Source organism: Roseovarius carneus, from assembly GCF_020141465.1.
Classification (GTDB): domain Bacteria; phylum Pseudomonadota; class Alphaproteobacteria; order Rhodobacterales; family Rhodobacteraceae; genus Roseovarius; species Roseovarius carneus.
In genome coordinates, this window is record NZ_JAHSPD010000001.1 from 1,999,760 (window position 1) to 2,056,586 (window position 56,827).

54 protein-coding genes (2 of these 54 cut by a window edge) are annotated in these 56,827 nt (G+C 62.0%); 24 read left to right on the plus strand and 30 right to left on the minus strand.

The window, feature by feature from the left end; genetic code table 11:
• Positions 1-139, plus strand: the final stretch of a protein-coding gene (locus KUD11_RS10050; protein WP_109384818.1) for an endonuclease/exonuclease/phosphatase family protein. 872 nt of this gene lie to the left of the window's left edge; the window shows 139 of its 1,011 coding nt (coding positions 873-1,011); the start codon falls outside the window, past its left edge; the stop codon is at positions 137-139.
• A gap of 31 nt (positions 140-170) precedes the next feature.
• Positions 171-548, plus strand: a complete 378-nt coding sequence (locus KUD11_RS10055; RefSeq protein ID WP_109384817.1) for a hypothetical protein — start codon at positions 171-173, stop codon at positions 546-548.
• A gap of 6 nt (positions 549-554) precedes the next feature.
• On the opposite strand, the gene KUD11_RS10060 is transcribed toward KUD11_RS10055, so the two are convergent.
• The 5 genes from KUD11_RS10060 to KUD11_RS15315 all read right to left on the minus strand — a co-directional run bounded on the left by KUD11_RS10060 (position 555) and on the right by KUD11_RS15315 (position 6,286).
• A complete protein-coding gene (locus KUD11_RS10060) occupies positions 555-2,099 on the minus strand; it encodes a Ppx/GppA family phosphatase (protein WP_109387976.1) in 1,545 nt (514 codons plus the stop codon).
• 59 nt (positions 2,100-2,158) lie between these two features.
• Positions 2,159-4,333 carry an RNA degradosome polyphosphate kinase gene (locus KUD11_RS10065; protein ID WP_109384816.1) on the minus strand — a complete coding sequence of 725 codons (2,175 nt, stop codon included), beginning with the start codon at positions 4,331-4,333 and terminating at the stop codon, positions 2,159-2,161.
• A 48-nt stretch (positions 4,334-4,381) separates the two neighbouring features.
• Positions 4,382-5,056: a P-loop NTPase family protein gene (locus KUD11_RS10070; RefSeq protein ID WP_109384815.1), complete on the minus strand. Its 675-nt coding sequence runs from the start codon at positions 5,054-5,056 to the stop codon at positions 4,382-4,384.
• Positions 5,056-6,123: an AI-2E family transporter gene (locus KUD11_RS10075; RefSeq protein ID WP_109384814.1), complete on the minus strand. Its 1,068-nt coding sequence runs from the start codon at positions 6,121-6,123 to the stop codon at positions 5,056-5,058. Before KUD11_RS10075 ends, KUD11_RS10070 begins: the two co-directional genes overlap by 1 nt.
• A gap of 91 nt (positions 6,124-6,214) precedes the next feature.
• Positions 6,215-6,286: a fasciclin domain-containing protein gene (locus tag KUD11_RS15315; RefSeq protein WP_258305401.1), complete on the minus strand. Its 72-nt coding sequence runs from the start codon at positions 6,284-6,286 to the stop codon at positions 6,215-6,217.
• On the opposite strand from KUD11_RS15315, the gene KUD11_RS15215 reads away from it, so the two are divergent.
• The 7 genes from KUD11_RS15215 (at position 6,252) to KUD11_RS10110 (ending at position 14,172) form a co-directional block, all read left to right on the plus strand.
• Entirely contained in the window at positions 6,252-6,752 is a 501-nt protein-coding gene (locus KUD11_RS15215; RefSeq protein ID WP_258305380.1) for a hypothetical protein, read from the plus strand. The genes KUD11_RS15315 and KUD11_RS15215 overlap by 35 nt on opposite strands.
• Complete coding sequence (gene proS / locus KUD11_RS10085) at positions 6,703-8,049, plus strand: proline--tRNA ligase (protein WP_109384813.1); 1,347 nt, start codon at positions 6,703-6,705, stop codon at positions 8,047-8,049. The genes KUD11_RS15215 and proS overlap by 50 nt, the downstream gene beginning before the upstream one ends.
• Positions 8,050-8,250: 201 nt before the next feature.
• Positions 8,251-9,540, plus strand: coding sequence for a lipoprotein-releasing ABC transporter permease subunit (locus tag KUD11_RS10090; protein ID WP_109384812.1), 1,290 nt, complete (start codon positions 8,251-8,253; stop codon positions 9,538-9,540).
• On the plus strand, positions 9,533-10,216 hold the full coding sequence (locus tag KUD11_RS10095) for an ABC transporter ATP-binding protein (RefSeq protein ID WP_109384811.1): 684 nt from the start codon (positions 9,533-9,535) through the stop codon (positions 10,214-10,216). The genes KUD11_RS10090 and KUD11_RS10095 overlap by 8 nt, the downstream gene beginning before the upstream one ends.
• A gap of 57 nt (positions 10,217-10,273) precedes the next feature.
• A complete protein-coding gene (locus tag KUD11_RS10100; protein WP_109387974.1) occupies positions 10,274-11,257 on the plus strand; it encodes an Ldh family oxidoreductase in 984 nt (327 codons plus the stop codon).
• 72 nt (positions 11,258-11,329) lie between these two features.
• Positions 11,330-11,734 carry a DUF4864 domain-containing protein gene (locus KUD11_RS10105; RefSeq protein WP_109384810.1) on the plus strand — a complete coding sequence of 135 codons (405 nt, stop codon included), beginning with the start codon at positions 11,330-11,332 and terminating at the stop codon, positions 11,732-11,734.
• A 146-nt stretch (positions 11,735-11,880) separates the two neighbouring features.
• On the plus strand, positions 11,881-14,172 hold the full coding sequence (locus KUD11_RS10110) for a glycosyl hydrolase family 28-related protein (RefSeq protein ID WP_109387972.1): 2,292 nt from the start codon (positions 11,881-11,883) through the stop codon (positions 14,170-14,172).
• A 3-nt stretch (positions 14,173-14,175) separates the two neighbouring features.
• Here KUD11_RS10110 and KUD11_RS10115 read toward each other — a convergent pair whose 3' ends face one another.
• The 11 genes from KUD11_RS10115 to KUD11_RS10165 form a co-directional block, all read right to left on the minus strand.
• The gene (locus KUD11_RS10115) at positions 14,176-14,847 is read right to left on the minus strand and encodes a hypothetical protein (RefSeq protein WP_146190833.1); all 672 of its coding nucleotides are present in this window, start codon (positions 14,845-14,847) and stop codon (positions 14,176-14,178) included.
• A 98-nt stretch (positions 14,848-14,945) separates the two neighbouring features.
• Positions 14,946-16,250, minus strand: coding sequence for an NAD(P)/FAD-dependent oxidoreductase (locus KUD11_RS10120; RefSeq protein WP_109384808.1), 1,305 nt, complete (start codon positions 16,248-16,250; stop codon positions 14,946-14,948).
• Positions 16,251-16,254: 4 nt separating this feature from the next.
• On the minus strand, positions 16,255-17,613 hold the full coding sequence (locus KUD11_RS10125; protein WP_109384807.1) for a glutamine synthetase family protein: 1,359 nt from the start codon (positions 17,611-17,613) through the stop codon (positions 16,255-16,257).
• Positions 17,613-18,290, minus strand: a complete 678-nt coding sequence (locus tag KUD11_RS10130; RefSeq protein WP_109384806.1) for a type 1 glutamine amidotransferase — start codon at positions 18,288-18,290, stop codon at positions 17,613-17,615. The genes KUD11_RS10125 and KUD11_RS10130 overlap by 1 nt, the downstream gene beginning before the upstream one ends.
• 74 nt (positions 18,291-18,364) lie before the next feature.
• The gene (locus KUD11_RS10135; protein ID WP_109384805.1) at positions 18,365-19,681 is read right to left on the minus strand and encodes a glutamine synthetase family protein; all 1,317 of its coding nucleotides are present in this window, start codon (positions 19,679-19,681) and stop codon (positions 18,365-18,367) included.
• Between the two features lie 32 nt (positions 19,682-19,713).
• Positions 19,714-20,520, minus strand: a complete 807-nt coding sequence (locus KUD11_RS10140) for an ABC transporter permease (protein ID WP_109384804.1) — start codon at positions 20,518-20,520, stop codon at positions 19,714-19,716.
• 34 nt (positions 20,521-20,554) lie between these two features.
• Entirely contained in the window at positions 20,555-21,439 is an 885-nt protein-coding gene (locus tag KUD11_RS10145; protein ID WP_109384803.1) for an ABC transporter permease, read from the minus strand.
• 89 nt (positions 21,440-21,528) lie between these two features.
• Positions 21,529-22,248: a transporter substrate-binding domain-containing protein gene (locus KUD11_RS10150; RefSeq protein WP_109384802.1), complete on the minus strand. Its 720-nt coding sequence runs from the start codon at positions 22,246-22,248 to the stop codon at positions 21,529-21,531.
• 37 nt (positions 22,249-22,285) lie between these two features.
• A complete protein-coding gene (locus tag KUD11_RS10155) occupies positions 22,286-23,008 on the minus strand; it encodes an ABC transporter ATP-binding protein (protein ID WP_109387970.1) in 723 nt (240 codons plus the stop codon).
• Positions 23,009-23,207: 199 nt separating this feature from the next.
• The gene (locus tag KUD11_RS10160; RefSeq protein ID WP_109384801.1) at positions 23,208-23,648 is read right to left on the minus strand and encodes a tellurite resistance TerB family protein; all 441 of its coding nucleotides are present in this window, start codon (positions 23,646-23,648) and stop codon (positions 23,208-23,210) included.
• A complete protein-coding gene (locus KUD11_RS10165) occupies positions 23,645-24,106 on the minus strand; it encodes a tellurite resistance TerB family protein (protein WP_109384800.1) in 462 nt (153 codons plus the stop codon). The genes KUD11_RS10160 and KUD11_RS10165 overlap by 4 nt, the downstream gene beginning before the upstream one ends.
• A gap of 402 nt (positions 24,107-24,508) precedes the next feature.
• On the opposite strand from KUD11_RS10165, the gene KUD11_RS10170 reads away from it, so the two are divergent.
• Positions 24,509-26,197, plus strand: coding sequence for a chloride channel protein (locus KUD11_RS10170; RefSeq protein WP_109384799.1), 1,689 nt, complete (start codon positions 24,509-24,511; stop codon positions 26,195-26,197).
• Here the strand turns inward: KUD11_RS10170 and KUD11_RS10175 are convergent.
• Positions 26,194-27,294, minus strand: coding sequence for a mandelate racemase/muconate lactonizing enzyme family protein (locus KUD11_RS10175; protein WP_109384798.1), 1,101 nt, complete (start codon positions 27,292-27,294; stop codon positions 26,194-26,196). The genes KUD11_RS10170 and KUD11_RS10175 overlap by 4 nt on opposite strands.
• 105 nt (positions 27,295-27,399) lie before the next feature.
• On the opposite strand from KUD11_RS10175, the gene KUD11_RS10180 reads away from it, so the two are divergent.
• Positions 27,400-29,013: a GMC family oxidoreductase gene (locus tag KUD11_RS10180; protein WP_109387968.1), complete on the plus strand. Its 1,614-nt coding sequence runs from the start codon at positions 27,400-27,402 to the stop codon at positions 29,011-29,013.
• 110 nt (positions 29,014-29,123) lie between these two features.
• On the opposite strand, the gene KUD11_RS10185 is transcribed toward KUD11_RS10180, so the two are convergent.
• The 4 genes from KUD11_RS10185 to cobS all read right to left on the minus strand — a co-directional run bounded on the left by KUD11_RS10185 (position 29,124) and on the right by cobS (position 34,328).
• Entirely contained in the window at positions 29,124-29,465 is a 342-nt protein-coding gene (locus KUD11_RS10185; protein ID WP_109387966.1) for a DUF427 domain-containing protein, read from the minus strand.
• 89 nt (positions 29,466-29,554) lie between these two features.
• Entirely contained in the window at positions 29,555-31,357 is a 1,803-nt protein-coding gene (locus KUD11_RS10190) for an aminopeptidase P family protein (protein ID WP_109387964.1), read from the minus strand.
• Positions 31,357-33,231 carry a cobaltochelatase subunit CobT gene (gene cobT / locus KUD11_RS10195; protein WP_109384797.1) on the minus strand — a complete coding sequence of 625 codons (1,875 nt, stop codon included), beginning with the start codon at positions 33,229-33,231 and terminating at the stop codon, positions 31,357-31,359. The genes KUD11_RS10190 and cobT overlap by 1 nt, the downstream gene beginning before the upstream one ends.
• Positions 33,232-33,341: 110 nt before the next feature.
• Positions 33,342-34,328, minus strand: coding sequence for a cobaltochelatase subunit CobS (gene cobS, locus KUD11_RS10200; RefSeq protein ID WP_109384796.1), 987 nt, complete (start codon positions 34,326-34,328; stop codon positions 33,342-33,344).
• A gap of 149 nt (positions 34,329-34,477) precedes the next feature.
• Between cobS and msrB the strand changes: the two genes are divergently transcribed.
• The gene (gene msrB, locus KUD11_RS10205) at positions 34,478-34,948 is read left to right on the plus strand and encodes a peptide-methionine (R)-S-oxide reductase MsrB (protein ID WP_109387962.1); all 471 of its coding nucleotides are present in this window, start codon (positions 34,478-34,480) and stop codon (positions 34,946-34,948) included.
• Positions 34,949-34,977: 29 nt separating this feature from the next.
• Complete coding sequence (locus KUD11_RS10210) at positions 34,978-35,940, plus strand: NAD(P)H-binding protein (RefSeq protein WP_109384795.1); 963 nt, start codon at positions 34,978-34,980, stop codon at positions 35,938-35,940.
• Between the two features lie 74 nt (positions 35,941-36,014).
• On the opposite strand, the gene KUD11_RS10215 is transcribed toward KUD11_RS10210, so the two are convergent.
• Positions 36,015-36,638 (minus strand): J domain-containing protein, encoded by a 624-nt coding sequence (locus tag KUD11_RS10215; protein ID WP_109384794.1) that lies wholly within the window; start codon positions 36,636-36,638, stop codon positions 36,015-36,017.
• Between the two features lie 76 nt (positions 36,639-36,714).
• Between KUD11_RS10215 and KUD11_RS10220 the strand changes: the two genes are divergently transcribed.
• Positions 36,715-36,972, plus strand: a complete 258-nt coding sequence (locus KUD11_RS10220) for a BolA family protein (RefSeq protein WP_109384793.1) — start codon at positions 36,715-36,717, stop codon at positions 36,970-36,972.
• A gap of 3 nt (positions 36,973-36,975) precedes the next feature.
• Here KUD11_RS10220 and KUD11_RS10225 read toward each other — a convergent pair whose 3' ends face one another.
• The 4 genes from KUD11_RS10225 to KUD11_RS10240 form a co-directional block, all read right to left on the minus strand.
• Positions 36,976-37,377 (minus strand): hypothetical protein, encoded by a 402-nt coding sequence (locus tag KUD11_RS10225; RefSeq protein ID WP_109384792.1) that lies wholly within the window; start codon positions 37,375-37,377, stop codon positions 36,976-36,978.
• Between the two features lie 76 nt (positions 37,378-37,453).
• Positions 37,454-37,948 carry a thioesterase family protein gene (locus tag KUD11_RS10230; RefSeq protein ID WP_109384791.1) on the minus strand — a complete coding sequence of 165 codons (495 nt, stop codon included), beginning with the start codon at positions 37,946-37,948 and terminating at the stop codon, positions 37,454-37,456.
• A gap of 4 nt (positions 37,949-37,952) precedes the next feature.
• Entirely contained in the window at positions 37,953-39,464 is a 1,512-nt protein-coding gene (gene gatB, locus KUD11_RS10235) for an Asp-tRNA(Asn)/Glu-tRNA(Gln) amidotransferase subunit GatB (RefSeq protein ID WP_109384790.1), read from the minus strand.
• Positions 39,465-39,537: 73 nt separating this feature from the next.
• On the minus strand, positions 39,538-40,809 hold the full coding sequence (locus KUD11_RS10240) for a hypothetical protein (RefSeq protein ID WP_397545211.1): 1,272 nt from the start codon (positions 40,807-40,809) through the stop codon (positions 39,538-39,540).
• Positions 40,810-40,951: 142 nt separating this feature from the next.
• Between KUD11_RS10240 and KUD11_RS10245 the strand changes: the two genes are divergently transcribed.
• Positions 40,952-41,629 carry a transglycosylase SLT domain-containing protein gene (locus tag KUD11_RS10245; RefSeq protein WP_109384788.1) on the plus strand — a complete coding sequence of 226 codons (678 nt, stop codon included), beginning with the start codon at positions 40,952-40,954 and terminating at the stop codon, positions 41,627-41,629.
• Between the two features lie 22 nt (positions 41,630-41,651).
• On the opposite strand, the gene pepN is transcribed toward KUD11_RS10245, so the two are convergent.
• Positions 41,652-44,201: an aminopeptidase N gene (pepN, locus tag KUD11_RS10250; protein WP_109384787.1), complete on the minus strand. Its 2,550-nt coding sequence runs from the start codon at positions 44,199-44,201 to the stop codon at positions 41,652-41,654.
• A 113-nt stretch (positions 44,202-44,314) separates the two neighbouring features.
• Here pepN and KUD11_RS10255 point away from each other — a divergent pair, with 113 nt between their 5' ends.
• The 3 genes from KUD11_RS10255 to KUD11_RS10265 are packed head-to-tail and all read left to right on the plus strand — an operon-like array spanning position 44,315 to position 46,203.
• A complete protein-coding gene (locus KUD11_RS10255; protein WP_146190831.1) occupies positions 44,315-44,503 on the plus strand; it encodes a hypothetical protein in 189 nt (62 codons plus the stop codon).
• 38 nt (positions 44,504-44,541) lie between these two features.
• Complete coding sequence (locus tag KUD11_RS10260; RefSeq protein WP_109384786.1) at positions 44,542-46,044, plus strand: FAD-binding domain-containing protein; 1,503 nt, start codon at positions 44,542-44,544, stop codon at positions 46,042-46,044.
• 12 nt (positions 46,045-46,056) lie between these two features.
• Positions 46,057-46,203 carry a DUF2256 domain-containing protein gene (locus KUD11_RS10265; protein ID WP_109384785.1) on the plus strand — a complete coding sequence of 49 codons (147 nt, stop codon included), beginning with the start codon at positions 46,057-46,059 and terminating at the stop codon, positions 46,201-46,203.
• Positions 46,204-46,291: 88 nt separating this feature from the next.
• On the opposite strand, the gene KUD11_RS10270 is transcribed toward KUD11_RS10265, so the two are convergent.
• Both KUD11_RS10270 and KUD11_RS10275 read right to left on the minus strand, forming a co-directional pair.
• Positions 46,292-46,810 (minus strand): bactofilin family protein, encoded by a 519-nt coding sequence (locus KUD11_RS10270; protein ID WP_109384784.1) that lies wholly within the window; start codon positions 46,808-46,810, stop codon positions 46,292-46,294.
• Complete coding sequence (locus KUD11_RS10275; protein ID WP_181375270.1) at positions 46,800-48,122, minus strand: M23 family metallopeptidase; 1,323 nt, start codon at positions 48,120-48,122, stop codon at positions 46,800-46,802. Before KUD11_RS10275 ends, KUD11_RS10270 begins: the two co-directional genes overlap by 11 nt.
• Before the next feature lie 293 nt (positions 48,123-48,415).
• Here KUD11_RS10275 and KUD11_RS10280 point away from each other — a divergent pair, with 293 nt between their 5' ends.
• Entirely contained in the window at positions 48,416-49,177 is a 762-nt protein-coding gene (locus tag KUD11_RS10280) for a sulfotransferase-like domain-containing protein (RefSeq protein ID WP_109384781.1), read from the plus strand.
• Here KUD11_RS10280 and KUD11_RS10285 read toward each other — a convergent pair.
• Entirely contained in the window at positions 49,174-49,635 is a 462-nt protein-coding gene (locus KUD11_RS10285; protein ID WP_109384780.1) for a peroxiredoxin, read from the minus strand. The genes KUD11_RS10280 and KUD11_RS10285 overlap by 4 nt on opposite strands.
• 125 nt (positions 49,636-49,760) lie before the next feature.
• On the opposite strand from KUD11_RS10285, the gene KUD11_RS10290 reads away from it, so the two are divergent.
• The 5 genes from KUD11_RS10290 to lpdA all read left to right on the plus strand — a co-directional run.
• Entirely contained in the window at positions 49,761-53,249 is a 3,489-nt protein-coding gene (locus KUD11_RS10290) for a hypothetical protein (protein WP_109384779.1), read from the plus strand.
• A 13-nt stretch (positions 53,250-53,262) separates the two neighbouring features.
• Complete coding sequence (gene queA, locus KUD11_RS10295) at positions 53,263-54,318, plus strand: tRNA preQ1(34) S-adenosylmethionine ribosyltransferase-isomerase QueA (RefSeq protein ID WP_109384778.1); 1,056 nt, start codon at positions 53,263-53,265, stop codon at positions 54,316-54,318.
• Positions 54,319-54,421: 103 nt separating this feature from the next.
• Positions 54,422-55,684 (plus strand): MFS transporter, encoded by a 1,263-nt coding sequence (locus KUD11_RS10300; RefSeq protein WP_109384777.1) that lies wholly within the window; start codon positions 54,422-54,424, stop codon positions 55,682-55,684.
• A 100-nt stretch (positions 55,685-55,784) separates the two neighbouring features.
• Positions 55,785-56,369: a DUF924 family protein gene (locus KUD11_RS10305; protein ID WP_109384776.1), complete on the plus strand. Its 585-nt coding sequence runs from the start codon at positions 55,785-55,787 to the stop codon at positions 56,367-56,369.
• Positions 56,370-56,515: 146 nt separating this feature from the next.
• Positions 56,516-56,827 carry the 5' end (the start) of a dihydrolipoyl dehydrogenase gene (gene lpdA / locus KUD11_RS10310; protein WP_109384775.1) on the plus strand. It continues 1,083 nt past the right edge of the window, so only the first 312 of its 1,395 coding nucleotides appear in the window; it begins with the start codon at positions 56,516-56,518; the stop codon falls past the right edge of the window.

The following is a 56,827-nucleotide window of genomic DNA, read 5'->3' on the forward strand; positions in this document are numbered from 1 at the left end:
GATGGCACGTACGCCCATCTGGCGCATCTGGCATCCGTTCGATGATCCGGAGTGTTGGGATGACAAGGCGCTGGGCGCGGCGCTTCTTGCGGCGTCAGACCATTTTCCCGTTACGTTGGATATTGGGCCCGCCTCTTAAAATCGGGCGCGGTCTGTGCTATATTCAGCCAATGAAACAGATACTCACCGCCGCCGCTTTGGTTTTGTGCACCGCGCTGCCCTTGGCCGCTGAGGAGGTCCCGCAAGGAACAGATGACGCACCTTCCCTTATGGAGCAGGGCGCGCAGATGTTCATGGAGGGGCTGCTCAATCAGGTTGAGCCCACTATGCGCGATTTGCAGGGCATGACCGAAGATATGGGCCCGCAACTGCGCGAGTTTGCCCAGACAATGGGGCCTGCCATTGCGGAAATCATGGGCGATATCAAGGATCTGAGCGCCTATCACGCGCCGGAGCTTTTGCCGAATGGCGACATCATCATGCGCCGCAAGAGCGAAGAAGAGATGGCACCGCCACCACCGCTCGCCGAGGGCGAGATTGAGCTCTGATGCGCTCTAGCGCCCCTTGATCGCCACATCCGCGCCCAAGGCTGCGGCAAGTGCCATAAACCGCGCCTCTGCCACTTCCCCAAAGAGCAAAGAGGCCTCAGGCGTGAGGCGCAGCTCCAGCAGCTTTTTCTTCGGGTAGAATTTCATCCGCCCCAAATCAGCGTCTTCTTTCAGCCAGAGCATGGCCCCAAACCGCATGGCGCGGCCCAAAATCTCCGCCTCAACTTGCGTTTTTGCATCGACAAGCGTGCTGAGCTGACCGAACCGTGTGCCGCCGCGTGTGTTTGAATAGCGGTGCAGCAAGGCCAGCCCCAAAAACACCCGCTCGGAGTGTTTTAGCCCGCCGAGATTGGCGCGGGTGGCATTATCAAAACACACCTCGGCGCGGTAATCAGGGTGGGCACGCCAACTTACGTCATGCAAGAGACACGCCGCCTTGATGATGCGCAGCCGCTCGGGCGAAGGGCGGCCCAGCACGGGCAGGATGAAATTATAGAGCACCTTGCCAAAGCCGGGCAGGCGCGCATCCTTGTCCTCGGCAAAGCGGCAGGCTTCGATCAATGGATCACGGTCGCGCAGGGGCTTGGGCATCTGCTCATAGAGCATTCCCTCACGAATTCCGTAGCTTGAGACGGCGATATCGTGCGGTTTGAAACGACGTACCACCTCGCGCAGCACCTCCGCCGCAATCGGCACGAGGGCCATCCGGGCCAATGAGATACCCGCCTCTTGGCGCAGCTCATCAATGTTGCGCCATTTGATGTAATCGGCGGTGGCGCGCACGGCTTTGGCGGTCATCCGGTATTCGTGCAGCACATGGAGCGGATAGCCGCGCCGGGCCATGTCGATTTTTGCAATCGCCCGCCATGAGCCGCCCACCAGAAAGAGGCGGTTTTTCTGCTCGCCCAGTTGGTCGGCCATACCGTCCAGCGTTTCGCGGATATATGCCTTGCGCGCCTTGGCCCCGCCTTTGAGATCGCAAAGTTTGAGAGGTCCGAGTTGTGAGGTCACGCGCCGCCCCACCGTGCCGCCGTGGATCTCCGCCATCTCCATGGAGGAGCCGCCGATATCGCAGACCAGACCGTAGGAGCCGGGCCAGCCCAGAAGCACGCCCTGTGCCGAGAGCCGCGCCTCCTCGCGCCCGTCCACGACCCAAAGGCGCAGCCCGGTCTGGCTTTCGACGTCATGGCGAAAATCGGCACCATCCTCGGCGTCACGCACGGCGGCGGTGGCCACGCAGGTGAGGGGCCCGGTGCCCATCCCATCGGCCAGATGTTTGAACCGGTGGAGGGCTGCCAACGCGCGGGCGCGCCCTTCGGGGTTTAGCCGACCTGTCTGGGTCATGCCTGCGCCAAGGCCACACATGATTTTTTCGTTGTAGAAATAGGCAGGGCTGCGCGCGGCGCCGTCAAAGACCACAAGGCGGACGGAGTTTGATCCCACATCGACCACCCCAACCCGGCGCAAGGCCCGCGAGGAGGGTTTATCAAATAGGGGACGGCCAAAGGGGCCCGCATCCTCTGGGTCCTCGGCTGGGTTGCCTGCGTCCATGATCTTCCCCCGCGCGGGTTGTTCTGCGGCCCCGTTTATGGCTGGGCGGGGCGGGAGGGTCAATCTTCGGTATGGGTCAGTTTTGGCACATCCGCCGCCCCTGCTGATCCGCGCCCGGAGAGCGACGGATTTTCCATGAAGAACTTGTGGCAATTGAACGCGAATGCGTCCTCGGCCACCTCGGCGCGGGTGAAGCTGCCATCGGGGGCCATGACCCAGCTTTGGGCGATGTCGGCCATGTTGGCCGCCATGACCTGACTGGTGATCTGCGCCTTCACGGTGGGGTTTTCGATCTCGATCAGTGTCTCGACCCGGCGGTTGAGGTTGCGGCCCATCCAATCGGCCGACGATATAAACACACGTGCCTTTTTATGCGGAAGTCCGTGGCCGTTGCCGAAACACACGATGCGGGAATGTTCTAAAAACCGCCCCACGATGGATTTCACGCGGATGTTCTCGCTGAGCCCTTTCACGCCGGGGCGCAGCCCGCAGATGCCGCGCACCACGAGGCTGATTTCAACCCCGGCTTGGCTGGCGGCGTAAAGCGCGTCGATCACATCAGGCTCGACAAGCGAGTTCATCTTGGCCCAGATACGCCCCTGTCTGCCCTCTTGGGCATGGGCACTTTCGGCGGCGATCATCTCAAGCAAGCGCGGTTTGAGCGATATGGGCGAGATGGCGAGGTTTTCGAGCCGCTCAGGCTGCGCGTAGCCCGAGAGGTAGTTGAACACTTTGGTCGCGTCGCGGCTCAGCACCTTGTCGCAGGTGAAAAAGCTCAGATCGGTATAGATGCGCGCGGTGATGGGGTGGTAATTCCCGGTGCCGAAATGGGTGTAGGTCACCAGATTATCGCCCTCACGGCGCACCACGGTGGAGATTTTGGCATGGGTCTTGAGGTCGAGAAAGCCGTAGACCACATGCGCGCCCGCCCGCTCCAGCCGCCGCGATTGGCGGATGTTGGCGGCCTCGTCAAAGCGGGCCTTCAACTCCACCAGCGCGGTGACGGATTTGCCGTTTTCCGCAGCTTCGCACAGCGCGCTGACAATCGGGGATTCGTTGGAGGTGCGGTAGAGCGTTTGTTTGATCGCCACCACGTCCGGGTCGCGCGCGGCCTGCGCGAGAAAGCGGATGACCATATCGAAGGTCTCGTAGGGGTGGTGCAGCAGCATGTCCTTTTGGCGGATCGCGGCGAACATATCGCCGTCATGGTCCTGCACGCGTTCGGGGACACGGGGGCTGAACGATGGCCAGAGAAGATCGGGGCGTGCGTCGAGAACCAGCTCCTTGAGGTCGGCGAGGCCAATCATACCCTCCACCTCGACCACCTCGTCGGGGTCCACATCAAGCTCGTCCATGATCATGTCACGCAGCGCAGGGGCGGCCCCTGCGGAGATTTTCATGCGCACCACTTCACCCCGGCGGCGGCGTTTCAGGGCAACCTCGAATTCGCGCACGAGGTCTTCGGCCTCTTCCTCGACCTCCAGATCGCTGTCGCGCAGAACGCGAAAGGAAAAGTGGCTTTTGGATTTGTAGCCGGGAAAAAGGCTGCCCAAGTGCAGCATCAGCAACTCTTCGAGCGGCAAAACACGCACCGTGCCCTCGGGTGATGGGAGGGTGACGAACCGGTCGATCTGCTGCGGGATGGGCAAAAGCGCCTTGAGGGGGCGTTTGTCCGAGTGGCGCTCAAGGTTCAGCGCGAGCGAGTATCCCAGGTTTGGAATGAACGGAAAGGGATGTGCGGGATCAATCGCAAGGGGCGACAGGACCGGGAAGACCTGTTCGAGGAAGACCTGTTCGAGGAAGGGCTTGTCCTCTTCCGCGATGCTGGCCGCGTCGAGGATGGTGATATTCTCGGCCTCAAGCTCCGTGCGCAGGTTTTGATAGGTTTCTTGCTGTTTCGCCAAAAGCTTGCGCGCGTCATCATTGATCAGCACCAGTTGCTCGGCGGGGCTGAGCCCGTCGGCGGCGGGGGTGGTATTGCCCGCGCGGGCAAGTTCGCGCAAGCCCGCCACGCGGACATTGTAGAACTCGTCGAGGTTGGTGGCGGAGATCGACAGGAACCGCAGCCGTTCCAGCAAAGGCACGCGGGGGTTTTGCGCCTCTTCCAGCACGCGCCAGTTAAAGCCCAGCCAGCTCAGCTCGCGGTTATAGAAACGCGCAGGGCCTGTGAGGTCCAGATCGGGCATTTTTGTGGGCGCAGAAAAAGGCGCGGTGAGGAAATCGGCGTGAGACATACGGAGCCTTATGGCAGGCGGGTGTAACGGGGATATGTCAGGGTGCGCCTAAGCGCCCGATTTGTCCAGTATTTCCGCTGCGAGCTTGCGTGTCACTGGGCGCTTTTGCGCCAATGCGGCGCGGTCAAGGGCGGCTACGATATCGGCCACGGCGGCGAAGGAGCGCGGCATGCGCCGGGCGAGGAACGGGATCGTGCCGGGTGTCGGGATGATCTGGCGGTCGGCCATTTGTTTGAGGATCACCGCGGACAAAAGCGCATCATCTGGCGCGTCCAGCCCGATGGCGGGCGTGCCCTCCATACGGCTGGCCAGATCTGGCAGGGCAAGTGCCCAGCGGCTGGGGGCCGTGCGGGCGGTGATCAGTAGGCTGTGCCCTTCCGCAAGGCAGAGATTGTGGAGGTGGAAGAGTGCGTGTTCTGCCTCCGGGGTGCCGGTGATGCGGTCTGCATCCTCAACCGCTACGGGGGCTGAGGCCAGTGCGGGAATGTCGGCGGTTGTAAGGTCGGTGGCTGCCGTGATCTCGGCACCGCTGAGGGCGGCCCAGACATGGGTGAGATGTGTCTTGCCGGAGCCTGTTGCGCCATGCAGCACCAGCTTGCGTGCAGGCCAATTCTCCCACCCCTCGATCATTGCCACGGCTGCTGCATTTGCGCCGGATACAAAGAAATCACCCCGCCCCAACGCGGGGCGCGCGGGCAGGTCGAGGCTCAGCTGATAGGCCATTACTCGGCGTCGCCTTGCGCCGTGCCTGTGTAGAGTTTGCTGTTGCGGTAGCTTGAGATGGCGAAGCGCGCCAGAACGCCGATTGCGGCGGCTACGGGCACGGCGACCAGCATGCCCACGAAACCGAAAAGCGCCCCAAAGACCGACAGCGCGAAGATCAGCCATACGGGGTGTAGGCCCACGGAGTTGCCTACGAGTTTGGGCGTCAGGACGTTGCCCTCAATAACTTGGCCGATCACGAAAATGCCCGCAACGAGGCTGATCGAGACCCAATCCCCCCAGAATTGAAAGAGCGCCAGTCCAATGGCCAGTGCCCCGCCGATAAGGGCGCCCACGTAAGGGATAAAGGTGATCAGCCCGGCTATTGCCCCTACAACGAGGCCAAATTGCAGGCCGACTAGCATGAGGGCCATGGCATAATACGTCCCCAGAATCAGACAGACAGTACCCATACCGCGAATGAAACTGGCCAGCGTCGCGTCGATCTGCCCGGCAAGATCGCGGATGATCGGAGCATGATCGCGCGGCAGAAGGTTGTCGATTTGCGCGATCATCCGGTCCCAATCATAGAGCAGGTAGAAAGCCACAACCGGTACGATCACAAAAAGGACGATCACGTTGAGCAGGGACGAAACGGAGCCCAGCACGGCCTCAACCAGTTCCCCGCCGCGTTCTTGGATCGCGGCACCGATGGCGGTGAGCGACTGGTGTACGGTGGATTGTGTATCGATCAGTTGCGGGAAACGCTCGGTCAGCACGCTGCGCAATTGTCCGGCCAATTCGGGCGCTGTGTTGATCAGCGATGTAGTCTGCGTGACCAGCGTGGGGATGACCAGCAAGGCCATGATCACGAAAAGGAAAAGCGCAAACAGGGTGATGAGCGTCACTGATATGGCGCGGCTGAGGCCCATACGCTCCAGCCTGTCGGCGACGGGATCGAGAAAATAGGCAATCGCGCCGCCCAGAAGAAAGGGCATCATCACGTCGCCAAGGACCCACAAAAGGCCGAGAAAGCCCGCAAAGGCAATCCCCCAATATTTCAGTTGTGTCCGGGCGGGCAGGGCCATGTGCTCTCCAATGCGTTCGCCTACACATCGCGCATGGTGCCGTCGCTTTCAAGGCCCCCGCCTGTAAAAGGCAGGGGCCCAGCGTCAGATATTAGTGGCAGGCGGGACGCGCGCCGGGCAGCAGCACTTTGTCGATCACATGGATCACGCCGTTATCGGCCATAATGTTGGCGATGATGACTATTGGCCAGCTGTGCCGTGCTGTCGGCGATCGTTACGCCATCGGCGCTCTTTGTGATGCACAGACGCTTGGACGTGTTGCGCGGCTTGAAGGGGTTGGCCGCCATTGGGATCATCTTGATCGTCAGCTTGCGATCATCGCCTTGGTAGAGCAGCACATCTGTCAGTTGGCCTTTTTCTCTGGCTGTAAAAGCGTCTCGACCGTGCCTTTGGGCAGGGCGGTGAAGGCATCGTTCACTTTTGACCGCGGCTCCAATCCGGGGCGGGCGGGATGCCGCCGGTTTGAGGCCTTTGCACGGGTGGGATGGTGGCGCTCGCGCTGCACCTTGCCGGAACGCGCGCTCTGTCATAAACGGGGCGAAACGCTTGAACCCGCCTTAATCACCGGAGTGCCCAACGATGCGCCTGTCTCGCTATTTCCTGCCTGTCCTCAAGGAAACCCCGTCTGAGGCGCAGATCGTCTCGCACCGTTTGATGCTGCGCGCAGGCATGATCAAACAGGCAAGTGCGGGGATTTACTCGTGGTTGCCATTGGGCTTCAAAGTGCTGCGCAAGATCGAAGACATCGTGCATCAGGAGCAGGCGAAGGCGGGGCACATGCCGATGCTGATGCCCACGATCCAATCGGCAGAGCTGTGGCGCGAGAGTGGGCGCTATGATGATTACGGCGAAGAAATGCTGCGCATCAAGGACCGGCATGGCCGCGATATGCTGTTCACCCCCACCGCCGAAGAGTTGATCACCGACATTTTCCGCGCCCATGTGGGCAGCTACAAGGATTTGCCGCTGACCCTCTACCAGATTCAATGGAAATTCCGCGACGAGGTGCGTCCCCGCTTTGGTGTGATGCGTGGGCGCGAGTTCTACATGAAGGACGGCTATAACTTCGATCTGACCAAGGAGGACGCGCTTCACGCCTATAACCGTCACTTGGTGAGCTATCTGCGGACCTATGAGCGGATGGGCCTTCAGGCGATCCCGATGCGCGCGGATAGTGGCCCGATTGGTGGGGATGACACGCACGAGTTCCTCGTGCTGGCCGAGACCGGCGAGAGCGAGGTTTTCTATGACAGCGCCGTGACCGATCTGAGCTTTGGCGACCGGGCGATTGATTATGATGACGTCGCGCAATGTGCGGGCGTTTTGGAGGAGTTCACCACCAAATACGCACGCACCGATGAGACGCATGACGCGGCCCTTTTTGAGCAAGTCCCTGAGGAGCGCCGCCGGGTGGCGCGCGGCATCGAAGTGGGGCAGATCTTTTATTTCGGCACCAAGTATTCCGACGCGCTGGGCGCGACCGTCCAAGGCTCGGACGGCAAGCCGGTGCCGGTACATATGGGCAGCCACGGGATTGGCGTGAGCCGCCTTGTCGGCGCGATCATCGAGGCCAGTCATGATGAGAACGGGATAATATGGCCCGAAGGTGTCACGCCCTTTCATGCGGGGATCGTGAACCTCAAGCAGGGTGATGCGGAGGCCGATGGGGCCTGTGAGGCGCTTTACTCGGCGCTGACGGCGCTGGGGCTGGAGCCGCTTTATGATGACCGCAATGAGCGGGCGGGCGGTAAGTTTGCAACGATGGATTTGATCGGTCTGCCGTGGCGGATCACGGTGGGGCCACGGGGCCTCAAGAACGGCGTGGTCGAGTTGACCTCGCGGCGCACGGGCGTGTCGGAAGAGATGCCACCCGAGCAGGCGATCGAGCGGCTCGTGGAGATTTACGCGCCCCATCGCGGGGGCTGAGCGCATGCTGCGCGGCAAGGCGATGGGCGCTTTGATCGGCGCGCCACGACAGGCTGCGCGCCGATCTGGGGGCATTGTGCGCGGCGAGGTGTTCTCCGCGCGCTGAGCGCGGCCCTGCGCTGGCCCTTCCGGTGGCGCGCCCCGGCTTGACGCCGCATCCTGCGCGCCGCACTGTGAGCGCAAAACAAACGAGGTCACATCGTGGCAGGCACGCCGGCTCCTTTTGCCCCTTTTGAGTGGATGATCGCGTGGCGCTATCTGCGCGCGAAACGCGCCGAGGGTGGCGTGAGCGTGATGACGTGGATTTCGCTCATTGGGATCACCTTGGCGGTGATGGCGCTGATTGCGACCTTGTCGGTCAGGGCCGGGTTTCGCGCGGAATTTGTCGATACGATCCTTGGCGCGAACGCCCATGTTACCGTTTATAATGCAGGGCAGGTGGATGCTCTGAGCGGCCGGGTGGACCGGATGCTTGAGGAGTATGAGGCCATGGCAGACCGGGTGCGCGCGGTGCCCGGCGTGACCCGTGTGGCGCCCTTGATCAAGGCGCAGGTGATGGCAAATGCGCGCGACCGCAATGCGGGCGTGGAGATTTTCGGCATCAGCGCCGAAAATCTCGCTACCATCCCGCGCGTGGCCAATCCTGTGACGGCTTTGGGTGATATCTCCAATTTCCCTCAGGGGGTGGCAATTGGGTCGGGCGTGGCTCGCGAGCTTGGGGTGAGCCTTGGGGACCGGATCAGGATCATCTCTCCCGGTGGGGTAAAGACGGCGTTTGGGACCAGTCCGAGGGTGAACTCCTATGATGTGGTCTATATTTTCACCGCCGGGCGCTGGGATATCGATCGCACGCGCATCTACATGCCCTTTGCCGAGGCGCAGAGCTTTTTCAACCGCGAGGGCCGGGCTGATGAGCTTGAGGTGATGGTCGCCGACCCTGAACAGATAGATATGCTGAGCCTGCCACTGCTTGCCGCTGCCGGGGACCGGGCGCTGGTCTGGACATGGCAGGACCAATCGGGTGGCTTTCTGCGCGCGCTGGAGGTGGAGGACAATGTGATGTTCATCATCCTGTCGATCCTTGTGCTGATCGCCGCGATGAACATCACCAGTGGCCTTATCATGTTGGTGAAAAACAAAGGGCGCGATATCGGGATTTTGCGCACAATGGGGCTAACCGAAGGTGCGGTGCTCAGGGTGTTTTTCATCTGTGGTGCGTTTACCGGCATCATCGGCACGGCGATGGGGGTTATTCTGGGATGCTTGTTCGCGATTTATATTGATCCGCTTTTTGCCGCCGTGAATTGGGCCATGGGGGGGCAGGTGTGGGACCCGTCGGTACGGGGGATCTACTATCTGCCCGCCGAGCTGCGCTTTGAGGATGTGATGTCGGCTGTGTCTTTGTCGCTGGGCCTGTCGTTTATCGTCACCATCTTTCCGGCGCGCCGGGCGGCGCGGATGAACCCGGTGGAGGCGCTGCGCTATGAGTGACGCGGTACTGCGCCTCAAGGGGCTTGAGAAGGTCTATAACAAGGGGCGCTCGAATGAGGTGCGCGTGCTTGGCGGTGCTGATCTGGACCTGCGGCGCGGCGAGATCGTGGCGCTTGTGGCCCCCTCTGGTGCGGGCAAATCCACGCTTTTGCATATTGCGGGGCTGCTGGATACGCCCGATGCCGGGACGGTGGAGATCGGCGGGACGGCGATGACGGGGCTCGGTGATCGCAGGCGGACGGTCGCGCGGCGGCGCGATATCGGGTTTGTGTATCAGTTCCACCATCTGCTGCCGGAGTTCACGGCTTTGGAGAATGTCGTGCTGCCACAGCTTGCCGATGGCACGCCGCGCCGGGAGGCGGTGGCGCGCGCGCAAAGCCTGCTGGAGCGTGTGGGTGTGGGCGCGCGGGCGGCGCACCGCCCCTCGGCTATGTCGGGCGGGGAGCAGCAGAGGGTCGCGTTCTGCCGGGCGCTCGCCAATGCGCCGCGCCTCTTGCTGGCTGATGAGCCGACGGGCAATCTGGACCCCGCGACCTCGGATCAGGTCTTTGCCGCATTGGTTGATCTGGTGCGCGAAACCGGGCTTTCGGCGTTGATCGCCACGCATAACTTTGATCTTGCCGCGCGGATGGACAGACGCGTGCGGATGGAGGAAGGGCGGCTCGTCGAAGGCTGATTGACGCCGCCCTCTGCCCTGCCCATGGTGGCGCAAACCCCTGAGAAGGAGCGCGCCATGACCGTCCAATCCATATCCCGGATCACCGCCCTGAGCGCACAGGCGCTGGAGCGTCACGGGGCCGCCCCTTGGGTGGCGGCCAGTGTGGCCGATGCGATTGGTGAGGCGGAGGCGACGGGCAACAAGATTTGCGGGCTCTATTATCTGGAGAGCTATTGTTTGCAGCTGAAATCCGGTCGCGTTGACGGGCAGGCAGAGCCTGTTGTGTCGCGCCCGCGCCCCGGTACGGTGCGTGCGGATGCGGCCAATGGGTTCGCGCAGGCAGCATTCCTGCGGGCCTTGCCCGAGGCGGTGCAGGCCGCGCAGGAGAACGGCACTGCGATGCTCGCTGTGGGGCGCGCGCATACCTGCACATCGCTGGGATACTTCACGCGCCAGATCGCGCAGGCCGGCCTGATCGGGCTGGGCATGACCAACGCCACGCCCGTGGTGGCCCCTCCGGGCGGCACCAAGCGGGTGATTGGGACCAACCCAATCGCATTTTCGGTGCCGGACGGGGCGGGCGGCGTGGCCATGCAATTTGACCAATCCACCACCGCTGTGGCGTTCGGAAAAATCACGATGGCCAAAGCGGCGGGGGAGCGCATCCCCGAGGGCTGGGCCGTGGACAAGGCGGGCCGACCCACCACCGATCCGGCGGCGGCAATCGAGGGCTCATTGGTCAGCACCGGGGGGTATAAGGGCTGGGGCTTTGGCCTGATGGCGGAGATATTGACCGCAGGGCTGACCGGAGGATTGACCAGTCAGGATGTTGCCCCCCTGAAGGCGCCTGAAGGTGCGCCGCATGATCTGGGCCAGATTTATCTGTTGATTGATCCGGGCGTGTCGAATGCGTTCGGTGCGCGGCTGGCCCGGATCATGGAGGGTGTGGCGGAAAATGAGGGCGCGCGGATGCCGGGGCAGGGCAAGGTTTTGGCCTCGCAGGTCGATGTCGAGGACGCGGTTTGGGCGCAATTGCAGGGATTGGCGGGTGTGTCCTAGGCCTGCGCTGACCCTGCCCTGATTTGACGCAGGCCGCCTGCACGTTACGTTTTGACACAGGAGGACTTCGTCATGCGTTTTATCTTTGCCGCTTTGGTGGCTCTTTTCACCGGGCTGAGCACCCCGCAGGCTATGGCGCAAGAGAGCGACGTGCGCGCCGTGATCGCGGCGCAGATTGAGGCCTTTGAGGCCGATGACTTCGAGCAGGCTTTCACATATGCCAGCCCTACGATCCGCCAGGTTTTTCGCACGCCAGAGAATTTCGGTGTGATGGTGCAGCGCGGGTTTCCGATGGTCTGGCGTCCTGCCGATGTGCGGTTCTTGGAGCTGGAAAACCGGGACGGCGCGCTCTGGCAGGACGTGATGGTCCGCGATGTGGCAGGCGATGTGTTTATCCTCGAATACGAGATGATCGAGCTTGATGCAGGTTGGAAGATCAACGGCGTGCGCATCCGCCCGGCCGTAGGCACTGCATAACACCCCACCGTCACGGTGTCCCCAGCACGCGTTAACCCTTCATAGATATCTCCCCTTTCCATCCGGGCGTGCCCCGGGCTGGTGAAATGCAAGGCATGGCTTCAGCGGCCCTTTTGGGTGTCTGCGACATGTGGAAAGGGAACGATATGAACAAGGCAGTTACCGACGGGATCGTCTTCATGCCCCCTGAATTCGGGGCGGGGCTGAACATGTGGTCCAGCGGCAATGGCACCCCCGGCTCGGACACTTATGCGGGGGCGACAAATGCGGCCCTTGTTGCGGCGGATCAGGATTTTGGCGGCGCGCTTGAGATGCAAAAGACCCAAAGCGTGCAGCGCCTGCGCTATATGGGGGAGACGCCGATCCTGCCGGGATGCTACCTGCGCATCACCGCACGGGTGAAGGCCATCACCGGCAACCTGCCCAATGTGCGGATCGCGGGCTGGGCCGGGGCCGCGGGGGGCGGCAACGTGGCATCTGCGCAGGCCTTTGGTCCGCAGGTCACACTGGAGAATTACGGCGAGGTGGTTGAGGTCAGCGCCATCGTGGGCACGGGCGACCGTGCGGGCGTGGATATGGTGTGGGGACCAGAGCCTGTCTATGGCCATTTCGGCATCGACCTGACGGGCCCCAGCGGTGGCATCGTGCGGATTGACGACATTCGGATCGAGGATGCGACGCACGTGTTCCTGCGCGAGATGATGGATTGGGTCGATGTGCGTGATTATGGCGCGCTGGGCGATGGCACCACCGATGATCACGTAGCCTTTGAGGCGGCGGATGCGGCGGCGAACGGGCGCGATGTGCTGGTCTCGCCCGGCACCTATTTCCTTGGCGACAGCGTGACGTTTCAGAGCAATGTGCGTTTTGAAGGCACGGTCACTATGGCGACGGAGCACGTGTTTTCGCTGACCCGAAATTACAATCTGCCCGCATATATTGATGCGTTTGGCGACGAAGAAATCGGGTTTCGTAAGGCATTTCAAGCGCTTTTGAGCAATACCGGCCATGTGGAACTGGACATGCAGGGGAGAATCGTGTCGCTGCGCGCGCCAGTGGATATGCAGGCCGCGATCCCGGATCGTGACAGCTATTCCCAGCGGCGCATCCTGAAGAACGGCCAGTTCTCAGCCGTGGAGGGGCCTGCATGGGACACGGATGTGATCACCAGCCAAGCGACCTATTCCGCGTCCAACAGCCTGCGCCTGACCGGCGTGACAGACGTGGCCAACATCCCCATCGGCGCGGTGGTCGAAGGCAATGGCGTGGGCCGCGAGGTCTATGTGAGCGCGGTCAACATCTCCCAGCAGGAGGTGACGCTGAGCCAGCAGCTTTATGATGCGGAAGGCACGCAGAACTATACCTTCCGGCGGTTCAAATACATGCTGGATTTCTCCGGTTTCTCGCGGCTCAGCAAATTCTCAATCTCGAATGTTGAGTTTCAGGCCTCGGGTTATGGCAGCTGCGTGATGCTCCCCCAGACGGGCACCGGGTTTCACTTCCGCGATTGCTTTATCTCACGACCAAGGGATCGTGGCATCTCCAGCCCCGGTACGGGCGATCAGGGGATGAAGGTGGATCGGTGCCAATTTTTGTCCAATGAAGACAATCTCTTGGTGTCTGAGCGCTCCTCCATCGGGCTCAATGCCAACGCCAATGATGTGAAGCTGCGCGACAACCGCATCACGCGGTTTCGCCATTTTGCGCTGCTGGCGGGTTCGTCCAATATCATCACGGGCAATCACTGGTTTCAGGGGGATACCTCCTCGGACGGCACGCGCTCGGCGGGTTTGATCCTTACGCGGATCAATTGCCGCTCCACGATTGCGACGAACTATGTCGACAATTGTTTTGTGGAATGGACCAACGAGCATGACAGCGCGCCGGAATTCTCGTCCGAGTTTTCGTTCAGCGCGCTCAACCTCGTGGACAACGTGTTTTTGGCGGGGAATGTCGCCCCTTGGTTCAGTTTTATCGTGATCAAGCCTTACGGTACGGGGCATTTTCTCAACGGAGTGCATGTGTCGGGCAATTCGTTCCGCATCATTGATGATCCGGTGGAGCGGATCGACCGGATTGATACCAGCTTTGCCAATCTCGACTACAACCGTTTTCGCAACGTGGTCTTCACCAACAACACGTTCGGCAACATCCAGACGCGCGTCTCAAGCCCGCTTCTTCTGGAGCATGAGCAAAACAGCGCGAGCGATGTCTGGACCGTGGAGCCGGGGCCGAACCTGCCGTTTGAGGCCTTTGCGCAGACGGTGGAATCGATCCTTCCGGCGGGGCCATTGCGCGATGCGAGCGGCAATATTGTATTCATTGCGCCCTTCTATAATGCGCGCCAAGGGCCAGACCGAAATCAGGTGCGGGTGCAGTTTGGTCAGCCTGTCAGTGGCGAGATCACGATGGTGGTGCGGATTGATGACCCGCTCTGAGTGTTAAAACCGCCGCCAAAACCCCAGTTTGATGCCGTAAGCTTCGGCATTCATCAGCCCGGCCGTTGCCCCCAATTCAAGGTGGCGGCCGGGCCTCACCTCCCACACAATTGACGGCGCAAAGCGCATGTAATCGGGGTCCGACATCGGCCCGCCCTGTTGCAGTTGCAAGATCATCTTGGTGCGCAGGTGCGGCTTTAGCCCGAGCGTGATGTCTGCGGTGAAGGCTGCATCCCCGTCCTCAACCATGATCTCGCCGCGCGTGTCGATGGCGAACCAGCCTTGGGTGCCCATCGCCGTGAATCCCGCTCCCAAAGAGAGGCCGGGGCGCACGGCGAGCGCGCTTGTGACCGCGCCGAATGATCCGTCGGAGAGGTCAGAGCGCAACGTGCCTGCACGCCCCACCAGCCCCGCACCGATTTCAAACGCGACCTTGATCCGGTCGCGCGAAATGGGCAGCAGGGCGAAGGCGAACGCGTTGAGGTCGCCGTCCTCGTTTGTGCCAATATCCACGCCTAGTGTGAGGTTGGGGGTCGCGCCATACTCGGCGTAAAGCGATGCGTAGCCGTTTGAACTGCCGCTTTCGTCAACCTCTTCTAGCAAAAGCGAGAAACTCAGGAATTTCTCGCCCTCTGCGCGCAGCCATGGCCCAGCCTGAGCGAGGTCGGGGAGCATCAGGGCCAAGAGGAGAAGGGCGCGCCACATCCCCTAACACTTCGTTCAACTTGGTAAACGGAAGGTTAATGGCCGCGCGTTTAATGCAGCCTGTGGTGTTAGACGCCCAGACGATCGCGCATCGCGTACCATGTCATCGCCAGCACCAAGAGAGGCGAACGGAGCGCCGATCCGCCGGGGAATATCTGGGTGGGCACGCGTGCCATCGTATCGAACCCCTCGGCCTGTCCCTGCACCGCGCGCGCCATAAGCTGCCCCGCATGGGTGGCTGTGCCGACGCCGTGGCCGGAATAGCCCGAAGCGGTGAGAATGTTGGGGGCAAGCCGCGCCACGTAGGGCATACGCCGCATGGTGATGGCCAGCGTGCCGCCCCATGCGTAATCCACTTTTACATCGCCCAGATGCGGGAAAATCTCTGTCATTGGCTTGCGTACCAATGCGCCAATGTCCTTGGGAAAGCGGTAGCCATAGGTCTCGCCACCGCCAAAAAGCAGACGTTTATCATGGCTGAGGCGGAAGTAATTCACCACGAATTTCGTATCCGCCACGGCCACGTCGCGGGCCAGAACGCGGGCAGCATCATCGCCCAGAGGTTCTGTCGCGGCGATGAAATTGTTGATCGGCATGACGCGCGCCGCGACCTTGCTGTTGAGGCCCCCGAGATAGCCGTTGCAACCTAAGATCACATGATCCGCTTTGATCGCGCCATGGTCGGTGCGCACCTGCGTTTTGGTTCCGGGGTCAATATCCTGCACCCGGCTACGCTCGTAAATCCGCACGCCTGCCTTGGCCGCCGCCGCCGCCAAACCCAGCGCATAGCGCAAAGGGTGCAGGTGTGCCGCCCCCATATCAAGGGTACCGCCGTGATAGCGCGGGGAGGGGCAGATGGCGTGCATTTGGTCTGCGTCGAGCTTCTCGATCTTGGTATAGCCATAGCGCTCGGTCAGGTGGTCCGCTTCGGCGTGTACCTCCTGCATCTCGGATTTGGAAAACGCTGTGTGGGCGATGCCGGGTTTGAGATGGCAATCAATAGAGTGCTTTGAAATCAGGTGTTTGACGAGATCCTTGGCATCTTCGGCCAAGTCCCAGAGCTTGGCTGCATCCTGCGCGCCCATCAGCTTCTCAATGCCGTGCTGGTCCATCCGCTGCCCGCTGCCAAGCTGCCCGCCATTGCGCCCGGACGCGCCAAAGCCCACGCGGTGCGCCTCCAGAAGTGCGACGTCAAACCCCGCCTCGGCCAGATGCAGCGCGGCGGAAAGCCCGGTAAAGCCGCCGCCGATGACGACCACGTCTGCTTTGTGCTGGCCCTTGAGGGGCGCAAAGGCCTCCAATGGCGCGCAGGTCGCGGCATACCAGCTGTCGGGATAAGTCCCTGCGCGGTCATTGGCGTAAAGCAGGTCCATTAGATCAGACGTTGAGCAGCAGGTGTTCGCGCTCCCACGGGGAGATGACTTGCAGAAATTCTTCGTATTCGGCGCGTTTCACGATGGAATAGACGCGCGCAAATTCGGGGTGCAGGACCTCGTGCAGGCGCGTCGCCTCGTCAAAGAGATCGAGGGCCTCGCCCAGAACTTGGGGGATATCGCTTTCGCCCTGATAGGCGTCGCCCTTGGCCTCATCCAAGGGCATTTTCGCATCTTCAAGCCCCAGAAGACCGCAGGCCAGCGAAGCCGCGATGCAGAGATATGGATTGCAATCCATCCCCGCCAGACGGTTTTCGACCCGGCGCGCGGCGGGGCTGGAGATGGGGATGCGGATGCCCGTTGTGCGGTTGTCGCGCGCCCAGGCAAGGTTGATCGGGGCGGCGTGATCCTTGACGTAGCGGCGGTAGGAATTGACGTAGGGCGCCATCACCGCGATGGCCGAGGGCATGTGATTTTGCAGACCTGCGATGAAATGATAAAACGCAGGGGTTTCAACGCCTTCCTCATCGACAAAGATGTTCTGTCCGGTCTCGATATCCACAAGGGAGTGGTGGATATGCATGGCACTGCCCGGTTCATCCGCGATGGGTTTTGCCATGAAGGTGGCAAAGCAATCATGGCGCATCGCCGCCTCGCGGATCAGGCGTTTGAAGTGAAAGACCTCATCGGCCAGCTTGATGGGATCACCATGCGCAAGGTTAATCTCCAATTGGCCCGCGCCGCCCTCTTGGGTGATGCCGTCGATCTCAAAGCCCTGCGCCTCGGCGAAATCATAGATATCGTCGATCACCGGGCCGAACTCGTCCACAGCGGTCATGGAATAGGCCTGCCGCGCGGCGGCGGGGCGGCCCGTGCGGCCCATCATCGGCTTGATGTCATGGGCTGGGTCGATGTTGCGCGCGACGAGGAAGAATTCCATTTCTGGCGCTACCACGGCTTTGAGGCCGCGTTTGGCATACATCTCCACCACGCGGCGCAGCACGTTACGCGGGGCATAGGGGATCGGCTCGCCCGCGCCGTCAAAGCAATCATGGATCACTTGCAGCGTCCAATCGCCGGTCCAGGGCGCGGCGGTTGCGGTGCTCATGTCGGGCACCAAAACCATGTCCTGTTCGATGAAGCCAGCCTCGCCCGCTGCTTCGCCCCAGTCGCCGGTGATGGTTTGGTAAAAGATCGAATCCGGTAGGTGAAAGAATTCCTGCTTGGCGAATTTGCTGGCAGGGACGGCCTTGCCGCGCGCGATACCGGGCAGGTCTGAGACGATGCATTCCACCTCATCTAGGCGACGCCCCTCAAGAAAGGCGGCGGCAGCTTTGGGCAGCTTGTCAGTCCAATGGGCCATCAGGCACCTCGTTTCAGGAAGGCGGCCATCCGATTGGCCAGAAGGTCATTATGAACCGGCGCGCGCACATGGGATTTGGCGGCATCCAGAAGCGGGTCGGGCACCACGCCGCGCCCGCGCGTCTCAATCAGGCGCGAGACAAAATCGGGGGTATGCTCGGGGTGGGGCTGCACGGTGAAGATACGGTCGCCGTAAAGCAGCGCCGCATTTTGGCAAAACGCGTTGCCGCCCACAACTTGGGCGGTTTCGGGAACCGCTGTGACCTGATCCTGATGCCACGCATAAAGCGTGACGGGCGCGCCTTCGATCTCATAGTCTGTGCGACCCACGGCCCAGCCATCCTTGAATTTCTCGACCTTCCCGCCCATCGCCTGCGCGATCACTTGGTGGCCAAAGCAGATGCCGACCATGGGCCGTCCATCCGCATAGACATCACGGATAAACTGCTCCAGCGGCGCGATCCATGGCAGCGCTTCATAGGCGCCGTGTTTGGACCCGGTGATCAGATAGCCATCACAGGCGTCCACCCCTTCGGGGAAGAGGCCATCCACCACGTCATAGGTTTCATAGCTGAACCCATGCCCGTCGAGCAGGCGGGAGAACATGGCGTCGTAGTCGCCCATATCCTTCAGGATATCATCTGGCGCATGACCAGTTTGCAAAATGCCGATTTTCAAGGCTAGCCTCATAATTTGATCAAATGTGAGGCTAGCCGAGCGTCATGCCCCCGGCAAGCCCCCTTGTTATGTCCTCAGACCTTTTCGAGATAGACCTTCCAGTGATTTTCTACGGGCAGTTGGCTCATATGCTCCAGCTCTTGGCGTTTGGTCATCACAAGGTTGCGGATGAGGCGCGGATCGAAGATGCGCTTCATCTGAGCGCTGGCCTCAAAATCATTGATCGCGGTGGCCCAATCTTCCGAGAGTTGTGGCAGGTCTTGATCATAGGCACTGCCGGTGATGGGGGCGGGGGGCTCGACCCCGTCTTCGATCCCCGTCAGGGCGGCACCAAGGATCACGGCGAAGGTGAGATAGGGGTTGATATCACCCCCGGCCACGCGGTGTTCAATCCGCCGTGCGGCGGGCGCGCCGCCGGGGATGCGGATCGCGGCGGTGCGGTTTTCATAGGCCCAGCTGATGGCTGTGGGGGCATGTGCGCCCGGCACCATGCGCTCAAAACTGTTGGCATGTGGCGCCATGATCAGTGTGGAGGGGCGCAGCGCCTTGAGGCAGCCTGCAACCGCATGGCGCAACGCATCCGTCCCACGCGGGCCGCCATCATTGAAGATGTTCGCGCCCTCCGCATCCAGCACCGAGAAATGCATATGCATCCCATTGCCGCTATCGCCGGGAAAGGGCTTGGCCATGAAGGTGGCGGCCATGCCGAATTTATTGGCCAGCCCCCGGATCAGGCTTTTGAAGAACCAGGTATCATCGGCGGCGCGCAACGCGTCTTGGTGGTTCAGCGTGATCTCGAACTGGCCGACCCCCGCCTCGGATGTGGTGGTCTGCGCCTCAATCCCCATCGCGGCGCAGCCATCATAGAGCGCCGAAAGGAACGGATCGAACGTGTCCATCTGGCTGAGCGAGAGGATCTCTGAGGCCACGACGCGCCGCCCGCTGCGCGGGTCGCGCACATGGCGCGGGCGCTTGCCAGCATCATCCACAAGAGTGAATTCAAGCTCGGTCGAGGCGATCACCTGCCATCCCCGCGCGTGGTATCTTTCCAGCACGATCTTCAGCGCATGGCGCGGATCGCCATAAAAGGGTGTGCCATCATCAAGATACATCATCATCGGCACCAGCGGCTGCACCGAGTCGAGCCAGGGCAGCGGCATCGCGCCGCGATTTGTGGGCCTGAGTATCCCGTCCGCATCGCCGGTTTCAAAGACGAGTGGGCTATCCTCGATATCGGCCCCCATGATATCCACATTGAGCACCGAGAGCGGCATGCGCACCGCCCCCCCCTCAAGCTTTGTGGCATAGCTGGCAGGCACGCGCTTGCCGCGCATCTGTCCGTTCAGATCAACGGCTGCCACGCGAAATGTGGATGCTCCGTAAATATCCATGGGTCTCTCCTTGGCCTTGGCCGGAGATAGATTTACCTGATCAGGCTGAGACGCAAGCGAATTCGCTGCCGGGCGTCTTGGGGCAGATGCCGATTGAGCCGTTTGTTGATCAGACCCATGCCGCCAATCAACAGCAGGCTGAGGCAAATGAAATAGCCCGCGAGGATGGGGTAGGGCACGAAGGGATTGAATGTCTTGTCGGCAAAGAAATTGGCGTAATAAAGCGCATCGCCTTTTTGCTGCCACGCAGGAAAGCCCGTGAAAAAGACGAGCGTGGTGGCGTGGAAAAGAAAGATCGCCTCGTTCGTATAGGCGGGCCAGGCAAGCCGCAGCATGGTGGGCCAGATGATACGGCGAAACCGGGTCCAGCCAGTGAAGCCGTAAGCATCCGCCGCCTCCACATCCCCCTTGGGGATAGAGCGCAGCGCGCCATAGAAAATCTCACCCGAATAGGCGGCCGTGTTGAGGAACAGTACGATGAGCGCGCCCAGCCATGCTGAGGTGAAGGGGTCAAAAATGGGGCTGACGCCCTTGAGGCTGAGAAAGAGGAAATAGGCGAAGAAAAACTGGATGAAGAGCGGCGAGCCCCGAAAGACAAAAATGAACCATGTGGAGGGTTTGCGCAGCCACGGGTTCGCGCTGCCCTTGCCAAGTGCTACGGCCGTGGCGAGGAAAAACCCGGTGATCAGGGCAACAACGCCGAAATAGACGTTCCAGATCATGCCCGAGCCGATGAGGGTGAAATGCTCACACAGCGTGAACCCCTCGCGCGGCAGCAGCCGCTCGCCATAGCCCAGTGAGCGGAATGCGTAGTCCTGAACGGTTTGCCAGCACGACATTATGCGGCCCTCTGGAGGAAGGGAGATAGAGGGCTCATGCGTCGGCCCTCCGCTGCGCTTCGCCGCCTGTGGTGGCCTGCCCATGGGTGAGGCGCGCCATCAGACGATCAAGCACCACTTCTGAGACGCGCGTGAAGGCGAGATAAAAGACCAAGAGCGCCAGAAAATACCACACGCGCCAATCGCCATGGGGATAATCGGTGAAGCGCGCATTGGCGGTGCCGCCAAGCTCGCGCGCCCAATAGACAATATCCTCGACGCCAAGAAGGAAGAGGAGCGGCGTGGCTTTGATCAGCACCATCCACAGGTTGCTGAGGCCGGGCAGGGCGTAGACCCACATCTGTGGCACGAGGATGCGGCGAAAGATCTGGCGGCGGGTCATTCCGTAGGCCTCAGCCGTCTCAAGCTGTCCGCGCGGGACGGCGCGCATGGCCCCGTAAAGCACGTTTGCGGCGAACGCGCCGAACACGATGGCGAAGGTCAGCACGGCAATCATGAAACCATATGCCTCGTGCACCCATTGTGGCGCGTTGGACAGCGGAAGCTTGGCCGCCGAGCAGACGACGAAATCATTGCCTTGCCGGATGGCATCGGGCCAATCGGGGCACAGCGTCTGATGGCGCAGCCACTCAAATCCCTGATCAAGGGCAATGACGAAAAAGAGGAAAAACGCGATATCCGGCACACCGCGCACGATGGCGATATAAGCTTTGCCAAACCAGCTCAGCGGCACGATCCGCGAGCGGGCGGCCATGGCACCACCAAAACCGAACGCGAGCGCCGTAGGCGCTGTGATCGCCAGCAGCAAGAGCACCGTCCCGAAGCTGACATAGAAGCCCATATGCTTGCCCGTGGTGAGGTAGCAAGCGAACCACTGAAACGTGCCCAGCGTGTCGGGATCTGTGCAAAAGCTGAAGATAGTGCGGCCTCATGATGGGGCAGGGAATTTTGAGTATTTTTGCTAAGAAGAAGGGGGGCCGATTGTGTGGCCCCCCTGCGCAGAGTGGGTTACTCGAAGGTCGAGGAGACTTCCCAGCGGATGATCATCTCGTTGAGCGAGCCGTCATCCTTCATGGATTGGATCGCCGCGTCGAATTTGTCGCGCAGCTCATTATCCGACTCGCGGATACCCATGCCGACACCGCCGCCCAGAGGCACGTCTTCGCCGACGAACATCAGGTCTGCGTCATCCTCGGCAATCGGTACAAGGAAGGATTTGTCGGCCAGAACCGCATCCGCTTCGCCGTTTTTCACCGCAGCGACGGTTTCTTCGGGCGTTGCGAATTCGACCAGCGTGGCCGCTGTGGAGGCGATGTAGCCCGCTTGGATCGTGCCTGTTTGGGCTGCGATCACGCCATTTGCAAGGTCTGCGCCTGCGTCCATTCCGATGAAGGCGGAAGGGTCGGGTGGCGTGTAGTTTTGCGTGAAATCAATGACTTCATCACGCTCGTCCGTGATGGACATGCCTGCGATGATCACGTCATAATTGCCGGAAACGAGGTTGGGGATGATGCTGTCCCATTCGTTGGTGACCCATTCGCAGGTCAGCTCGGCGCGGGCGCAAAGTTCGTCGCCAAGCTCGCGCTCGAACCCGTCGACTTCGCCGGCATCATTGATGAAGTTCCATGGAGGGTAGGCGCCCTCGGTGCCGAGGCGGACGACGTCCTGGGCCATGGCGAGGTTGGCCGTGAGGGCCAGCGCCGCGGAGGTGATAAGCAGCTTTTTCATTTGAGTAGTCTCCCTTTGAGTGTTTGGTAGGGGTGGGTCAGTCGGCCAGTGTCGAGCTTAGGAATTGCTGTAGCCGCTCTGATTTCGGGGATGTGAAGAGTGTGGCCGGGGGGCCTTCTTCTTCTATCAGGCCTTGGTGAAGAAACACAGTGTGATCAGACACATCGCGGGCCATTTTCATGTCATGGGTCACGATCATCATGGTGCGACCCTCGTCGGCCAGATCCCTGATAACCTTGACGACTTCCTGCTCCAGCTCGGGGTCCAGCGCCGATGTTGGCTCATCAAACAGAAGCGCTTCTGGCTCCATCGCCAACGCCCGCGCGATGGCGGCGCGTTGTTGTTGCCCGCCGGAGAGTTGCGCGGGGTATGCGTCAGCCTTGTCGCCGATGCCGACCTTGTCGAGATAGCCGCGTGCGGACGCCTCCGCCTCACTCCGGTCCCGGCCCAGCACGGTCACGGGGGCCTCCATCACGTTTTGCAGGATCGTGAGATGTGCCCAAAGATTGAAGTGTTGGAACACCATGCTGAGATTGGTGCGGATACGCATGATCTGCCCCGCATCCGAGGGGCGGCGCGTGAGGCCCTTGCCGCGCCATGTGACCGGCTCGCCCTTGAAAAGGATATCGCCCTGCTGGCTGTCTTCCAGAAGGTTCGCGCAGCGCAGGATTGTGGACTTGCCCGAGCCCGATGATCCGATCAGCGCGATCACATCGCCGCGTTTGGCGATTATATCCACGCCCTTTATGACCTCCAGCATGCCGTAGGCCTTGTGGAGGTTGCGGATCTCTATGACGGGGGCAGCAGCGGTCAAGGGGGCTCCGATCAGCAGGTCTGTTGGGCAATAGGGCGGAAATTGCAGGTTTATGCAAGCGCTAGACACGAAAGGACCGTCTGTGACGCTAGGTCAATGCAGATGCATGCTGTTTTGCTGCGCAGCCGCCGGGCCGGGGTGGCAATCACGCGCGGGCGGCTGCCCTCTGCCGGGCCTGTGCGCTGTCGATGTCGCTCACGCCAAGGAGCGAGGCCGTCATGCGCAGCATCGCATCCTCCTCATCGTCGCGTAGCCCATCGGCCAGAACGACCTGCCAGAGCGCCTCGACCACGCTGGTGCGCGCCTCATACTCGACCGTTTCTTTAATCACACGGGTAAAGCGGACCGTATCGGGGGCCTCTGCCTCCAGCGTTTCGGCCTCGGCGCGCAGGGCGCGGGCGTCGCCCTCGCCCAAGTTGTAGCGGGCGGCGAGGATGCGGTCGATCCGGGCAATCTCGGCGGTGGCGTAATCGCCATCCGTGCGGGCCGCGCGCACCAGAAGGGCCGCGAGCGCAAGGCGGCTGTCATCTTCGTTCAGCGGCTCAGGTTCGGGCGCGGTAAGGCGGCGCAGAAGCCCCCCGATCATGGGGTAGCCGCCGGTGTGTTTGTCTGGGGCAGGGCGCGGGCCTTTGCGGCAGCGCAATCTGCCTCACTGAGGCCAAGCGCCTCTCTCACTTGTGTCACGATCTCCAACTCCTCTTCCCGGCGCACTCCATCCGCCTGCATGACGGCCCAGAGCGCCTCATGCGCCTCCAGCCGGGCCTCAAAGCTGACCGTCTCACGAATGAGCAGGGCAAATTTTCGGGTGGCGGGTGCTGCGGCTTCGATCTTTTCGCATGTGGCGCGCATCTTGGCCGCGTCAATAGGGCCGAGCTCGTTCATTTGGGCCAGAAGCTTGTCGATCAGGCTGATTTCCTCGACCTTGTAGACCGCATCGGATTTTGCCACACGCACCATCAAAGCGCCAAGCGCGAGTTTCGCGTCCGGCTCGGGCAGCGGGTCCGGCTCGTGGGTTTTGAACAAGGTGAGGATACGGGTCAGCATGGACGCAGACTCTATCCCAAGGCCACACGGTTGCAAGAGCTTTGCGGCACCTCTGGCGCGCCTTTGCCACCACGAGGGTGGAGTGCTTACAATTTGCCCGCTGAAAACCCACTTTGCGGCTGCTGTCTTGCAGGTCTGGCGGCGGATAGGCCGCCCGCGTTTGCCATCCCTAAAGGGAAATGAGACCCCGCTTGGCCATGCAGGTCCAGATCGGACTTGGACAGCAACAATCCTTGGCCTAGTAAGGTGTGACGCGCGCTTAAGGCTGGGGCCCTGCCCTGATGCGGGACCAAACTCTCCTTGGAGGATATCCCAGGCCAAGGGGCGCGCAGTGAAACGCGGCACCGGGTCGCAAAATACCGCCATTAGGGTGGGCCGTAAAAGAGCAGATGCCGCGATACCATGAGCCAGCCCGCCCCCTCCCTTTTGCGCCAGACACTGATCAATTTGCGCCGCAACCTCGCTCAGGCATGGCGGATTTTGCTCACTCGCGGGCCGAGCCAGTTTCAATTCTGGCTTATCGCGCTCTTTATCGGGATCGCGGCGGGGTTTGCGGCGCTTTTCTTTCGCAAAGGGATCGGCGCGCTTCAGTCCTGGCTTTATAATTCGGAGGACACGGCCACCTTGCGCACGGCGGCGGAGGCGCTGGACTGGTATTGGATCTTGGTGATCCCGGCGGTGGGGGGGCTGATCGTGGGGCTGATCCTCCACCGCTTTACGCCGGATGGGCGGGTCCGATCGGTCGCGGATGTGATCGAGGGCGCGGCGCTAAAAGAAGGCCGCGTGGAGACGCGGGCAGGGCTGGCCTCGGCGGCGGCCTCGCTGATTACGCTGGGCAGCGGCGGTTCGTCGGGTCGCGAGGGGCCTGTTGTGCATTTGGCGGGCGTGATCTCCACATGGGTGAGCGACCGGATCAATGCCAATGGCATCACCGGGCGCGACCTTCTGGGCTGCGCCGTTGCCGCCGCCGTGTCTGCCTCGTTCAATGCGCCGATTGCGGGTGCGCTTTTCGCGCTGGAGGTGGTGCTGCGCCACTTCGCGGTGCATGCGTTTGCACCCATCGTGATCGCGAGTGTTGCGGGCACGGTGATCAATCGGCTGGAGTTTGGTGACGTCACCGAATTTGCGTTGCCGGTCTCCTCCGCGCTTGAATTCTACGCAGAGTTGCCCGCCTTTTTGATGCTCGGGCTGGTCTGCGGGGTGGTGGCAACCGTGATGATGCATGCGATATTCTTTGCGGATGACATGGCGAGTGACTTGCAAGAGCGTACGGGCCTGCCGCGCTATCTGCGCCCGGCGGCGGCGGGGCTTTGCCTTGGGGCGCTGGCCATCTGGTTTCCGCATATCATTGGCGTGGGGTACGAGACGACCTCGGCGGCGCTCACCGGGGAGCTTTTGTGGCATGAGGCCATTGTCTATGCGGTGATCAAGGTCTTGGCCGTGGCCATCACCATCGGGGGCCGTATGGGCGGTGGTGTGTTCTCGCCCTCGTTGATGGTGGGCGCGCTGACCGGGCTTGCCTTTGGGCTGGTTGCGACAGCAGTGTTTCCGGAGGTTTCGGGCACGCATATGCTTTATGCGCTGGCGGGTATGGGGGCTGTGTCGGCGGCGGTTCTTGGCGCGCCGATTTCCACCACGCTCATTGTGTTCGAGCTGACCGGGGATTGGCAGACCGGGCTTGCGGTGATGGTGGCCGTCTCCACATCGACGGCGCTCGGGTCGCGCCTTGTGGATCGCTCGTTCTTCCTGACACAGCTTGAGCGCAAGGGCGTGCGTCTGGCCGCTGGCCCGCAAGCATATCTCTTGTCGATGACACGCGTGGCAAGCGTGATGCGCAAACCAGATGAGGCAGGGGCCGCGCGTGAGGATGCGTGCTGGGAGATGATCGAGGACGGGATTTACATTGACGGCAACGCCACGCTGGAGGCGGCGATGCCGGTTTTTGACAGCTCGGGCGTCGCGTTTATTCCGGTGGTCACGCTGGGCGGTGAGGGGGACGCGCCGGAGCTACTGGGCGCGCTCTTCCATGTGGATGCGCTCAAGGCGTTCAACCGCGCGCTTGCGGCCGTCTCCGAAGAGGAACACTCCTAAAGGGCTGAGATGCGATATTCGCTGCGCGCCAGCCAGTCGGGGTTGATCTCTGCGCCCCATCCGGGCGCGTCTGTGACGGTGGCGTGGCCATCCGTGATCTGGAACGGATCATTCACGAAAAGACCATGCTGCCATGGATAGTAATCAAGGCCTTCGATGGAAAATTCCAGGTATTTCCCGGCATTGGGAATGGCCCTGAGCAGGTGCATCGTGAAAAGCGTGACCATCGACATATTCGCCGCATGCGGCGTGATCGGCATGCCCGCCGCTTCGGCCATTTTGCACACCCGCAAGGTCCGCGTGATGCCACCCAGATAGCAGATGTCGGGCTGAAGCACGTCCACGATGCGCCCGTCAATCATCTGGCGCCAATTGGCCATCATCACGTCCTGCTCCCCGCCGGTGATGTCCAGATCGAGCGCGTCCGTGACCTCCTTGGTCTGGGCCATTTCCCAATAGGGGCAGGGCTCTTCGTAATGCGAAATACCGTTATCAATCAGCATGTGGCCGACCTCAATCGCGCGTTTGGGCGAGTAGCAGGAATTGGCATCCACGAGCAGCGCCACATCATCGCCCATGGCGCGGCGCATGGTCGGCACGATCTCCTCGGTGCGGCCCTCCCATTCGTCCTTGTCGCGGCCCACTTCTGCGCCTACGCGGAATTTGAACGCATCGAATCCTTGCGCGTCGCGCAGGCGCACCAAGCGGTCCGCCTCATCTTTCGGCGTGATATCGCGCTTCATCGAGGAGCCGTATGCGCGCACTTTGCCGGCGCTGCCGCCGATCAGTTCGGCCACCGGCTTGCCCTCGCGCCGCCCTCGCCAATCCCAGAGGGCCGTGTCCACGCCACCCATCGCGCGGCGCAGGTAAGCGCCGGGGAATTTATGCTCCCGGTCGCGGGTGATATCGACGATGTGGTCAATGTCCATGGCATCGCACCCCAGCGCATAGGGCGCGACCTGCCGGTGCAAAACTTGGGCGGTGATGTCTGCCTGATAGGGGGCGACCTGACCCCAACCCTGAGAGCCATCCTCGACCGTCACGCGGGTGAAACACACGAATTCGGTGGCAAATGTCTCAATGGCGGTGATCTTCATTTTGGGCGCTCCTTATGGCTTGGCGTGACGATACCGGGGCGCGCAGGCAGGGCAAGCGCTTTTGTCGCTTGCCGCTTGGTGCGAATCGCGCAAACGATGCGCGCCATGACATATGATTACATCATCATCGGCGCAGGCTCGGCCGGGTGCGTTCTGGCCAACCGGCTCAGCGCATCAGGGCGGTACAAGGTACTTCTCTTGGAGGCTGGCGGCTCGGACAAAAGCTTTTGGATCTGGATGCCCATTGGGTACGGCAAGACGTATTACCGCAAGTCGGTGAACTGGATGTATGAGACGCAGCCCATCTCGGCGTTGAATGGACGCACGTCATACTGGCCGCGCGGCAAGGTGATGGGCGGCTCTTCGTCGATCAACGCGATGGTCTATATCCGGGGCCAGCACGCCGATTTCGACGATTGGGCGGCGATGGGTAATCCCGGCTGGGGCTGGGACGATGTGCTGCCCTATTTCAAACGCTCTGAGACGAATGACCGTGGCGCGGATGCGTGGCGCGGGGGCGATGGCCCGGTGAATGTGAGCACGATGGACCGCGATTTGCACCCGCTCTGCGATACATGGGTGAAGGCGGGGCAGGAGTGTCAGTATCCGCACAACCCCGATTTCAACGGCGCGCAACAGGACGGGGTCGGCACCTATCAGAACACCGCTCATCGCGGGTTTCGGATGAGCACGGCGCGGGCGTATATTGGCCCCGCGAAGGGGCGGGCCAATTTGCGGATTGAAAAGCGGGCGATGGCGGAGCGTGTCCTTTTTGAGGGCATGCGGGCCGTAGGCGTTGAATATCGCCAGAACGGGCGGCTGAAGCGCGCCATGGCGGGGCGCGAGGTGATCGTGTCGGGGGGGGCCGTGAACTCTCCGCTGTTGCTGCAACACTCGGGCGTGGGGCCGGGGGCGCTGCTGCAAAGCCACGGGATTGATGTTGTGGCCGAGCGGGCGGGCGTGGGGCGCAATATGCAGGACCATCTGGCGGTGGATTTCATGTATCGCGCGCGTGTCCCGACACTGAATGATCAGCTTCATTCGTGGCCCGGAAAGCTGCGCGCGGGGCTGCAATACGTGCTCACACGGCGCGGTCCCCTTAGCCTTGGGGTGAACCAAGGCGGCGGGTTTGTCGCCACGCGGCCCGGTCTGGAACGGCCCAATACACAGCTTTTCTTCTCGCCGGTAAGCTATACCAAAGCGACCCCTGGCAAGCGGGCGTTGATGAACCCCGACCCGTTCTCGGGGTTCCTGATGGGGGCGCAACCCACACGCCCCACATCGCGCGGGTATCTGGAGATTGCCTCCAATGATCCCAGCGCGCCGCCGATCATTCACCCGAACTACATGGATACCGAGGAGGACGTGCGCGACATGCTGGAGAGCGCGCGGGTGATGGAGCGTCTGGCTGCCGCCCCCTCAATGGCCGCCATTATCGACCGACGCATAGCGCCCTTGCCTGAGGTGGCAAGCGACCCCGAAATGCTGGACTATATCCGCCAGAGCGCGGGTACGGTGTTTCACCCGGTCAGCACCTGCCGCATGGGGTCGGACGCGGCGAGGGATGTGGTGGATAGCCGCTTGCGGGTATACGGCACCACGGGCCTGCGGGTGATCGACGCGTCGATATTCCCGACGGTCACGTCAGGCAACACCAATGCGCCCGCCATCATGGTCGGTGAAAAGGGCGCGGATATGGTGCTGGAGGATGCGGTTTAAAGCGTTTTTCAGTTCAATCTGAGGCATAGATTGAACGCAAAATGCGCGCGCCTCTGATAGGGAAGGAACATTTTGCATTTTTCCCTGTCTTGGGAAAAACGCAAACCGCTTCAGACCTCTTCGACCGTCACAGTGTCTGAGGCGTGAAAGGCCAAATGGTCCTTGATCGCCGCCACGTCCGCTTTGGGGTCCTCATAGGACCATGCGGCATTCAGCAAGGTCTGGCTTTTCGTGACGATGGAGAAATACTTGGCGCCCCCTTTGTGAGGGCAGGTGGTTTTCTGATCGCTCAGATCAAGAAACGCCATGGCCACATCGCCGCGGGGGAAATAGATCACCTCCGGGTGGCTGCCCTCGGTCAGTTCAAGCGCATTTTGCGTCTCCGCCAGAACAGCGCCGCCTGCGCGGACGGTCCATGTGCCTTGCGCCTTGCGAATGGTGATATGGGCCATGATCAGTCCCTCCCTTAATACAAGCGCGTACATTGCGCAGCGCACCGTCATGATGTCAAATGCGAAACTTTGTTCAGCAGTGCGCGCGGTCAGAGGGCTTTGGTCGCGCGCGTGAGCCAGCCTTGCGCGGCGGGGCTGAGGCGGGGCATGATCCGCTCTGCGCAGGCCGCGTGATAGGCGTTGAGCCAATCGCGCTCACCCGCGCTCAGCATCGCGGCGTCGATCAGGCGGCAGTCGATGGGCACGAAATTCAGCGTCTCAAAGCAGAGCTTCCCGCTCTGATCCCCACCGGGGAGCGGCTCTGCCTCCTGCACCACCACGAGGTTTTCGATACGGATGCCAAACGCGCCCTCGCGGTAATAGCCCGGCTCGTTCGAGACAATCATCCCCGGCTCAAACGGCACATCTGAGGCGCGGCTGAACCGTTGCGGCCCCTCATGTACACAGAGGTAAACGCCCACGCCGTGGCCCGTGCCATGGGCATAATCGAGATCGGCGAGCCACAGAGGATAGCGTGCAATCGCATCAAGATCGCGCCCCGCAAGGCCGGCAGGCCAGCGCAGCCGCGACACCGCAATCATGCCTTGCAGCACGCGGGTGAAGGCCGCGCGCTCCTCTGCGCCGGGCGTGCCCATGGGCAGTGTGCGGGTGATATCGGTCGTGCCATCAAGATACTGCCCGCCGCTATCAAGCACGAGAAGGTCGCCATCCTCCAGCACCCGGTTCGAGGCCTCCGACACGCGGTAATGGGGGAGTGCGCCGTGCGGGCCACTACCTGCGATGGTCTCAAAGCTGATGTCGAGCAGGGCGCCGGTTGCCTCACGCGCCGCCTCCAGCCGGGTGACCACGTCAATTTCTGTAATTATGCCGGTGGGTTGCGTGTCGAACCATGTGAGGAATTCGCACATTGCGGCCCCGTCGCGCAGATGCGCCTCGCGGGTTGCGGTAATTTCGGCCTCGCTCTTGCGGGCCTTGGGCAGGGCTGCCAGATCATCACCCCAGACATACGGCACTTGGGCTTCGTCGAGCTGTTGTTGCACCCAGACGGGCGCAGACGTTTTGTCGAGCCGCACTGGCCCCGTCAGGCTGCGTAGTGCGGGGCCAAAGGCATTGGGCGGGCGCAGCGTGATTTCATCACCGAGATGCGCACGGACCGGATCGCTCAGCTTTTCTGCATCAATAAAGAGGGTCAGCCGCGCGTCATTGTGCAAAATTGCAAAGCTATGCGGCACCGGATTGCGGGGGATGTCGCTACCGCGAATGTTCAAGAGCCATGCGATGGAATCCGGCAGGGTGAAGACCGCCGATTGCTGCCGTGTGGCGCGCAATGTCTCGGCCAGGCTTTGGCGTTTCTCAGTGTGGCTTTGTCCCGCAAGGGCCTCTGGATAGGCCATGACCGCGCCCATCGGCGGCGCTGGCCTCTCGGGCCAGACCGCATCCACGAGGTTTGTGTGTGCAACAAGCGTGAAATTCGCGCCGTCCAGCCCGGCCTGAAGCACAGCGATCTGATCGGGCGTATAGAGCCATGGATCAAAGCCGATTTTGCCCCCGTCCGGCAATTGCGCAAGCAGCCAATCGGCGGGCTTGGTCTCGGGCCAGTGCACGGGGGTGAAATGCGCCAGATCAACCTGCTCTTTCACTTGGCTGCGATAGCGCCCGTCGATGAACACGCCCGCCGCCTTGCTCAATGCGATGCAAAACCCGGCAGAGCCTGTGAATCCAGTGAGCCAGCTCAGCCGCTCGTCTCCGGGGGCGACATATTCGCCCTGATGCGCGTCGGCGCGGGGGATGAGAAAACCATCAAGGCCCTCTGCCGCCATCGCGGCGCGCAGGGCGGCAAGGCGGGCAGGGCCCTGCGACGGGTCGGAGGTTTGGGTAAAACTCTGCCGCATCATGAGGCCCGCTTCATGCCCATGACCCGGGCGCGCGCGCGCGGGTCAGAATCAAAGAGAGCGGCCAACTGCTCGGTCATCGCACCGGCCAATTGCTCCACATCGGTGATAGTCACGGCGCGGTCGTAATAGCGCGTTACATCATGGCCGATGCCGATCGCCAAAAGCTCTACCGCGCGGCGTTTCTCGACCAAGCCGATCACATCGCGCAGGTGTTTCTCCAGATAATTCGCAGGGTTCACGGACAAGGTGCTGTCATCCACGGGCGCCCCATCAGAGATCACCATGAGGATCTTGCGCGCCTCGCGCCGGGCCATCATCCGGCGATGCGCCCATTCCAGCGCCTCCCCGTCGATATTTTCTTTCAAGAGGCCCTCTTTCATCATCAGGCCCAGATTGGCACGGGTCCGGCGCATCGGCGCGTCGGCGGATTTGTAGATGATATGGCGCAGATCATTGAGCCGACCGGGCAATTGCGGACGCCCCTCTGCGAGCCATGCCTCGCGGCTCTGCCCGCCCTTCCACGCGCGGGTGGTGAAGCCGAGGATTTCGACCTTGACGTTGCACCGCTCCAGCGTCCGGGCCAGAACATCGGCGCAGATAGCCGCAATCGAGATGGGCCGCCCGCGCATCGAACCCGAATTATCGAGGAGCAACGTGACGACCGTGTCGCGGAATTCGGTGTCTTTCTCGACCTTGAAAGACAAAGGCGTTGTCGGGCTGGCCACGATGCGCGCAAGGCGGCCCGCATCCAAAATGCCTTCCTCCAGATCAAACTCCCAACTGCGGCTTTGCTGCGCCTGAAGGCGGCGTTGCAGCTTGTTCGCCAGACGGCTCACAGCGCCTTTGAGCGGCTCAAGCTGCTGATCCAGATAGGCGCGCAGGCGTTCCAGCTCAATCGGTTCGGCCAGATCCTCGGCGGCAATTTCCTCATCAAACGCGGTGTTGTAGACCAGATAGGAGGGGTCCGCATCGGAAATGGGCTGCGGTGCGGGCGGCTCCAGCGGGGCCTCACCCTCGGGCATTTCGGCCTCGTCGCCCATGTCCTCATCGGCCATATCGTCCATGCTGACCTGCGCCTGCGATGCGTCCTGCTGCTCTTCCTGCATCTGCTCGGGGTCGGCCTCGGCCTCTTCGGATTGGTCGTCCTCGCCCGCGCTATCGGGCTCTTCCTGGTCCTCGCCGGACTCCTCCGCCTCGTCATCCTGATCATCGTCCAGCGCGTCCGGGTCCTCGCCCAGCTGATCGCCATAGCCCAGATCGTCGATCACCTGCCGTGCAAATTTGGCAAATTCCGACTGGTCGGCTAAACGGTCTTGAAGGCCCTCAAGCGTGCCCCCGGCCTCGCCTTCGATAAACCCGCGCCAAAGCTCCATCACGTTCTGCGCGCCCGGCGGCATGTCACGGCCCGTGGCGAGGTGACGGATCAGATACCCGGCGGCCGTGGCCAAAGGGGCGTCCGCAGGATCGGTGATCTGCTCAAACCCCAGCCGCGCGGCCTCGGAGGCAATCTTGCTGTCGATATTGCTGGCCGTGCCGGGCATGGTCCGCGCGCCCACCGCCTCGCAGCGGGCGGTCTCCATCGCCTCGTAAATATCGCGGGCGATATCGCCGGGGGGACAATAGCGCGCGTGGGTCGATGCGTCGTGATACTTGTGCTTGAGCGCGAGCGCATCCGCCGTGCCGCGCGCATGCAGCACCTCTTCGCGGGTCATCCGGCGGGACACCTGCGGCAGGCGCATCGCATCGCCCGACACGCCGGATGGGTCGACCGAATAGGTCACCGTGAGGTCCGAATCGCCCGCCATGACCTTGGTGGCCTCGGCGAGGGCCTTCTTGAACGGATCGGCGGGGTTGTCGGAGGGTTTGCTCATTTGGGCGCTCCTCAGGGGCGACTATCAGACTAGATTAGGGCGCGCCGGGGCAGCGCGTCCAGCCCTTGCGGGCACTCCTTGCGAGAAGCCCCGCAAGGACGGAGGAGCACTCACCCCAAGCTCACACTCGCCGCAGACTCCGGCAGTTCCTCATCAAAGCAGCGCTGATAGAATTCAGCAACCGTCTGCCGCTCCAATTCATCGCATTTATTGAGGAAGGTGAGCCGGAACGCATAGCCCACATCGCGGAAAATCGAGGTGTTCTGCGCCCATGCGATCACCGTCCGGGGGCTCATCACCGTCGACAGCTCACCATTCATGAACGCGGTGCGCGTGAGATCCGCGACCGTCACCATCTGGCTCACGGTCTTGCGGCCTTTTTCGGTATTATAGGTCGGGTTCTTGGAGATCACGATGTTGGTCTCGGCATCATGGCTGAGGTAGTTCAGCGTCGCGACAAGGCTCCAACGGTCCATCTGGCCCTGGTTGATCTGCTGCGTGCCATGATAAAGTCCGGTGGTGTCGCCCAGGCCCACGGTGTTGGCCGTGGCGAAGAGACGGAAATAGGGGTTCGGCGTGATCACCTCGTTCTGGTCCAGCAGCGTCAGTTTGCCGTCCGCCTCCAGCACCCGCTGGATCACGAACATCACATCCGCGCGGCCCGCGTCATATTCATCAAACACAATCGCGGTCGGATTGCGCAACGCCCATGGCAGGATGCCCTCGTGGAATTCGGTCACCTGCACCCCGTCGCGCAGCTTGATCGCGTCCTTCCCGATCAGGTCGATCCGGGAGATATGGCTGTCGAGGTTCACGCGCACACAAGGCCAGTTGAGGCGCGACGCGACCTGCTCAATATGCGTCGATTTGCCGGTGCCGTGATAGCCCTGGATCATCACGCGGCGGTTGAACGCAAAGCCTGCGAGGATGGCCAATGTGGTGTCAGGATCGAACTTATAGGTCGGATCATCCTCGGGCACACGGTCGGTGCGGGCGGCAAAGCCTTTGACCTTCATGTCGCTGTCGATGCCAAAAACATCCCGGACAGAGATGTCCTCGGTTGGTTTCGCGTTCATGTCGATGCTTCCGTCGGCCATGTTTTTCGTCCTTCTTATATCTGTCGCTCGCTTGCTCTTGGCTTGCAACATAACGCGCCGGGGGGCAAGTGGAAGGGCGATATTTCGCGCCCCGCGCCCTCTTGCGAAATGCCCCCGCGCCCGGCACACTGATCGCAGAGGAGCATGATATGAACAGACGCTTTTTCACAGCCGCACTTGGCGCTTTGGGCGCGGGCCTTTGGACAGGCCGCCGGGCTGAGGCCGCCGCCACATTCGAGATCACCCGCACGGATGCCGAATGGCGCGCAATGCTCTCGGAGGCCGAATATACGGTGATGCGCCGCGACGGCACCGAGCGGCCGTTTTCCTCGCCATTGGACAAAAACTATGCCGCCGGCACCTATCATTGCCGCGGCTGCGATCTGCCGCTCTATGCAAGTGCGGATAAATACGACAGCAAAACCGGCTGGCCCAGCTTCACGCAGTCGCTGCCCGGTGCCATCGGCACCAAGGAGGACCGCTCGCTTTTCATGCGCCGCACCGAATGCCATTGCCGCCGCTGCGGCAGCCATCTGGGCCATATCTTTAACGATGGCCCCGCGCCCACGGGCAAGCGCCACTGCCTCAACGGGGTGAGCCTCCTGTTCAAACCCGCCTGATTGGCGCGCCGGGCGCGAGGGCCAATGCCATGACCCAATCTCCCAAACGCGTGCTCTTGCTGGGGGCCACAGGCACCGCCGGGGCAGGGGCTTTGCGCGCGCTCCACGCGGCGGGTCACGGCGTCACCTGCATCACCCGACCGGGCCGCGCGGGCGCTCTGCCCAAAGGGACACGCGTGATCGAGGGTGCGCTAAGCGACGCGGCGTTTCTGGCTCAAACTATGGCACCGGGCTTTGACGCCGTGATCTCCTGCCTCGCCTCACGCAGCGGCGCCCCCGAGGATGCGTGGCGCATTGATCACGCGGCCCATATGGGCGCGCTGCACGCTGCCCTGACGGCAGAAATCCCTCACTTCATTCAGCTTTCTGCGATCTGCGTGCAAAAACCCATGCTGGAGTTTCAGCGCGCCAAGCTCGCCTTCGAGGCCGCCCTGACAGCCGCCCCGATCACCCATTCGATCATCCGTCCGACCGCGTTTTTCAAATCTCTCTCGGGACAGGTCGCGCGGCTCAAGGCGGGCAAACCCTTCCTTGTCTTCGGGGATGGCATGGTCACCGCCTGCAAACCGATCAGCGATGATGATCTGGGCCGCTACATCGCCGCCGGCCTCACCGATGAAAGCTTGCAAAACCGCATCCTGCCCATCGGCGGGCCGGGCCCCGCCATCACACCGATGGACCAAGGTGCCGCCCTCTTTGAGCGCCTGAACCTCGCCCCGAAATACAAACGCGTCCCCGTGGGCATGATGGATGCCATCATAGGCGGGCTCAGCCTCACAGGCCGGATCAGCCCAAAGGCCCGCGCCAAGGCCGAGCTTGCCCGCATAGGTCGCTACTACGCGACCGAATCAATGCTGCTCTGGGACGCGGAGGCGCAAAGATATGACGCAGAGGCCACGCCCGAATACGGCTCTGACACGCTCTTTGATTTCTACGATGATCTGATCTCAGGCCGCGCAAAGATTGATCTCGCAGACCACGCTGTCTTCTGAGCCCTGCATCCTCTTCTTGCCCAAAATATCCCCGCCGGAGGCATCCAACGCATGCCCCGCACACGGCCACCGGATTACTTGAAATTCCGGCTCTGCTTGATCTGATCCCAGGCCCAGACCACCTGCTGAAGCTGCTCTTCCTGGCTCCGGTCGCCACCATTGATGTCGGGGTGCAGCACCTTGATCAGCGATTTATACGCCTTGCGGATATCGGCCTTGGTCCACGTATCCTCGGCCTCCAAAATCTCCACCGCGCGCCGCTCTGTCGGCGGCAGGCGTCGGGAGCCTGCGCGCGCCTTGCCGGGATTGCGCGTGGCATTGCCGCCCAGCACCTGATGCGGGTCCTCGATGCCCAGCCGCGCCCAGGCACGTGCCTCGGGGTCGGTGAAGGCCTTTGTCTCTCGCTCCCAAACCTTGTCCTTGGAGAGTTGCGCGTTCATCTCGGCCTCTGTCGTACCGTCGAAGAAATTCCACTTGAGGTTGTATTCGCGCACATGCTGCTGGCAAAACCAGAAGTAGTCATCCAGCACATCGGGCGCTTTGGGCGCGCGATATTTGCCCGGCTCCTTACAGCCCTCATGCTCGCACAGGCGCACTGATGTCTCGGACGCGCCGGACATGCCACGCCGGCCACGCGGGTTTTTCTTCTTGGCCGATGAGACGGACATGTCAAAGCCGAACGGATCTGATTTAGACATCTTGCACCTCTTTGCGAGTCGGAGCGGAGAGTGTAGGCTAACCACAGTTAAAATGAAGGGGGCGGAGCGAAAAAAGATGGATAGAGCGACACAAATACGCAGCAGTCTGGATCAGGCTTTTGCTGCGGAACATCTTGAAGTTATTGACGAAAGCGCGCAGCATAGGGGCCATGCAGGTGCGCCGGAAGAAGGTCAGTCTCATTTCCGGGTGCGCCTTCGCGCCCCCGAGCTTGCTCCTTTGAGCCGTATTGCGCGTCATCGCGCGGTTCATAGCGCGATCGGGCCCGAGCTTATGGGCCAAATCCACGCGCTTGCGATCGAGATCGAGAGCTAAGCGTCAAGTCTGTGTCGGGCGCGCGGGGGGTGTTGGTACCTCCGGCGCGTCTGGTTTTTCGGTGTCTTGCGTCTGGGCCTCGGGGCGAGGCTCGGACGTGCTGCCCTCTGGGGCTGTTTCGACCATACTCGGCGCTTCGGCCATCACCACATCTGCCGTGCTGAGGGCTGCCTCCACGGGGCGGCGAAACACCATCAGCGTGCGGTAGACCGTCTGCGACGAGGTCAGGCCCTGCCGCTCCTCGCTGGGCAGGATGTCCGAGCGTATGTATTCCCACCCCTCCGCCGCGCGGCTGTTCACGAATGCCTCGATGGTATGGGCAAAGCGCGCCTCGGGCGTTTTGACGCCTGGGGCCTTTTTGCCTTTCAAAGGGGCGGGGCAGATTTTGTATTCAAAAGCGGGCATTGGTTCTTTCGCAACTATCGGCCCGCACCATAGCGGTCGGGGTGCGCGTGCGAAAGGGGTGAATGCTGCCCGAGGGCTAGCGCTTGCTCAGCTTGGAGCGGATCGAGACCTGCCGGCCAATACCGGCGGGCTGGGGCAGGGCCGCGTGCCGGGCCGCCATGCGCGCGAGGTTGGGTAAGATATCGTCGGGCATGGGCGCTACTTTCGGTCCCGTCATATCCACATGCAGCGTCAGGCCTTCGCCCGTGGCGGCCATCCAGCCATCTTGGTGGTAGAGTTCCTGAAAGCTGTGGAAACGCTTTTCGTCATGCTCCACAAGGTAATATGAGCTGCGCACCCGGTCGCCCAGATGCAACTCGCGCATGTAGCGGATGTGGAATTCCGCCGTATAGGTCGTGAGCTTGCGGGTCGCCGCATAATCGGGGCCAAAGCCGAAATGCGGATAGACCTGATCGGCGGCGCGGTCAAAAAGCACGGTATAATAGGCCATGTTGAGATGGCCGTTATAATCGATCCAGCTGGGCTCGATCTCCATCCAGTCGGTCATGAAGGGGCCGGAGGCGTCCGCCATCCGCTCAGCCCTTCAGCTTGGCGGCGACAATCTCGTTCACCGCCTTGGGGTTGGCCTTGCCGCCGGTGGCTTTCATAACCTGACCCACGAACCAGCCCGCAAGCTTCGGGTTTTCCTTGGCCTTCTCAACCTGTGCGGGGTTATCGGCGATGATCTGGTCCACCGCCGTCTCGATTGCGCCAGTATCGGTGACCTGTTTCATGCCGCGCTCTTCTACGATCTGCGCAGGGTCGCCGCCGGTTTCATAGACGATCTCAAAAAGGTCCTTTGCGATTTTGCCCGAGATCGCGTCCGAGCTGATCAGATCGACGATCCCACCAAGCTGCGCGGGGCTGACGGGGCTGTCGATAATCTCCGCGCCCTCTTTTTTCAGGCGGCCAAACAGCTCGTTGATGACCCAATTGGCCACCAGCTTACCGTCGCGCCCCTTCGCGGCTGTTTCGAAATACCCGGCACTTTCCAGATCGGCGGTGAGCACGGAGGCGTCATAATCAGCGAGGCCGAAGTCGTTGATAAAGCGCGCTTTCTTGGCGTCAGGTAGTTCGGGCAACGTCGCTTTGATACCGTCCACCCAATCCTGCTCAATCTCCAGCGGGAGAAGATCGGGATCGGGGAAGTAGCGGTAATCATGCGCCTCTTCCTTGGAGCGCATGGAGCGGGTCTCGTTTTTGTCCGGATCATAAAGCCGGGTCTCTTGGCTCACGCTGCCGCCGCCTTCGATGATGGCGATCTGGCGGCGGGCCTCGACGTCAATCGCGGCCTGAATAAAGCGCATGGAGTTCATGTTCTTGATCTCGCAGCGGGTGCCCAGATGCGAGAAATCCTGGGTCTCTTGGTATTTCTCATACTGACCGGGGCGGCAGACTGACACGTTCACATCCGCGCGCATCGACCCGCTTTGCATGTTGCCATCGCAGGTGCCCAAGTAACGCAGGATCTGGCGCAGTTTCACGACAAAGGCCGCCGCCTCCTCGGGGCCGCGAATGTCGGGGCGGCTCACGATCTCCATCAGCGCCACGCCGGTGCGGTTGAGGTCCACAAAGCTCATCGCGGGGTCCATGTCGTGGATGGATTTGCCCGCGTCCTGCTCCATGTGGATGCGCTCGATCCGCACGCGGCGCGCGGTGCCGTCGCCCATCTCCACCAGAACCTCGCCCTCGCCCACGATGGGTTCGTAAAGCTGGCTGATCTGGTAGCCCTGGGGCAGGTCAGGGTAGAAGTAATTCTTGCGGTCAAAGGCGGATTTAAGGTTGATCTCGGCGTTAAGGCCCAGCCCGGTGCGCACGGCTTGCTCCACGCAAAATTCATTGATCACGGGCAGCATGCCGGGCATGGCGGCATCCACGAAGGCGACATTGGCGTTCGGCTCGGCCCCGAATTTGGTCGAGGCCCCCGAGAAGAGCTTGGACTTGCTGGAGATTTGCGCATGCACCTCCATCCCGATGACGAGTTCCCAGTCATGTTTGGCCCCGGCGATGACTTTGGGCTTGGGCGTGTCTGCGATATGGTCAAGCATCGGTGCGCATCCTGTGTGTGGTGGTCCGCGTTTTAGGACAGGGCGCACGGTGGGGCAAGGGGCAGGCGCGAGATCAAAGCGTGGGCAAGCGATACATACCGGCAGGGGAGAAGGCGATGGCACTTCCGTCCTTGATATCATCCGCAAAAAGCGCGGCGATGGCCCGCAATGCGGTCTGGCGACCTTCGGTGATCAGCGCGCGGCGCGAGGGGAGGGGAGCCGCCGCACCGGGGCGGCGCAAGGCCTGTGTCCAGATCAAAGGGTGCAGTTCATGCAGATGCTCTTGCAAGATCCACACCAGAGCCCCGCTCAGCGCCTCGCGGGCGGCGATCTCGGCGCGCGGAGCCCCGTCGCGTGGGCGCATCGTGATGGCGCAGAACGCGGCCAGCTGATTTGCCGTATGCTGATCCGGCGAGACGCGTAGGATATCGCGCAGCCCGTCAATGAAAAACGGGACATCCAGAAAGATCAGCGCCTCGGGGTCCATCGCCACCGCATCGAGATAGACCCAAGAATAGGCCCCAGCCCCCCAGATATCACCGCTGCGGGCGGCGGTGCGGCGGGCCTCAAGCTCCAACGCCTGAAGCGAGCCGCCACGGGCGGGCACGATGGCTTGGCCAAGGGCGCGCATGTGGCGCGGGCTGGAGGGGTCAAGGTCGATGAGATCCTCATACGCATCGGCGACGCACCGCCCGTGGCCCGGACGTGCGGCGAGCAGCGCACATTGCGCGGCGGCAAGCGATGGCGCGTTTTCCGTAAGGCCGCAATAGGGCGCTAAAAGCGCCTCGGCGCGGGTGATGTGCTGGTCAAAATGGGCTTGGCGGCCCGAGAGGTGGTTATCGACATCGCCGGGGGTGTTTTCCCACGCCCAGGCCAGATCAATATGCGCCAGCGCGATGATCAACGCGATGGGATACTTATCCGGGAATTCCCGGCCAACTGCCTCAAGCGCATCGATGCCATCGGGGGCCGGGGCCTTGCCATCATAAAGCGTATCCTCGGCCACCGCGACCACGTCCGAACGCGCGCCAAAGGCCAACAGCATGGCCCCGGATTCGCCGCCCGGTGTTGCAGTGCGGGTGAGGTCGGCGGCGCGCAGTTGCTGGGCCAGCTCTTCCCACATTTCTTGGCGAGCTAGTTTCTGTCCGCGATCTTGATGGGCGGCGCGGGCCATTTCCTCATCAGTGATGGGCATGAAAGGCAGGATGATGCGCCGCGCAAGCGTATCAAGATCGGGTGGATGTGCGCTTTGCGTCTGGGGTTTGCGGGGCCGTGCAAGACGGCTCAGCATACGGGCGGCGGTGGCGGCGGCAGCAGAGGATCGGGATTGGGGCAAAGGGTACACTCGTGTTCTATTTTGTATTGGCCCTCTTGATGCGCAGACAATCAGGCTAAAAAATGGCTGACTGGCGGTGAAGGGGTGGAAAAAGCCTTAACATTGACGGCAGGATTGCGTTCGGATGCCAAAGAGAGAACAATGCCAATCTATGGTGCGTATTGTCCTTTGTTTTATTGTGGTTGTTTCGTTTTTCCCTTTCGGTGCAGGGGCTTCTGAGGCGGTTCGCCCTGAGGCGCGGCCCGCCGCGCTTGAGGAGGTGATTCCGCAAATGCGTTGGGATCATCGTCCGCGTGCGCAGGTCTGGACGCGCGGCGCGCTTCGGGCACTCAGGGCGCATGGTCAGCCGCTGGTCAACATGGTGCCGGGGGATATCGCCGCGTGGTGCCCGGGATATGCCAGTGCGGATGCGCGCGGGCGTGCGGCCTTTTGGGCCGGGTTTCTCTCGGCCCTGGCGAAACATGAAAGCACGTACAAGGAACAGGCTGTGGGCGGCGGCGGGCGTTGGCACGGGTTGTTGCAGATCCTGCCTGCCACCGCGCGCGGTTATGGCTGTGCTGCGGGCTCGGGGGAAGCGCTGCGTGATGGCGCGGCCAATGTCAGCTGTGCGGTGCGGATCATGGCGACGACTGTCCCGCGCGACGGGGTGATCGCCACCAAGGACAGCCGTTGGCGCGGGGCGGCTGCCGATTGGGGCCCGATGCGCAGCGAGGCCAAGCGCGCGGATATGCAAGGCTGGCTGCGGGGACAGAGCTATTGCGCGCTCTCGACCTCTCTGCGCCCCAAGGCGCGGGCGGCCCGTGTGCCTGCCCCAGCCGAAGGGCGCTGAGCCTAGCCGAAGGGCGCGGAACTTAGCCCTTGATGCGGGTCACCATCTCGGAGGTGTCGCGGCTCAGACCCGGCACGGCGAGGATACGGTCCAGTTCCGCAGTGATCAGGCCTTGGCGGGTGGTATCATAGCGCCGCCACGTCTCAAACGCCGAACACATGCGCGCGGTGGTTTGAGGGTTCAGGGGATCGAGCTTGATCAGCCAGTCGGCAAGAAGCGTGTATCCCGCCCCATCGGCCCGGTGAAACCCGGCCGGAGACATGGCCAGCGCGCCCAGTGTCGCGCGGAAACGGTTGGGGTTTTTCATCGTGAAATCAGCATGCTGAGTGAGGGACTTGGCCACGGCAACGGCCTGCACCGGGTCTGCATTGATCACTTGCAGCGAAAACCACTTGTCGATGACAAGCCTGTCTGACTGCCATTGCGCGTAGAAGGCCGCTTGCGCCGCCTCGCCTTTGCCCGCCTGCAAAAGGCACGAAAGGGCTGCCAATTGCTGCGTCATGTTATCCGCACCGTCATATTGCCGTTGCGCCTGCGCGCCACCATCAAGTCGCGTGATCATCCCAAGCGCCGTGTTGGCCAACGCCCGCGCACCCGATTGGGTGGCATCGGGGCGGTAGGGCTCCGTCACCTGATGCTGGGCGTAAAGCCGCGTGGCTGTGTCCTGCATCGCCTGCGCGCGGGCCTGCCGGAGGGTCTCCAGCGCGTCCCAGATCGCTTGTGGGTCGGGTGTGGTGCCGCGGTCATGAAGCGCTTGGGCCAGATCATCCTGACTGGGCAGGCCAAGAGCCAGCGCACGGAATGCCGGATCAAGTGCCTCGTCACGCGCCACGGTCTGCACCGCGTCCAGATAGCTCTGATCTGGGGTTGCTCCTTCGAGGATCATCGCCAAAAGGCCGCCAAGGGCCAAAGCGCGACCCGCCTCCCATTTGTTGAACGGGTCTGTGTCATGCGCCATGAGAAAGGCCCGCTCGGCATCATCCGTGTCGCGCTCAAGGATCACGGGGGCGGAGAAACCGCGCAGGATCGAGGGCACGGGTTTTGCCGCAAGATCGTCCCAGACAAAGCTTTGCCGCGTCTCGGTCATTTCCAGCACGCGGGTCGGCTCGATCTCATCGCCAGTCGCGCTCAGAAGGCCCACTTTGATTGGGATCACGCGGGGCGGCTTGTCGGGTTGGCCGGGCGTGCGGGGCGTCTCTTGCTCAAAATGCAGGGTGAAGCGGCCATCGGCATAGTCCTCGGTCACCTTGAGGCGGGGCGTGCCCGCATCCTCATACCAGCGTTTGAACTGGGTCAGATCGCGGCCCGTCACATCCTCAAAGACCTGTAGCCAATCCTCGATCGTGGCCGCATCGCCGTCGTGACGCTCAAAATAGAGCGCGAGGGCCTTGGCATAGGCGGTATCGCCGACCAGCGTCTTGAGCATCCCGATAAGTTCCGCGCCCTTTTCATAGATGGTCGCGGTGTAGAAATTGTTGATCTCCACAAAGCTCGCGGGCCGCACGGGATGGGCCAAGGGGCCGTTATCCTCGCGGAATTGCCGCGCGCGCAGGGCGATCACATCCTCGATCCGTTTCACCGGCGCGCTGCGCATGTCGGAGGTGAACTCTGCGTCGCGAAATACCGTCAGCCCCTCCTTGAGGCAAAGCTGAAACCAGTCGCGGCAGGTGATGCGGTTGCCGGTCCAGTTGTGGAAATACTCATGTGCGATGATCGCCTCAATCCGCTCAAAATTGGTGTCGGTGGAGGTCTCGGGGGAGGCCAGAACGCAGGACGAGTTGAAGATGTTCAGCCCTTTGTTTTCCATAGCACCCATGTTGAAATCATCGACGGCCACGATGTTGAACAGGTCGAGATCATATTCGCGGCCATAAACCTGCTCGTCCCAGCGCATCGAATCAATGAGGGCCTGCATCCCGAAGGCGCATTTGCCCTCATCGCCGGGGCGCACCCAGATGTTCAGCTCCACCTCGCGACCCGACATGGTGGTGAATTGGCCCGGATGGTTCACTAGATCACCCGCCACCAATGCGAACAAATATGCCGGTTTGGGCCATGGGTCGTGCCACTCGGCAAAGCCCTCGCCCGATGCCGTGGGATTGCCGTTCGAGAGCATAATGGGCGCGTCACCCTCAACGCGCACGGTGAAGATGCTCATCACATCGGGGCGGTCGGGATAATAGGTGATCTTCCGAAACCCTTCGGCCTCGCATTGGGTGCAATACATTCCGTTCGACATATAGAGCCCTTCGAGGGCTGTATTTTGTGCCGGCGCGATTTCGACCTCGGCCTCCCATGTGAATGGTTGGTCCGGCACCGCGCAGGTCAGGCCCATATCGGTGAGGGTGGGGGACATCTCGGCCCCATCCAGCTTTGCCCAGATCAGCTTGAGCCCCTCGCCATGCAGCTCAAACGCGGCACCCGTCGTGGCCGGATTGGGCACAAAGCGGATGCGGCTGATCACGCGTGTGGCCTCAGGGTCCAGCCGGAAGGTCAGGTGGACCTCCTCGACAAGATGCGAGGGGGGGTTGTAGTCGGCCAGATGGATGGCGCGGGGGCTTGCGTCTTTCATGGGGGGCGGCCTTTTCTTGGGTAATTGGGGAACCTGATCCGTTTGGCAAAGGTTAGTGCCGTGACATGGGGCCTTCAATGGGCCTGAACAGGAATACCGGAAAGGGGATAGATTTGTCCGTACCTGACACAAATATCGAAAAACAGGAAAACCGTCACAAAGGCCCATTATCCGGCATGGCGCTGGCCGCTATCATCGCGGCTTTGGGCTTTGTCGGCGTGCTGGCATGGGCCGGGATGGAGCCGCGCGAAGGGCTGGACGTGGACGCAGCTGCGCCTGCGGTGGGTATCGCGGCTGAGTAGGACTTTCTCTTGCGCGGACCCGTGCTAGAACCTTGATCATGAAACCTCGTGTGATCTGTTGGTTCAAGCGCGATCTGCGCGTGCAGGACCACCCCGCGCTCGCCCTTGCGGCGGCGCTGGGGGAGGTCTTGCCGCTCTATATCATTGAGCCCGAGATGTGGCGGCAGAGCGATGCCTCTGGCCGCCACTATGCGTTTGTTGGTGAATGTCTGGCGACGCTCAGGCGGGATTTGGCGGTCCTTGGCCTGCCCTTGGTGGTGCGGGTGGGCGAGGCCCGCACCGTGCTGGAAGAGTTGCGTGCGTCCCAGGGTATCACCCATCTGGTGAGCCATGAGGAGACCGGCAACGCGTGGAGCTTTACGCGCGATATTGCGGTCGGCAAATGGGCGCAGGCGCGCGGTGTGGAGTGGCGCGAGGTGCCGCAGCGGGGTGTAACGCGCCGGATGCGCGGGCGCGACCGTTGGAAGGCAGGGCGTGATCAGTTCGTACGCATGGCGCAGGTGGCGCCACCACAGGGGGCCACCGCCATTGACGCGCGCAGTGCCGCAGTGCCCGTGCCTGCGCTGCTGGGGTTGAACGATTGCTGTCCGGGGCGTCAGAAAGGCGGGCGCGACCGGGCGGAGCGCGCTTTGGCGAGCTTCCTGCACACACGCGGGCGGAGCTATGTGCGCGCCATGTCCACGCCGCTGGAGGGGGCCTATGCGTGTAGCCGGATCAGCCCGCATCTGGCCTTTGGCAGCCTCAGCATCCGCGAGGCGGTGCAGGCCGTCGATGCCGCCCGCACGCAGGGCGCGGCGCATGGGTTTGCCGGGCCTTACCGGAGCTTTTCCGCGCGGCTGGCGTGGCGCGATCACTTCACCCAAAAGCTGGAGGATGAGCCACCGTTGGAATGGCGCGCGATGCATCCCGACTATGATGATCTGCGCCCACGCCCCTGTGACCCAGTTATGCTTGAGGCATGGGCGCTGGGCCGGACAGGTGTTCCCTTTGTCGATGCCTGCATGCGGTCGCTGCGCGCAACTGGCTGGCTTAATTTTCGGATGCGCTCCATGGTGATGGCAGTGGCGAGCTATCACCTCTGGCTGGATTGGCGCGAGACGGGCGCTGTGCTGGCGCGGTATTTTACGGATTACGAGCCGGGCATCCATTGGCCGCAGGTGCAGATGCAATCGGGGACCACGGGCATGAACACGCTGAGGATTTACAATCCGATGAAACAGGGGACAGATCAGGATCCCGAGGGGATTTTTACCCGCCGCTGGGTGCCGGAGCTGCGCGATGTCCCGCTCCAGCATTTGCAAAGCCCGTGGCTCTATAAGGGCGGCCCGGTGGGGCGCAGCTACCCTACGCCAATCGTCGATGTTGCCGAGGCCGCGCGAGTGGCGCGCGACCGGATGTGGGGCTTGCGCCGCCAGACCGACCCTCAGGAGCGCACCAAGGCCATCGTGCACAAACACGCCTCGCGCGCGCGGCCCCGGAGCGGTGGACGGCGCAAGGCGCAGATGCCTGGCGACAGCCGCCAGATGAGTTTTGATCTGTGAGAGTAGGGGGGTATGCCCAAGGCGCGCCGTAAATCTGACCTGCCCACCAAGACCTGTGCCACATGCGGGCTGCCGTTCACATGGCGCAAGAAATGGGCCAAGGTTTGGGACGAGGTGCGCTATTGTTCGGAGCGGTGTCGCAGGGCGCGCAAAGTTTGAGCCAGAGAGCGCCAAAACGCTTCGGGCAAGAAAAAGCCCCGCGCGGCAGAGGGCCGGCAGGGCGATTTCTAACTCTTGTTGCCGAAGCTTAGGTATCGGCTTTCGGCAGGGGCTGTGCCGCAGCGGCAGTGGCTGCTTTCGACTTCGCGTTGAGCGGGTCGTCCTGACGCTGCACGGAGCCTTCGAAATGCGCACCGGATTCGATCGCGATGGTCTTGTGGATGATGTCGCCCTCAACGCGTGCGGTCGAGGTGAGGCGGACCTTGAGGCCCCGCACACGGCCCACGATGCGGCCATTGATCACCACATCATCGGCGATCACTTCGCCTTTTATCGTTGCTGTCTCACCGATGGTGAGCAGGTGGGCGCGGATGTCGCCTTCCACGGTACCCTCGACCTGAATGTCGCCGGTGGTTTTCATATTCCCCGTGATGTGCAGATCCGAGGACAGCATAGATGCGGGCGGCTTTGCCTTTGGGGCTGCTGCCTTGAAATCGCTCCCGGCGGGCGCAGGTGATTTGGGCGCATCAAGGGGATTGTCGAATCCCATTGGTTTTGCCGCATCTGTGCGGGGGCTCGGGTCGTTGATTTTGCTTTTAGAAAACATCTCTCGCAGCCTTGATATAAATCATTGGGTTGACGGCCTTGCCGTTCACACGGACTTCGTAGTGTAGATGGGTGCCGGTTGATCGTCCAGTATTGCCCATATCACCAATCTGCTGTCCGCGCGAGACCCTTTGGCCTTTCTTGACGCGGATTTTGGATAAGTGGGCATAGCGCGTCTCGATGCCGAACGCATGTTTGACCTTCACAAGGCGGCCATATCCTGACTGCCAGTCCGCGTGGGTGACCACGCCATCGGCGGTGGAATAGATGGGCGTGCCGTGCGGCGCGGCAAAGTCAGAGCCGTTATGCATCCGGCCCCAGCGCATCCCGAACCCGGATGTATAGCGAAACGCGCTTTTCACTGGCACCGCGAAGGGCGCCTTTTGTGCGGCGATGCGGTAAAGGTTCAGCCGGTCCATCTGATTGAGCAGGCTATTGGCACGCTCGGCATCGGCGGACGGATCGCCACCGCGGGTCGAGAATGACAGGGGCGTCATCGGCCCACCTTGGCCGCTATATCCTTGGCGCACAGTGCTGAGCAGCGAGTCGGTGTTCATACCGGCCGCGCGGAACATCTTGTCCAGCGGCTCGACCGAGATGGTCATGGCGTCTTCAAGTTGGCGGAAAATAGCGTCGTTCTGGTCCTGCATCAGGGCGATGCGCTGGGCCATTTCCTCCGCATGCAGCAGGGCATCCTGTGCGTTCTCGGTGATCTGGTCGCGCTCTTGCGCAGTGTCAGCAAGCGCCGCGGACAGAAAATTCAGTGTGCTTGAGCCTGCGCCATCTGCGGTGGCGATGGTGCCGTTGCCGCCCTCATTTTGATCAATCGTGGCCAGTAGCGCCTCAGCTTCGGTGCGGGCGCTGTCGCGGTCATGCATGGTGCGGCGCAGGGTGGACTGGATCACGCCGATACCTGTCTCGATCTCGCGGCGGCGTGTCTCCGAGGTCAGCAACTCGGACTGCATGATCGAAATCTGCTCCAGCGCCGAGTTGAAGCGTTCCTGAGCTGCGTGGGCTTCTTGAGCGCGCAGGTCACGCTCGCTCGACAGGGCATTGAGACGGGCCTCATAAGTGCGTTGATCGCGCTTGGCTTGTTCGCGGAAGTTTCCGGCGCCAATACTGTCCATGAGCAAGATCGCGGTGGCGATAATCGCCCATGCCACAACTGCGGACGCGCCGGTGAAGGCAATCAACTGAGACGCGGGGCGCAGCCGGATAAAGCGCGTATCGGTATCAGAGCGCAAAAATACCCGGCGTTCGGGGAAATAGCGTTCGAGAATCGCGTGCGTTTTGATTGCTATTCGTGTCCGCAAGAGGCCCCGTCCTATAATGTCCTTCCGAAGTGGTGCTCTTTCAGGGTCTGCCGGACCCGAGGCACCTTGGAGAAGGTAGCTATCGCAGGTGATCGGTCTGGGGCAACCTTTTTGACCAATCGCGTGGCCAAATCATGGCGCATATTCGCTCAGCGGCGAAAAATCGCCGATATGCAACGGTTTGGACGGTGTTCATCAGGTAATACTGCGCGGCCATGTCGCGGGCTTTGCTGATTTGGGGTTGGGATTTGGGCGATTGAATATGGGGGTGTGCCTCGGTTAACCATGCTTTCATGACAGATCATCCCATCATAGCACTCTGGGCGCATCCGCGCTCCATGTCGACCGCGACCGAACGTGTGGCGCGCACGCGCGGGGATCTCGACTGCGCCCATGAGCCTTTCATGTATGACTATTACGTCCACCGCCGCGCGGGGCACACGCCGCATTTCGATGTGCAGCCGGATCATCCGACCCGCTACAGCTCGATACGCGATATGCTCTTGGAGCGGGCAGGGCGCGGCCCCGTGTTCTTCAAAGATATGGCCTATTACGTGCTGCCTTACCTGCCGGAGGATGCTGCCTTCGCCGCCCGGCTGCGGCATGTGTTTCTGGTGCGCGATCCGCATGCGGCGCTTGCGTCCTATCATGGGTTGGATGCGGATTTTACCTGCGAGGAGGCGGGGATCGAGGCGCAGTGGCGGCTTTTTGAGGCGCTGGAGGGCATGGGTCACGCGCCGCTCGTGCTGCGCTCCGAGGATATCCGTGCCAACCCAGCGGCCATGATGCGCGCCCTTTGGGATCATGCAGAGCTGGCGGATGCGCCGGGGGCGCTGAACTGGGACGGGCCACCGCCCGAGGATTGGGCGCAGGTCTCGGCCTGGCACGCGGCGGCCACGGGCAGCACGTCCATTCGTCCCATGGCCGCCGATCACGCGGAGCGAGCAATTGCGCGGTTTGAGGCAGCGGCGGAGGTCACGCCCCGTCTGCGCGAGGTGCTTGCGCATCACCAGCCCTTTTACGAGCGGCTTTGCGCGCGTGCCTTCCGGCCTTAAAGCGCGCGCACAGCCTCAAGCACCTCTTCCGCGTGGCCCGGCACCTTCACCTTGCGCCACACCCGTGCAACAGTGCCATCGGCTGCGATTAGAAAGGTAGAGCGTTCGATGCCGAAAAACGTCTTGCCATACATGCTCTTTTCCTTCCAAACGCCGTAATCTTCGCAGGTGCTGCCATGCTCATCGGACAAAAGGGGCATTGCGAGGCTGTATTTTTCGCGGAACTTGTCATGTTTGGCGATGCTGTCCTTGGAGAGGCCTAGAACGGTTGCACCTGCCGCTTCAAATTCGGGTAGAAGGGCGGTAAAGGCCAGCGCCTCTTTGGTGCAGCCGGACGTGTCGTCGCGTGGGTAAAAAAACAGAACGACCGGGCTACCTTTGAGTTGGCTGAGCTGAACTTCGCCCTCGCCATCGCGTGGGAGGGTGAAATCGGGGGCGGTTTGGGTGATATCGAGCATGCTGCGTCCTTGGTCAGAGAATTGTGAGTGTTATATTAGCCCATGTTAGAGCAGAATAAAGAAGGCGCGGCCATCCATGACCGGGGCGCGCGGCATATGCGCCGAACGCGCATTGAAGGACAAGCGTGACGAGCGATCACCCCCCCCCGCCTGAGGCGGATAAAAACCCCAAATTGGCACGCCGCGCGCAAGAGCGCCGCGGGCGCAAGGCGGGGCTTTGGCTTTTGCTCAGCCTGCCCTTGGCGGTGGGTGCGGGGGTGTTTGTGCTGTTGTCCTATCTTGGCACGCCGATCACAGTGCCCGATTGGGCGCGTGAGCGGGTGACCGAGCGGATCAACCGCGACGCCGGCGATTTGCGGGTGGATTTAGGCGAGATGGTGGTGACCGTGCAGCAGGGCTGGCGGCCTGAGCTTGCCTTGCGCAACGTGGCGCTGCGCGGGACAGATGGGCGCGAGATCGTGACCCTGTCGGAGGTAAGCGGCAGCCTTGCGATGGAGCCGCTCTTGCGCGGCGAAATACAGCCCGGTGTGATCCACATTTCGGGCGTGCAGCTGACCGTGCAGCGCCGCGTGGGCGGGCTGGATGTGAGCGTGGGGGCTGCCGCACCGTTTGACGCGGAGCAGAGCGCGCCCGGACGTGCGCCGGAAAACTCGGGCGAGAGAACAGGCGAGGAGGCTGCCGATCTCGCGGCCCTCCTGCGCCAGATGGATGAGGCGGTGAGCCAGCCCGCATTCGCCGCCCTCACCGAGGTGCAGGCCGATAACCTGACGCTGCGCTATGAGGATGCGCGCTCAGGGCGGGCGTGGAATGTTGATGGTGGGCAGGTCATGCTGAGCCGTCGGGGCGATGATCTGCGTCTGCGCGGTGATTTCGTTCTTTTGGCCGCGCGGGCCTATGCGACCTCGCTTGAGGTCACTTTTGCCAAACAGATTGGTGCGCCCTCGGCTGAGTTCAGCGTGAATTTCGCCGATATGCCTGCCGAGGAATTGGCGCTGCAATCGCCATCGCTCGCGTGGCTTGGCGCGCTTGATGCGCCGATTTCGGGCGCGCTGCGGGCGCAAATCAACGAGGAGGGCCTGCTTGGCCCGCTCAACGCCACGCTTCAGATCGGGGCGGGGGTCTTGCAGCCCAATGCCGCGACCACGCCCATCGCCTTTGAGAGCGCGAGTAGCTATTTCACCTATGATCCGAGCGCGCACAGCATGCGGTTTGAAAGCCTGAGCATCGAGAGCAAATGGGTCACGGCCCGCGCGCAAGGCACCGCATTTCTGGTGGGCGCCGAGGCCGGCGGCTGGCCGCAGGAGCTTCAGGCGCAGATGCAGGTGAGCGATATCACGGCCAATCCGGCGGATCTTTATGCCGCGCCGATCGCCCTGGATGGTGCGGTGCTCGACATGCGGCTGAAGCTTGATCCGTTCCATCTGAGTGTGGGGCAGCTCAGCCTGTCGGATATGGGCGCGAACCTTACGCTCAGCGCCGAGCTGCGCGGAGAGGAGACGGGCTGGGATCTGGCGCTCGACGGATATATGGACCGGCTGGACCGGGATCGTCTGATGGCGCTCTGGCCGCCTGCGGCAGTTCCAAACACGCGCGCATGGGTCGAGACGAATGTGAGCGCAGCAGATCTCAGCAACGTGCAGATCGCTGTGCGCTCCTTGCCCAAAAGCCGCCCCGATGTGTTCATGGGGTTTGATTTTCGCAACATGACCACGAAATTCATGCGCCTCTTGCCGCCCATCACCGGCGGGGTGGGTCATGCGACGCTCTATGACGAGCGGTTCGTGATCCACGCGGAGGCGGGGGTGGTGCAGGCGCCGCAAGGCGGGCAGATTGATGTGGCGGGCACCAGCTTTGTTGTGGAGAACACGCGCGAGAAGCAACCGCCCTCGACCACGTATCTGCGCACGCAAAGCTCGATCACAGCGGCTCTTGCCCTGCTGGATGCACCGCCATTCGAGATGCTGAGCAAACAGGGCCAGCCCGTGACGTTGGCCGAGGGACGCGCGGATGTGGCGGGCACGCTCAGCTTCCTGCTGAAGGACAATTTGCAGACCGAAGATGTGCGTTTTGATCTTGAGGCCACGCTGCGCGATGTAAGCTCGGACGTGATCATGCCGGGCAAGGTGTTACGGGCCGAGCGGCTGCGCATGACCGCCGATAACGAGACGCTCGCGGTGTTCGGCAATGGGTGGCTGGGCGAGGTGCCCTTCACCGGACGCTGGGAAAGCCCGGTTGTGGCGGATGGCGGCGGCAGCACCCTGACCGGGGAGGTGACCCTGTCGGAGACATTCTCGGATGAGTTCAGCATCGGTCTGGCACCGGGCAGCATCACAGGCTCGACGCCTGCACAGATCACGGTGGAGTTGCAAAAGGGCGGTGGCGGGGGCTTCACCTTGCGCTCCGACTTGGCGGGGCTGGGGTTGGCCATTCCGCAACTTGGGTGGAGCATGAGCCGGGCTGCCACGGGCGCGCTGAGTGTGGAGGGACGGCTGGGCACGCCGATTGCGGTGGATGCGCTGAGCCTGACTGCGCCGGGGCTGAGCGCGCTGGGTGCTGTGAGTTTGCAGCCCGGTGGCGGTCTGGAGCGGGCGGTCTTTAGCCGGGTGCAGGTGGGCGATTGGCTCGATGTGCCGGCGGAGCTTGTGGGGCGCGGGCTGGGAGAGACACCGGCTGTACGCGTTACCGGGGGCACGATTGATCTGCGCCGCACCAGCCTCAATGAGGGGCGCGATGCGGGCGATAAGGCCGGTGGGCCGGTTTCGCTGATGCTGGAGCGGCTTCAGATATCTGATGCGATATCGCTCACCGGATTTCGGGCCGAGTTGGACACGTCGCGCGGCACGGATGGCACCTTTTCGGGGCGGCTCAATGACGGCGCGCCGATCACGGGGCGGGTTGTGCCGCAGGATGGGCGCAGCGCGTTTCGCGTGCGCAGTCAGGCGGCGGGGGGTGTGCTTGGTTCTGCGGGCCTTTTGAAAGGGGCCCGCAGCGGTGATCTGGAGCTGATCCTGACCCCGGCGGCGGGCGCGGGCAGCTATGATGGACAACTGACTGTCGATGATATCTGGCTCACGGATGCGCCTGCGCTCGCGGCTTTGCTCAGTGCGGTGAGCGTGGTGGGGCTGCTGGAGCAGATGTCGGGGAATGGCATCCTCTTCAACCGTGTGGAGGCGCAGTTTCGGCTGACGCCGGATCGGGTGACCTTGCTCAACTCCTCGGCGGTGGGCGCGTCGATGGGCATTTCCATGGATGGGTATTACTTCACCGAAGACAAAAGGATGGATATGCAGGGCGTGGTCTCGCCGCTCTATCTGGTGAACGCGCTGGGCGGCATTTTTACCCGGCGGGGCGAGGGGCTTGTCGGCTTCAACTACACGCTGAGCGGGCCTGCATCACAGCCGCGTGTGGAGGTCAATCCTCTGTCATTACTCACACCGGGCATGTTCCGCGAGCTTTTCCGCCGCCCCGCGCCGACCCTGCCCGAAACGGCAGGTGTGGATGGCCCGCCACAAGCCGCATCTGGCGGCTCGACCTTGGGCGCGGGGGCGGGTAATGAGCCGGGCAATGCGGCGGCCCCCGAAGGCTCGCCCGTGATCAACAGGAACAACCGGTGAGAAGGCTTGAGCCATGCAGCTGAGTGATTTTGATTTTGAGCTGCCCGAGGCGCTGATCGCCACGCGGCCTGCACGGCCCCGCAGCTCTGCGCGGTTGCTGGTGGCTGAGGGCGCACAGATCACCGATGCGGTGGTCACGGATCTGGTGGAGTGGCTGCGTCCGGGCGACCGGTTGGTGCTCAACGATACCAAGGTCATCCCTGCGCGCCTAAGTGGCAGCCGTGCGCGCGAGAGCGCCCAAGGGGCGACCGAAGCCCGTATCGAGGTGACGCTGCTGGAGCCGCAGGCGGAGGCGGTCGTGTGGTCGGCTTTGGTCAAGCCGCTCAAAAAACTGAAAATCGGCGAGCGGGTGATCTTCTCGGACATGCTCAGCGCCGATCTGGTGGACAAGGCCGAGGGGCAGGGCCTCTTGCGGTTCAACCTGACGGGCGATGATTTCGACGCAGCGCTGGCTGAGGCGGGAGCGATGCCCTTGCCGCCCTATATCGCCGCCAAACGCGCGGCTGACAGTCAGGATACGGAGGATTATCAGACGGTTTGGGCGCGCCGTTCGGGGGCGGTGGCCGCGCCGACCGCATCGCTGCATTTTGATGCGCCGCTTCTGGAGGCACTTGCCGCGCGGGGCGTGGCGTTTAGCCATGTGACGCTGCATGTGGGGGCGGGAACGTTTTTGCCTGTGAAGGTGGAGGACGTGACCACCCATAAGATGCACGCGGAATGGGGCGAGGTGACGCCCGCGGCGGCAGCGGAGATGGCGGCCACCCGAAAAGCCGGTGGGCGCATCATCCCGGTGGGCACTACGGCCCTGCGCCTGATCGAGAGTGCGGCGGCCGCGAGCGGAGAGATTGCAGCGTGGGAAGGCGAGACGGATATCTTTATTTATCCGGGCTTTACCTTCCGCGCGGCGGATGCGCTGATGACCAATTTTCACCTGCCCAAATCGACATTGATGATGCTGGTCTCGGCCCTGATGGGGCAAGAGACCGTGCGCAATATATATGCCCATGCGGTCGCGGAAAAATACCGATTTTTCTCCTATGGTGACGCATCCCTGTTGATCCCTCGCTGATTCCCTGCCAAGCCCGATGAAAGCGACAGAACGCGTCGTATATAGCGACGACACCAAGGCACGCGCCCGGTAGCCCCTAGGCCTGAGCAGCAGGAGCCACAGAATGATCCGAGTTCTTTCCAGCGCATGGGCGCTCCTTCTGGGTATGATGCTCTTGCAGGTCGGCAACGGGATGCAATCCACGCTTTTGGGCATCCGGGGCGAGATTGAGGGGTTCTCGACCTTTGAGATGTCGCTGGTGATGTCGGGTTACTTCGTGGGCTTTCTCTTCGGATCACGCCAAGCGCCCGAGATGATCCGGCGTGTGGGCCATGTGCGCGTCTTTGCGGCGCTGGCTTCGTTGATTTCTGCGGCGATGCTGGTCTATCCGACATTCACCGACCCTTGGGTCTGGGGCGCGTCCCGCATCGTTATCGGGTTTTGTTTCTCTGGCGTGTATGTGGTTGCGGAAAGCTGGCTGAACAATGCCGCCGACAATGAGAACCGTGGCAAGGCGCTGTCACTTTATATGATCATGCAGATGGTGGGCATCGTGTCGGCTCAGGCGCTGATGCTGACGGCTGATCCCAGTGGGTTTGTCCTCTTCATCATCCCATCCGTCCTCGTATCGCTGGCGTTTGCGCCTATTTTGCTGTCGATTTCGCCTACTCCGGCCTATGGCTCGACCAAGCCAATGAACCTGAGGGAACTTTTCAATGTTTCGCCGCTGGGCTGCGTTGGCATGTTCCTTTTGGGTGGTGTTTTTGCGGCGCAATTCGGAATGGCGCCAGTCTTTGGTGCGGAAGCAGGGCTGAGTATCCCGCAGATTTCGTTTTTGGTCTCAATGTTCTTTATCGGGGCCTTGATCTTGCAATATCCTATCGGGTGGATTTCGGACCGGATGGACCGCCGTGTGCTGATCTTGATCTGTGCCGCGATCTGCGCGCTGGGCGCTCTCATTGGCGCGCTCTTTACAGCCAATTTCACAATGCTTTTGGTGGCGGCCTTCCTCATTGGTGGCATGTCAAACCCGCTCTATTCGTTGCTGATCGCCTATACGAACGATTTTCTGGAGCATGATGATATGGCGTCTGCCTCGGGTGGGTTGCTTTTCATCAACGGTCTGGGCGCTGTTGCGGGGCCTGTGATTACCGGCTGGATGATGGGCGTGTTTGGACCACGCGGATTTTTTATCCTGATCGCGGTCCTGACGATCAGCATGGTGGCGTACGCGGCCTACCGGATGACCCAGCGCAAGGCGCCTGCCGTGGCAGACACCGAGAGCTTCACCGCCGTCATGCCCTCCGCCTCGCCCATGGCGGTGACTTTGGCACAGGAATACGACTATGAGGTTGCGCAAGAAGATGCCGATGAACGCAAGGTGTGAGCGCTTGTGTCGGGCTTGTAGCAATACGTGATTGTTTTGGGGCTCTTATTGCGCTTAGCGTGGTTGTGAGGGCAGTGGGGCAATCGAGGGAGACAGGCTTGTGGTAACGCCTGAGGACGTATTGAAATTCTGGCTCGACGACGTGGGGCCGCAGAAGTGGTATGCAGTGTCAGATGCGCTGGACGATGAGATCCGCGCACGCTTTGAGGCGACATGGCGAAGCGGTCAGGAGGGCGCGCTTGCGCTTTGGCTGACCTACCCGAGCGGGACACTCGCTTATATCATCCTGATGGACCAGTTTCCGCGCAACATGTTCCGGGGGCAGGGCACTTCCTTTGCCACGGATGTGCAGGCCGTGGCCGCGGCCAAGGCCGCAATTGGCCGCAAATGGGACCTGCGCATTGACGAACCTGCGCGGCAGTTTTTCTACCTTCCGCTCATGCATTCCGAGAACCTGTGCGATCAGGAGCGCTGTATCCGGCTGGTGCTGGAGCGGATGCCGCTGACCGGGACCGATACGCTCTTGCATGCGCGCGCGCATCGTGAGGTGATCCGCCAGTTTGGGCGCTTCCCATACCGCAATGCGTCGCTTGACCGGACCAGCTCAGGGCCTGAGCTTGGCTTCATGGAAGCGGGTGGCTATGGCCACGCGCTCCGGTCGCTTGAGCAGGCCGACGCGGCCTGATCTACACGCAATCTGGGCTTTGACGGTGGCGCTTGGGGGCGCCGCCTTTTCGTGTTTTGGCCCTTTTTTCCGCCCGTGCGCGCGGTGGCGTTGTGTGCTTGCCCAAGATAGTTTAATATCAAACTAAATTCTGGACGGAGATTCACATGGCACCCAAATCCTTTGATATGATCGTGATCGGCGCTGGCCCCGGTGGCTATGTCGCTGCCATTCGCGGCGCGCAGCTTGGCCTTAACGTGGCGATTGTGGAGCGCGAGCATATGGGCGGTATCTGCCTCAATTGGGGCTGCATCCCGACCAAGGCGATGCTGCGCAGCTCGGAAGTGTTTCACCTGATGCATCGCGCCAAGGAGTTTGGCCTGAAGGCCACGGGCATTGAGTATGACCTCGATGCGGTTGTAAAACGCTCCCGCGCGGTGGCCAAGCAGCTCAATGGGGGCGTGGCGCATCTGATGAAG

Bases quoted from the DNA above. Each gene is read 5' to 3' on its own strand.
- msrB (WP_109387962.1), top strand. From the start codon at position 34,478: ATGAACAGACGCTTTTTCACAGCCGCACTTGGCGCTTTGGGCGCGGGC.
- KUD11_RS10175 (WP_109384798.1), bottom strand. From the start codon at position 27,294: ATGAAGATCACCGCCATTGAGACATTTGCCACCGAATTCGTGTGTTTC.
- gatB (WP_109384790.1), bottom strand. From the start codon at position 39,464: ATGCTTGACCATATCGCAGACACGCCCAAGCCCAAAGTCATCGCCGGG.
- KUD11_RS10245 (WP_109384788.1), top strand. From the start codon at position 40,952: ATGGTGCGTATTGTCCTTTGTTTTATTGTGGTTGTTTCGTTTTTCCCT.
- KUD11_RS10105 (WP_109384810.1), top strand. From the start codon at position 11,330: ATGCGTTTTATCTTTGCCGCTTTGGTGGCTCTTTTCACCGGGCTGAGC.
- KUD11_RS10155 (WP_109387970.1), bottom strand. From the start codon at position 23,008: ATGCTGGAGGTCATAAAGGGCGTGGATATAATCGCCAAACGCGGCGAT.
- KUD11_RS10110 (WP_109387972.1), top strand. From the start codon at position 11,881: ATGAACAAGGCAGTTACCGACGGGATCGTCTTCATGCCCCCTGAATTC.
- KUD11_RS10215 (WP_109384794.1), bottom strand. From the start codon at position 36,638: ATGTCTAAATCAGATCCGTTCGGCTTTGACATGTCCGTCTCATCGGCC.
- cobS (WP_109384796.1), bottom strand. From the start codon at position 34,328: ATGGCCGACGGAAGCATCGACATGAACGCGAAACCAACCGAGGACATC.
- cobT (WP_109384797.1), bottom strand. From the start codon at position 33,231: ATGAGCAAACCCTCCGACAACCCCGCCGATCCGTTCAAGAAGGCCCTC.
- KUD11_RS10260 (WP_109384786.1), top strand. From the start codon at position 44,542: ATGAAACCTCGTGTGATCTGTTGGTTCAAGCGCGATCTGCGCGTGCAG.
- KUD11_RS10225 (WP_109384792.1), bottom strand. From the start codon at position 37,377: ATGCCCGCTTTTGAATACAAAATCTGCCCCGCCCCTTTGAAAGGCAAA.
- queA (WP_109384778.1), top strand. From the start codon at position 53,263: ATGCAGCTGAGTGATTTTGATTTTGAGCTGCCCGAGGCGCTGATCGCC.
- KUD11_RS10135 (WP_109384805.1), bottom strand. From the start codon at position 19,681: ATGGATATTTACGGAGCATCCACATTTCGCGTGGCAGCCGTTGATCTG.
- proS (WP_109384813.1), top strand. From the start codon at position 6,703: ATGCGCCTGTCTCGCTATTTCCTGCCTGTCCTCAAGGAAACCCCGTCT.
- KUD11_RS10185 (WP_109387966.1), bottom strand. From the start codon at position 29,465: ATGGCCCATATCACCATTCGCAAGGCGCAAGGCACATGGACCGTCCGC.
- KUD11_RS10190 (WP_109387964.1), bottom strand. From the start codon at position 31,357: ATGCGGCAGAGTTTTACCCAAACCTCCGACCCGTCGCAGGGCCCTGCC.
- KUD11_RS10165 (WP_109384800.1), bottom strand. From the start codon at position 24,106: ATGCTGACCCGTATCCTCACCTTGTTCAAAACCCACGAGCCGGACCCG.
- pepN (WP_109384787.1), bottom strand. From the start codon at position 44,201: ATGAAAGACGCAAGCCCCCGCGCCATCCATCTGGCCGACTACAACCCC.
- KUD11_RS10230 (WP_109384791.1), bottom strand. From the start codon at position 37,948: ATGGCGGACGCCTCCGGCCCCTTCATGACCGACTGGATGGAGATCGAG.
- KUD11_RS10270 (WP_109384784.1), bottom strand. From the start codon at position 46,810: ATGTTTTCTAAAAGCAAAATCAACGACCCGAGCCCCCGCACAGATGCG.
- KUD11_RS10170 (WP_109384799.1), top strand. From the start codon at position 24,509: ATGAGCCAGCCCGCCCCCTCCCTTTTGCGCCAGACACTGATCAATTTG.
- KUD11_RS10150 (WP_109384802.1), bottom strand. From the start codon at position 22,248: ATGAAAAAGCTGCTTATCACCTCCGCGGCGCTGGCCCTCACGGCCAAC.
- KUD11_RS10065 (WP_109384816.1), bottom strand. From the start codon at position 4,333: ATGTCTCACGCCGATTTCCTCACCGCGCCTTTTTCTGCGCCCACAAAA.
- KUD11_RS10280 (WP_109384781.1), top strand. From the start codon at position 48,416: ATGACAGATCATCCCATCATAGCACTCTGGGCGCATCCGCGCTCCATG.
- KUD11_RS10300 (WP_109384777.1), top strand. From the start codon at position 54,422: ATGATCCGAGTTCTTTCCAGCGCATGGGCGCTCCTTCTGGGTATGATG.
- KUD11_RS10220 (WP_109384793.1), top strand. From the start codon at position 36,715: ATGGATAGAGCGACACAAATACGCAGCAGTCTGGATCAGGCTTTTGCT.
- KUD11_RS10055 (WP_109384817.1), top strand. From the start codon at position 171: ATGAAACAGATACTCACCGCCGCCGCTTTGGTTTTGTGCACCGCGCTG.
- KUD11_RS10265 (WP_109384785.1), top strand. From the start codon at position 46,057: ATGCCCAAGGCGCGCCGTAAATCTGACCTGCCCACCAAGACCTGTGCC.
- KUD11_RS10285 (WP_109384780.1), bottom strand. From the start codon at position 49,635: ATGCTCGATATCACCCAAACCGCCCCCGATTTCACCCTCCCACGCGAT.
- KUD11_RS10160 (WP_109384801.1), bottom strand. From the start codon at position 23,648: ATGATCGGGGGGCTTCTGCGCCGCCTTACCGCGCCCGAACCTGAGCCG.
- KUD11_RS10095 (WP_109384811.1), top strand. From the start codon at position 9,533: ATGAGTGACGCGGTACTGCGCCTCAAGGGGCTTGAGAAGGTCTATAAC.
- KUD11_RS10140 (WP_109384804.1), bottom strand. From the start codon at position 20,520: ATGTCGTGCTGGCAAACCGTTCAGGACTACGCATTCCGCTCACTGGGC.
- KUD11_RS10075 (WP_109384814.1), bottom strand. From the start codon at position 6,123: ATGGCCCTGCCCGCCCGGACACAACTGAAATATTGGGGGATTGCCTTT.
- KUD11_RS10115 (WP_146190833.1), bottom strand. From the start codon at position 14,847: ATGCTCCCCGACCTCGCTCAGGCTGGGCCATGGCTGCGCGCAGAGGGC.
- KUD11_RS10120 (WP_109384808.1), bottom strand. From the start codon at position 16,250: ATGGACCTGCTTTACGCCAATGACCGCGCAGGGACTTATCCCGACAGC.
- KUD11_RS10070 (WP_109384815.1), bottom strand. From the start codon at position 5,056: ATGGCCTATCAGCTGAGCCTCGACCTGCCCGCGCGCCCCGCGTTGGGG.
- KUD11_RS10060 (WP_109387976.1), bottom strand. From the start codon at position 2,099: ATGGACGCAGGCAACCCAGCCGAGGACCCAGAGGATGCGGGCCCCTTT.
- KUD11_RS10180 (WP_109387968.1), top strand. From the start codon at position 27,400: ATGACATATGATTACATCATCATCGGCGCAGGCTCGGCCGGGTGCGTT.
- KUD11_RS10210 (WP_109384795.1), top strand. From the start codon at position 34,978: ATGACCCAATCTCCCAAACGCGTGCTCTTGCTGGGGGCCACAGGCACC.
- KUD11_RS10100 (WP_109387974.1), top strand. From the start codon at position 10,274: ATGACCGTCCAATCCATATCCCGGATCACCGCCCTGAGCGCACAGGCG.
- KUD11_RS10125 (WP_109384807.1), bottom strand. From the start codon at position 17,613: ATGGCCCATTGGACTGACAAGCTGCCCAAAGCTGCCGCCGCCTTTCTT.